This is a genomic window from Natronomonas salina (assembly GCF_013391105.1).
In the GTDB taxonomy this organism is placed as follows: domain Archaea; phylum Halobacteriota; class Halobacteria; order Halobacteriales; family Haloarculaceae; genus Natronomonas; species Natronomonas salina.
In genome coordinates this window covers 3,306,230-3,361,162 of sequence record NZ_CP058335.1, presented here as the reverse complement: position 1 = coordinate 3,361,162, position 54,933 = coordinate 3,306,230, and the positions used below count along the sequence as shown (strand labels likewise).

Genomic DNA, 54,933 nt, shown 5'->3' with positions numbered 1-54,933 from the left:
CGACGACGACCGCGTGGACGTCCCCGCAGTCGCAGCCGAACTCGCGCATCCCCATGTCCAGCTGGTGGGCGTGGACCGTCTCGCCGCAGGGGAGTTCGAGCTGCCCGCGGTCGCCGCCGGGGACGCGAGGGTCTGCCATCACCACCTCTCGGCGACGCGACGGGTTAAAAACAGCGTTCCGCGACGACGGGGCGGGGAGCCGCCCCCCGACGCCACTTCGCTACTCCGGCAGGGACTCACCCTCGTCGGGCGTGTCGAACGGGTCCTCATCGTCGTCGGCGCTCTCGGCGGTGTCGTCCTCGGGTTCGTCGGACCCCTCGTCGCCCTCGGCTTCGTCATTACCGCTCTCGTGCTCGTCCTCCTCCTCGTCCTCGCCCTCTCGTTCGATCTCGACCTCCACCTCGATCTCGAGGCCGTCGGTCTCGAGTTCCGCCTCGGCCTCCTCGGTCTCGCCGACCTCGATCTCGAGTTCGTTCTCGTCGACCTCGACCTCTACTTCGACCTCGACGTCGATCTCGGTGTCGGACATCACGTCGAGGATAGGGACTCCAGCGGGAAAACGCTATGCCGCGGCCGGCTACTCGGGGATGTCGTCGGGGCCGAGCGCGGCGTTGTAGGGGTCGTCCGCGCCGCCTTCGTCGACCGGGTCGGGGTCCCGGTCGAGTTGGACGTACGCGCGCGTGGCGACGGCGGCGCCGAAGGCCGCGAGCAGTCCCCCGAGGAGCGCGGTCACGATCTCACCGCCCGCCGTCGAGAGGAAGCCGACGGCGCTCCCGGCCGCGAGGTTAATCTGGGAGACGATGACGACGACGGCGCCGAGGGCGAACACCTCGATGCGGTGGCCCTTGGTGAACCGCCAGGAGTCGGCCATCGCCTGCACGAAGTTCTTGTCCTTCAGCGCGACCTCCTGCCGGAAGAAGAAGAGGACGATCGCAGCGAAGAGACCTGGGAGTATGAGCAGCACCAGGCCGACGAAGATGAGTCCCCAGACGACGATGCCGCCGACGAAGCCGTTCAGCGTCGCCAGCACCAGGTTGTTCGTGACGTCGCCGCGGGAGACGGCGTCGGCGTCGGCGGCCGCGAACACGCGGACCGCGACGATGGAGACCGCCTCGGCGATCAACGCGGTGGCCAGCAACCCGGCGGCGGCGACGCCCGGGGGCAGCCCCAGCGCGAACGGTGTGGTGTCGCGGATCGTCTCCAGTTGGGTCTCGAGGTCAGCGATCATCTGTTCGTACTCCGCCTGGCTCGTGCCGAGTTCCTCCGGGGAGAACCCCTGGAACGTCTCGAGCATCGCCTCCAGGAACCCCACCATCATCGTCTGCGTGAGGACCGCTGTCACCAGGGCGACGGCCGCGAACGCGGCGGCGAGCAACAGTCCGTTCCTGGCGAACGTCCGGGAGATACCCTCCTGGAACGCCTCGCCGATGTCCAGACTCATACCGGGAGGCCGACCGCCGGCCCCTTAAGCGTGGCCGGTCCGTCCGTCGCCGAGCCGCCCGCGAACGTACTCCACGACGGCGTACCCGACGCCGAGTATCAGCCCGACCGCGAGCGCGTAGGCGAGCGACCTGTCGAAGAACCCGACCGCGACGACGAGAGCAGCGAAGACGACTGCGAGGACGCGGATCGCCGCGAGAACCAGCGGGTGGGTCGCCGCGTCGGACATCCGGCTACGGCCAGTCGTCGCGCTCCTCTTCGGTGTCGGCGGCGCGGCCCTCCTCGGGGTCGCCGAGCTTCCAGTCAGCGGCCTCGGCGGCCTGCTCGACGGGGAGGTACTCCCAGTCGACCGACTCGGCGAGGGCGGCGTCCTCGTCGTCGACGCCGACGAAGACGTGCCGCTCGGTGTCGAACTGCTTCTTGACGTTCTCGAGGCTCTCCTCGCGGCCGCGCGGGCCGGAGAAGAAGTCCTGTCTGATGCGGTTCTTCCGGGTGAGGTTCGTCACGACGTAGGTCGGCTTGTCGGAGACCACCCCGACGTACTCGCTCCAGGTGCGGGCGTCGGAGAACACCTCCTCCGGCCTGGCCAGTCGCTTCAGCGCCTCCAGCTCGAACGCGAGGGTCATGTCCGTAGAGCCGCCGCCATCCATACGAGAGTGGCCGTTCCGCCGCGAGAAAACCCTTTGGAAACGGGGCGAAACGAGCATCCGAGCGAGCGGAGCGAGCGAGGTTCGCCGGCGGCGACCGTAGGGAGCCGCCGGTAGCGCGCGCGAACCGGAGCGAAGCGGAGGGAGCACGCGCTATTTTTCATCGACGTTTTTGCCGCGAACCGGTGTCGCGCCGGAGGCGCGACCCTCGTTCGCGTGCAAAAAGGTCGTTCGTAAGCTTTAGGCGACGAATGGGAGTACGACGGGTGTGCTCGCGCAGCTGGCCGGGACGGGGGTGTCGGCGGACATGCTCGTCGTCTTCGCCATCATCCTCGTGGCCCTGCTGTTCTTCGTGACGGAGCCGGTGCCGATCGACATCACGGCCATCGGCGTGATGGTCGCGCTCATCGTCCTCGAACCGATGACGGGCGTCTCGCCCGAGGCCGGGGTCTCCGGGTTCGCGAACCCGGCCACCATCACCGTCCTCGCGATGTTCGTCCTCTCGGAGGGAATCCGCCGGACGGGCGTGGTCAACATCATCGGCAGGCGGATCGCCGACCGGTTCGGCGACAGCCCGACCGGACAGCTGGTCGCCGTGCTCGGGCTCTCCGGCGGGACGGCCGGCTTCATCAACAACACGCCGGTCGTGGCGGTGATGATTCCGATGGTGACGGAGCTCTCCAAGCGGACCGGCATCTCGCCGTCGCGGCTGCTCATCCCGGTGTCGTACGTCTCGATGCTGGGCGGGATGCTGACGCTCATCGGCACCTCCTCGAACATCCTCGCCTCCGACGTCTACGACCGGGTCGGCGGCGAGGCCACGGAGCCGTTCGCGATGTTCGAGTTCACGGCCCTCGGCGCGCTCCTGCTCGTCGTCGGGACGGCGTACCTGCTCGTCGCGGCGCCGCGGCTGCTCCCCGAGCGCGTGAAGGCGCGGATGGAGCTCACCGACGAGTTCGAGATGACGCAGTACCTGACCGAGGTCGTCGTCTCGGCGGACTCGCCGATGATCGGCCGCTCCGTCGAGGGCGCCCTCTCGGACATCGACGTCGACGCGGACATCGTCCAGCTCATCCGGAACGGGCAGGCGTTCAACGAGCCGCTGGCGCGCAAGGAGGTCCGCGCCGACGACATCCTCGTCCTCCGGGTCGACCGCGAGAGCCTCGTCGGGCTGATGGACGCGGAGGGGCTGACGTTCGCCCCCGACGCCGAGGTGACCGACGAACTGCTGGAGGCCGACGAGGAGGCCGTCGAGGAGCTGGAGGAGACCGACGACGACCAGCGGCTCGTCGAGATCGTCCTCACCCCCGATACGAACCTGCTGGGGGAGACCCTGGAGACGCTGAACTTCCGGCAGCGCTACGACGCCTCCGTCCTGGCGATCCGCCGCGGCGGCGACATCATCCACCAGCGGATGGACGAGCGCCGCCTCCGGGCCGGCGACACGCTGCTCATCCAGGCCAACGAGGAGACCGTCCGGCGGTTCCAGACGAACCGGAACTTCGTCGTCGCCCAGGAGCTGACCCGCCCGGACTTCCGCTCGGAACGCATCCCCGTCGCCGTCGGCATCGTCGCGGCCGTCGTCGCCGTCGCCGCGCTCGGCGTCCTCCCCATCATGGTCTCGGCGCTGGCGGGCATCATCGCGATGGTCGCGACCGGCTGCGTCCGCCCGAACGAGGTCTACGACGCCATCGACTGGAACGTCATCTTCCTGCTGGCGGGGCTCATCCCGCTCGGCGTCGCGATGGAGAACACCGGCGCGGCCGCCTGGCTGGCCGACGTCGTCGTCGCGAACAGCGCCGGCGTCGGCGTCGTCGCGATGGTCGGCATCTTCTACCTGTTCACGTCGCTGATCACGAACGTCGTCAGCAACAACGCCAGCGTCGTGCTGATGATCCCGGTCGCCTACGACGCCGGCCAGCAGCTCGGCGCCGACCCGTTCGCCTTCGTCCTCGCGGTGACGTTCGCCGCCTCGACGGCCATGCTCACCCCTATCGGCTACCAGACGAACCTCATGGTGTACGGCCCCGGCGGCTACAGGTTCACCGACTTCACCCGCATCGGCGCGCCGCTGCAGCTCATCCTCACCGTGGTGACGACGCTCGGCATCGTCTGGCTCTACGGCGTCTGAGAGACGAGTGCGGCAGAATAGCGGCCGGAGGTCCTACGCGCTCGACTCGTTGCCGGCCGTCCCGTCGGTCTCGTTGCCGGCGTCCGCGCCACCGTCGTCCGAATCGGCCTCGGTTTCCGTCCCCGCGTCGTCGGTATCGTCGGTGGAGTTCTCACCTTCGGAGTCGTCGGCCTCCTCGGTCCCGTCGTCCGATCCGTCTTCGCTCTCTGACTCGCCCTCGCCGGACTCGTCGCCGACCTCCTCGACCTCGACGTCCTTGCCGCGGACCCCGCTCTGGGAGATGACCGGCTTGAGGTTGTAGCTCGCCTGGTTGCCCCGCTTGACGACGTTGATGTCGAAGACGAAGTCGAGTTCCTCGCCGGCGCGGACCTCGAAGGACTTGGTCAGCTGCAGCTTCTCGCTGGGGACCTTGACCTCGACCGCCTCGCCGTCGACGATGCCCTCGACGTCGGCGACGTTGAGTTCGAGCTTCTGGTAGCTGCCCTCGGAGAGTTCGCCGTCGAAGACGGCGACCGCCTTGTCGCCGACGACCTTGGTGAGGTCGACCGTCGGGTCGTCGAGGTCGAGGACGTAGAAGCCGCGGTCCTCCCCATCGTCCTCGTCGTCTGCACCCTCCTCTTCGCCGCCTTCGCCCCCGTCGGCGCCGTCGGTCGCGGTCCCGTTCTCCGTCGCCGTCTCGTCCTCGCCCGTCTGCTGTTCGTCCTCCTCGACGGACTCGGTCATCTCCCCGGAGGTCTCGGTTGCGGTGCCGTTCTCGGCGTCCGTCTCGGTTCCGTCCTCCGTGTCAGTACCCTCCTCGGTCTCGGTGCTCTCGCCCTCGTCGCCCCCCTCGAAGACGCGGGCGCTGTCCAGCGTGACGTCCAACCGGTCGAAGTCGCCGATGTCGGCCGGCGCGTCGCTGACGAGCAGCCGGAAGCTCGCGGCGTCGCCCGCCGGTGTGTCGGTCCCGTCGGACCCGTCCGGCGAGTCGTTGCCGGAGGGGTCGTCGCTGGTGCAGCCGGCCAGCAGCGCCGCGCCGACGCCGCCCCCGACCACGATGAACTTCCGCCGGTCGATGCCCGCGATTCGCTCCTCGTCGTACAGCCGATCGTCTGTCATCATCAGATAGTAGACAACTAACTAGTCAAAAGCATGGTGGCCGTTCGAACGCTCCATCTCCGTTCACGACCGTTCGCACCGCCGGGTCGGCGTCGAGAGGAGCGAAATTACCGCGAGGCCGTACGAACGGACTCGAACGGCGACCCCGCCGGAAAGCACTTATCCCCGAACGGCCTACTCCGGGGCCCATGACGGCATCGTCGTACGACAAGTGGGTGTTCGACCTGGACGGGACGCTCATCGACGTCGAACCCGACTACGTCCACGACGTCTTCGACCGGGTGGGCGACCGGCTCGGCTACGACTTCACCGACCGGCAGGCCGAGGCGGTCTGGCACGGCCTCGGCGGCTTCCGTAACGACCAGCTCGCCGAGTGGGGCATCGACGTCGAGGCCTTCTGGGAGGTCTTCCACGAGGAGGAGAGCCCCGAGGCCCGCGCCGACGCCACGTTTCTCTACGACGACGCGGCGGCCGTCGCCGACATCGAGGCGCCGACCGTCCTCGTCACCCACTGCCAGCAGTACCTCACGGACCCGATCCTCGAGGGCCTGGACATCCGCGACTGGTTCGACGCCGTCGTCTGCTGTACGGAGGAGACCGGCTGGAAACCCGACCCCGAGCCGGTCCACATGGCACTGCAGGAAGCGGGCGCCAACGGCGGCCCAGGCGTGCTCGTCGGCGACGGCCCCCAGGACGTCGGGGCGGCGTGGAACGCCGGCCTCGACGGCGCCCACGTCGAGCGCCACGGCCACGAGCGCCGCGGCATGTGCGTCGTCGGCGACCACCGCCTCGAGCGGGTCGACGAACTCCTGCAGTAGTTTCGGAGAGACGCTTCTCGAACCAGTTCACGTCGGCGAGCGACGGGGCGGCTGAAGAGCCTGCTCTTCCGCTACAGCGGCCCGTATCCGGGCAGGTCGTCGAGGACGTCGGCGGCGTCCACGACGGCGTCCCGGAGGCGCTGGACGCCCCGCTTCTCGAGGCGGTCGTCGCTGGCGAGGACGCGGACCGGCTCGTCGCCGCAGGGGACGAAGTCCATCCCCAGCCGGTCGGCGGTCACCCGGAGCCCTAGCCCGGCGTCGGCCGACCCGGACAGGACCTTCCTGGCGGGCGACTCGTGGGCCCGCACGGCGAACTCGTAGCCGTCGACGGCCTCGACCAGCTCGTGGCGGTCGACGCCCCGGTCGTCGGCCAGTGCGGCGACGGCGTCGTCGAGGGTCGTCCGCAGGCCTGCGTCGGTCGTCCGGTTGACGAACCGGAGGTCGTCGTCGACGAGGTCTACCAGGTTCTCGACGCCCGTCGGGTTCCCGTCCGGGACGACCAGGCCCCACTCGCGGGTCCAGCCGCCGAGTTCGGTGGCGTCCCCGGGTGTCCCGTCGCCCGTGACCACCGCGACGTCGGTGACGCCGTCGCGGAGCCGCCGACGCCCCTGGCGGGTGCCGACGCCGAGGTACCGGGGCCGGGAGACGCGGTCGAGCACCCGCGAGAGCGCCGGGTCGTCCTCGCCGGCGCCGAACACGGACGGCGGGCGGACCTCGGGCGAGAACAGCTGTACCTCGACGCGCTCGCCGGCCTCGAGGTACTCGACGTCCGGCGGCACCGCGACGACGCCGTCGGCCTCCACGAGGCTCGTCGTCGCCCCGCTGCCCTTGTCGACCGGGTAGACGAGCGTGTTCCCGTCGCCGTCCGAAACGAGCCCGACCGGCATGTACCGCAGCCGACCCTCTGCGTACCGCTCCCTGACGGCCATCTCCCCCTCGACGGTCGCGGTCTCCGGTTCCGGTAGCCCCGCAGCCTCGCGGATGGCGGGCGCGACGAACGTCCGGAAGATGGTGAGCGCCGAGACGGGGTAGCCGGGGAGCCCGACGTAGGCGCTGTCCTGCAGGCGGCCGACGAGCATTGGTTTGCCCGGCTTGACGGCGACGCCGTGCAGCAGCAGTTCGCCGGCCTCCTCGACGACCCGGTAGATGACGTCCACCGCAGAGGCCGAGGTCGACCCCGAGGAGAGCACGAGGTCGCACTCCGCGGCCGCCTCCCGGAGCACCGACTCCATCGCCTCGTAGTCGTCGCCGGCGTGGGGGTACAGCCGCGCCTCGCCGCCGGCCTCCTCGACGGCGGTCGCGGTCGTGTAGCTGTTGACGTCGTAGATCTCGCCGGCGTCGCTGTCGAGGGCCTCGCCCGGTCGGACGAGTTCGTCGCCCGTCGAGATGATGCCGACCGTGGGTCGCCCGCGGACGGGCACCTCGTCGACGCCGAGCGCGGACAGCAGGCCGATCTCGCGGGGCGTGAGCACGGTGCCGGGGCCGAGCGCGCGTTCGCCCGCGGCCACGTCCGCGCCCGCGAACATCACGCGGTCGCCCGGTGCGAGCGAGGTGCGGACGAGGACCTCGTCGTCCTCCCGGTCGGTTCGCTCGACCATGACGACGGCGTCGGCGCCCGGCGGCAGGACGGCGCCCGTGGATATCTCGGCGCACTCCCCCTCGCCGACCTCGACGTCCGGTTCGGCGCCGGCGTGGACCTCGCCGACCAGTTCGAGCCGCACGGGGTCGGCCTCGTCGGCGCCGAAGGTGTCCCGCGCCGTCACGGCGTAGCCGTCGACGCTGGCGCGGTCGAACCCCGGCACGTCGAGGTCGGCGTCGACGCGCTCGGCGAGGACGCGACCCCGGGACTCGCGCAGCGGGACGGTCTCGTCGTCGGGGCGGAGGTCGAGCGAGGCGATCGCCTCGTGGGCGTCCTCTGGGTCGGCCAGGTCGCGGAACTCCTTCCTACGCATCGGCCTTCCAGCAGGAGATCCCCACCCGTCTGGACGGGCGTCGGTTCGGAGCGAGCCATCTGTACATGCCTCCCGATTGTCCCCCGGTCGGCATTACGTTTTCCGGCGACCGGCCCGGACGCTCAGCGGCCCGCGACGGCCTCGTCCGACGCCGGGTCCGGTTCGGGCTCGGGAGACGTCCCGCCATCGGACTCGTCGGGTTCGACGGGCGTGTGCCCCCGGATGAACTGCCTGGTGCGTTCCTTCTGGGGGTTCTCGAAGAAGGACTTCACGTCGCCGGTCTCGACGACCTCCCCGAGGTAGAGGAAGACCACCTCGTCGGCCAGCCGCCGGGCCTGGTCCATGCTGTGGGTGACCATCACGATCGTGTACTCCTCCTTGAGGTCCGCGAGCGTCTCCTCGACGTTCTCGGCGGAGACGGGGTCCAGCGCGGAGGTCACCTCGTCGCAGAGCAGGACCTCCGGCTCGACGGCCAGCGACCGGGCCAGGCAGAGCCGCTGGATCTGCCCCGTCGAGAGCTCGGCACCTGGGGCGTCGAGGCGGCCCTCGACCTCCTCCCAGAGGTTCACCTTCCGCAGGTACTCCTCGACGAGGTCGTCGAGTTCGTCCTCGTCCTCGTAACCGCCGTGGATCCGCAGGCCGTAGGCGACGTTCTCGTAGATCGAGACGGGTAGCGGCGTCGGCTCCTGGGGGACGTAACCGATGCGCCGGCGGATCTCCGGGGCCGGGTCGTCTGTCTGGTAGACCGACTGCCCGCCTAAGAGGACGTCGCCCGTGATCTCGACGTTCGGTTGGATGTCGTGGAGCCGGTTCAGGGCCTTCAGGAGCGTCGACTTCCCGCAGCCCGACGGTCCGATGATGGCTGTCAGGCGGTTCTCCGGGAACTCGAGGGTGACGCCCTTCACGGCGTCGACGACGCGGTTCCCGGTGTACGTTACGGCAAGGTTGTCGGTGGCGAGTGCAGTGTCTGTCATGAGTGTCGACCTCCGGGTGCGAACCGCGCGTAGCGGCCCGCCAGCAGCTTCGAGAGCAGTATCAGTCCCAGCACGACGACGATGAGGACGAACGACGCGGCGTAGGCGTGCGAGCGCACCTCCGCGTTGAACGACATCGCCTGGTCGAAGATGAGGACCGGCAGCGTCGTCGCGGGTTCGAACGGGCCGCCCGGCATCCGGGTGCTGCGGCCCGCGGTGAACAGCACCGTCGCCGCGTCGCCGATCCCGCGGGCGAAGCCCATGATGACCCCCGCGACGATCCCCGGCAGCGCCGCGCGGGCGGTCATGATGGCGCTCTCGAACCGCGTCGCACCGAGCCCGTAGGTCGCCTCGCGGACCGTCCCGGGCGCCGAGCGGAGCGCCTCGTCGGTGTACCGCGTCATGATCGGGTACTGGAAGACGGCGATGGCGACGATGCCGAAGAACAGGCTCGTCCGGGCGCCGATGGCGATGATGACCGTCAGGACGAACACGCCGTAGACGATGGGCGGCGTCCCCCAGAGCACGTTCAGGAACATGTTGACGACCTCGGAGAACCGCTCGCTGGAGTAGTCGCTCTGGAGGTACGTCGCCGTCGACACCGCGAGCACCGCCGAGACGACCGTCGCCGGCCCGACGATGAAGATGCTCCCCAGGACCGCGTGGAGGAACCCGCCCTCCGCCTCGAGCATGTACCGCGACCCCGGCGGGGTGACCACGACCGACGGGTTCGTCAGGAAGACGCGACCGCCCCGGTAGACGGTCACGGCGACGACCAGCACCATCACGGCGACGACGAGCGCGGCGGCCCCGCGGACGAGCGCCCCGACGAGTCGCTGCTTCGCGTAGCGGTCCATCAGAACTGCCACCTCCGCTGGAGCCGGCGGCGGACGAGCATCGCCCCGAAGTTGAACAGCCAGACGACCACGACCAGCATCAGCCCGACGAAGATCAGCGCCGACTGGGTCAGCGGCAGCGACATCAGCTCGCCGAAGTCGTTGACGATGAGGGTCGGCAGCGTCTGGCCCGTCGCGAACACCGAGTCGGGGACGTGGGTCTGGCCGCCGATCAGCATCGCCGGGACGATGGTCGCCCCGAAGACGCGACCGAAGCCCAGCAGGATGGCCGAGAAGATGCCCGGGCCGGCGGCCCGCAGGAGGACCGACCGGATGGTCTCCCACTTCGTCGCGCCGACGCCCAGCGAGGACTCCCGCAACTCGTCGGGGAGCGCCTCCAGGGACTCGACGGACAGCGAGATCATGAACGGCGTGACGACGATGGCCATCACGAGGCTGACGGTCAGTATCCCCAGGCCGGTGGCGTTGGCCCCGACGGCCGGCGCGAGGTAGTCACCGACGAACGGGACGACCACGACGAGCGCGACCAGCCCGAAGATGACGCTCGGGATCGCCGCCAGCACGTCGATGAACGACGAGACGAGGGCCTGCGTCCGGCCCTCCGCGTACTCGGCGATGTAGATGGCCGCGAGGATCGCGATGGGCGTCCCCATGAGCATCGACAATCCGGTGACGTATATCGTGCCGACGATGGCCGGCATGAACCCGAACTCGTTCTGGGCGGGGTCCCAGTTCGCGGAGGTGATCGCCCGGACCAGCGAGTACTCCGACAGCAGCGGGAGCGACTTGTACAGCAGCGTCAGGACGATCAGGACGAACAGCGCGACGGCGAAGTAGCCCGCGCCGCGGAGCCAGTAGCTGCTCGCCCGCTCGGCGAGCAACCGCCGTCGGAGCCGGCCGCCGCCGGACTGCGCTCCACCGGTCGAGTCAGCCATGTTCGATTACGGTCCCTCTTCGAGCTTGGTCTGGGCTTCTTCGAGGCGCTGGTCGTCCAGGGGGACGTAGCCGTTCTCCCGGACGTACTCCTGGCCGTCGGAGAGCACCCACTCGACGAAGTCCGCGGCCTCGCCCTCGAAGCCCTCGTCCGAGGCGAGGAACATCTCCCGGGCCGGCGGCGAGGGGTAGTCGCCCGCCTCGACGGCCGAGAGGAACTCGTCCCGCGTCTCGTAGAAGTCCTCCTCCTCGGAGAGTCCGTCGCCGTCCCGGTCCAGGGGGACCGGCCGGATGTTGCCCTCGAGTTCCCCGCTGGAGAGGTCGTAGACGTAGTTGATGTTGTTCATCGAGATGGCGTTCTCGTTGCTGCCGACGGCCTCGGCGACCGGCTGGTCGCCGTTGTGGTTCGCGTCGGCGAGGTCCTCGAGTTCGCTCTCGGTGTACGCGCCGTCCTCGCCGCCCAGGAAGTCGCCCCACTTCTTGTAGGCCGCGGAGGCGTCCGATCGACCGTAGACGACGATCTCCTCGTCGGCGTCGGTGCCGACGACCTCGCCCCAGGTAGTGACCTCCCGCGTGAAGATGGCCTCGAGGTCCTCGCGGGTGAGCCCCTGCGACTGGATCTCGTCGAGGACCGGGTTGTTCTCGTTGACCGTGGCGACCACGGTGTCGATCAGCATCGGGACGGCGAACAGCCCCTGGTCGTTCTCCTCCTGCTGGGGTTCCCGACCCATCATCGCGATGTCGACCTGCCCGTTCAGGACGTCCGAGACCCCGACGCCGGTGCCGCCGCCGGAGATGTCGAACGTCGTGTCGTGCTCCTCCTCGTAGAGGTCCGCCCACACCTCTACCATCGGCAGCGGCCCGACGCCGCCGGAGATCCTGACCGCATCACCGCTGTCGCCGCCGCCGGTACAGCCAGCCAGTGCAGCGACCGTCCCCGCACCAGCGAACTGAACCACAGACCGTCGTGAATACCGTCGTGTCATTGGACCTTCTCTATTCACTACCCTCTTGTATGGGCTCGTCAACCCGCAATTATTCCTCACTCATCTCGGAAAGAGCAATATTCTCCGCTTGGTGCGACAGGGGGTCTCTCCCATTCGGAACCCAGCACGCGACCGCCCCCTCTTCAGGCAGGAGACTTCGCTACCGCCCCCACTGTCGCTACGCGTCCATCCACGGCATCGGCTTTGGGTCAGGCGGCGGTTTCATCACCGACTGGTGTCGCGGAGAATCGGAGGACAGCCGAAATGTTGCCGCTACTCCTGACGGACGGCCGGAGCGCGTCTGCCACCCAGTCGCACGGTCTACTGGTTGTACTCCCAGTTCTCGACGGTCACGGTCTCGCCCTCGGGGACGCCCTCGCGCTGTTCCTCGACGACTACCCACCCGTCCGCGAGCGCGACGCTGGAGAGGACGCCCGACCCGCTCGCTCGCGTGGGCGTCGCCTCGAGACCGTCCGCCGTCTCGTCCAGTTGAACGCGGACGAACGTCTTGACGCCCGGCTCGCTCCTGATCTTCCGGGTCAGCGTGGCCTCCCGGGTCGGCAGCGGCTCGGCCGGCATCCGGCCGAGGTGCTTGATCAGCGGCCGGAGGAACTGGACGGCGTTGACGATGGCGGCGACGGGGTAGCCCGGCAGCATCACGACCGTCACGCCCTCGACGCGACCTAACGCGACCGGGTGGCCGGGCTTCAGCGCGACGCCGTGGACGAACACCTCGCCGAGGTCGTCGACCACCTCGGGTATCAGGTCGCGCTCGCCGACCGAGGAGCCCCCGGTCGTGACGACGACGTCGCGGGTGAGGTCCCGCTGGACGGCCGCCCGGAGCGCCTCGCGGTCGTCGGTGACGATGGGGCGACGCTTCACGTCGGCGCCCCAGCGCTCGGCCAGCCGGGAGACGGTGAACCGGTTCGTCTCCACCACCTCGCCGGGCTCGGGGTCCGACTGCACCAGTTCCTCGCCCGTCGGGATCACGGCGACCTCCGGCTCGGCGACGAGTTCGACGGTGTCGAGGCCCGTCCCCTTCAGCAGTCCGAGGTCCGACGGTCGGAGCCGGTGGCCCGGTTCGTAGAGCCGCTGGCCGGCCTCGACGTCCTCGCCGACCGGCGCGACGTTCTCCCCTTCGGCGACGGCGTCGAAGACCTCGAGTTCCCGTCCGACCTGATCTGTCTGCTCGACCATCACCACGGCGTCGGCGCCCTCCGGGAGTTCGCTCCCGGTGTGGACGCGGACGGCGGCCCCCGAGGCCGGCGACTCGGCGGGCCGGAGGACCGCCGGCGAGCGGTCGGAGGCGCCGAAGGTGTCCTCGGCGCGGACCGCCCACCCGTCCATCGCGGCGCGGGGGTAGTGGGGCACGTTCCGGGCGGCGTCGACTGGTTCCGCCAGCGTGCGGCCGTCGGCGGCCGACAGCGAGACCCGCTCGGCGCGCTCGATTGGCGGGACGTCGAGCAGGCGCTCGCGGGCCTCGGCCACGCGGGTCCGCTCCTTGAATCCCGACTCGCGGACGTCGTCCATACCCGCCCCTCGGGGTGCGGGGATGAAAAAGGGTCGCGCCGGGACGGCCGTCCCGGGTCAGTCGCTGGAGACGAGGACGCGGCCGTCGCGGACGACGAAGAACGCGCCGATCGAGGCCAGGGCGGTGGCCGTGCCGGCCGGCGAGTGGACCTCGACGGCCGCGCCGGTCGGCGCCGACAGCGTGTCGGTCTCGCCGCACTCGAGGGCCATCGAGTGGACGACGACGCTGTCGCCGTGGACGAGGACCCTGACGTCGGCGGCCGACCGACCCTCGTTGTGGACCGCCACCTCGACGAACTCGGCGGCGGCCGAGCGACTCGCTCCAGCCATCGTCCCTCTGTACTGACGTATCACTACTGGAACTTCGCACCGTTTCGAGCCCTGAACTGTCGACGCCCGCGGCGCCGGCTGGCCGCCACCGGGGCCTTTAACGAGCCCGCGACACTATCTCCGGGCATGCAACTGCGCGAGGCGCTGGGGGAACTGCCCGAGACGGTGTTCGCCGACCTGCTGGAGAGCGACGACGCCTACCTCCTCGTCATCGACCTGCCCGGCGCGACCGCCGACACGGTCGACGTCACCCTCGACGACGGGCGGCTCCGCATCGAGGCCCGCCGGGAGAAGGCGTTCCCGACGGAGTTCCAGTACGTCTCGGAGGAGCGCGCGCTGTTCCTCGACGCCGAGCTGCCGCTGCCCCCGGACGCGACCGGCGCGGACGCCGACGGCCACATCGAGAAGGGCGTCCTCACCCTCGAGCTGCCGAAGTCGGACGACGACGGCGGGCAACGCATCCCCGTCTCGTGACGGGGGGCCCGACCGATGACTGACAAGTCCCTCCTCCCGGGTTCGCCGCGCGGGGTCGCCGACGGTGACGACGACGACGGAGAGGTGTCGCCGCGGTGACGCTCCGCGCGTACCGCCGCTTCTTCGTCGTCGCCTACCAGTTCCTGCCGCTGCTGTTCGCCTACGCGCGGGACCGCAACCGGTTCCTGCTGTTCGGCCCGAGCCGGACGGTCACCTCCGAGACCCGCCGGGAGCGCGCCCGGTCGCTGCTCGACTCGATGCTCCGGCTGGGGCCGACGTTCATCAAGCTGGGCCAGCTGCTGTCGACCCGCCCCGACGTCCTCCCGCCGGAGTACATCGACGAGTTCGAGCGCCTGCAGGACGACGTCCCGCCGGCGCCGTGGGAGGAGGCGAAGCAGGTTCTCGAGGGCGACCTCGGCCCCGTCGAGGCGACGTTCGACGACTTCGAGCCGACGGCCATCAGCGGCGCCAGCCTCGGGCAGGTGTACGTCGCGGAGTACGAGGGTCGGCAGGTCGCCGTGAAGATCCGGCGGCCGGGCATCGAGGCGCTCGTCGAGGCCGACCTCCGGGTGATCCGGTGGTCGCTGCCGCTGCTGATGCGGTTCGTCGACGAGACCCGGTCGTTCTCCCTGGAGACGCTCGCCGACGAGTTCGACCGCGTCATCCGCCAGGAGATGGACTACGAGCGAGAGCGCCGGATGCTCGAAGAGATCGGCGAGAACCTCGCCGACGAACCCCGGGTCCGGGTGCCGAACGCGGTCCCGGAGCTGTCGACGCGGCGCGTGCTGACGATGGAGTACGTCCGGGGGACGAAGATCTCGGAACTGACGGACCTGGACGCTCTCGGGGTCGACCGTACCGCCCTCGCCCGGACCCTACAGGAGGCGTACCTCCAGATGATAATCGAGGACGGCGTCTTCCACGCCGACCCCCACCCCGGCAACCTCGCGGTGCAGGACGACGGCACCATCGTCTTCTACGACTTCGGGATGTCGGGCCGCGTGGACCCGTTCATCCAGGAGAAGATCGTCGAGTTCTACATGGCCATCGCCCGCCAGGACACCGACGAGATCCTCGATACGCTCGTCGAGATGGGGACGCTGTCGCCGCAGGCCGACCGCGAGGTGATGTCGAACGTGATGGAGCTGGCCATCGCCGACGCCCGCGGCGAGGACATCGAGCAGTACCGCGTCCAGCAGATCATCCAGCAGGTCGAGGACACCATCTACGAGTTCCCGCTGCGGCTGCCGCCGAACCTCGCGCTCGTCCTCCGGGTGGCGACGGTCGTCGAGGGCGTCTGCGTGACGCTCGACCCCGAATTCGACTTCATCGAGGTGGCGACCGACTACCTCCGCCAGCAGGGGTTCATCGAGGAGAGCGCCCGCGGCTACGTCGAGGACCGCGCCGAGGAGGTCCGCGACCTCGGGGAGTCGCTGGTCCGTGTCCCGCCGAAACTGGAGGACACCCTCGACCGGGTCAACCGCGGCGACCTCACCGTCGAGGTCGCACTCTCCGACGAGGAACGCACCCTCCAGCAGCAAACGAAGCGGCTCGTCCTCGGGGCGCTGCTGGCCTCGACCATCGTCTCCTCGGCGGTGCTGTACGCCTTCGCGACCCTGGAGGCCTCGCTCGTGACGGTCGCGTTCTCGACGGTGCTGGCGTTCCTGCTGTGGCGAGCGTTCAAGGAGCGCCGCGGCATCCGCACCCAGCCGCAGTTCACCCGGCAGAACCTCCGGGAGCGCCGCGAGGAGTGACCGCTGGGTGCGGCACGTGACCGTTGCGCCTGGCTGGCGACCGTCACCGTCGACGCCGTGACGGCGCGCTTTTGAGGGACGCCCCCGACCGCCACGTATGGAGATTGCCCCCTTCGACCTCGAACGCTGGTTCGCCGAGGTCGAACCCGACGCCGATATCATGCTCGCGGAGAGCGGCGTCCGGCCCCTCCCCGCCGACCGCTTCGACACCGACCCCGGCGAACTGGGCTACGTGATCCCGACGGCCGGCGACCCCGAGTTCCGCGCCGACGTCGGCGCCCTCCACGACCGCACCGCCGACGAGACGCTGTTCACCTGCGGGACCCAGGAGGCCAACCTCCTGGCGTTCCTCGCGCTCGCCGACGCCCACGCCGTCGTCGTCACGCCGACGTACGGCTCCCTGACCGCGCTCCCGGACGCCGTCGGCGAGGTGACCGAGGTCCCGCTCGAGGAGCCGGAGTGGACGCTCGACCCCGACACCGTCGCCGAGGCCGTCCGACCGGAGACCGACCTCGTCGTCGTCAACAATCCGAACAACCCGACCGGACGCGCCCACGACGAGGCGACGATGCGTGCCGTCTACGACGTCTGCGAGGACAACGGCACCTACCTGCTCTGCGACGAGGTGTACCGGATGCTCGCGGCGGACCCGACGCCGCCGGTCGCCAGCTTCGGCCGCTACGGCGTCTCGACCGGGGGGTTCTCCAAGGCCTTCGGCCTCGCCGGCCTGCGATTCGGCTGGCTCTGCGGGTCGGCCGCGGTCGTCGCCGCCGCGGAGAACTGGAAGGACTACACCACCATCTCGCCGCCGAAGTTCGGCCAGCACGTCGCCCGGCAGGCCTTCGAGCGCCGTGAGGAACTGCTCGCGGAGAACCGCGAACTCGCGGCGGAACACCGCTCCGTCGTCGTCGACTTCCTCGAGGAGCGCGACCTGTCGTGGTCGGATCCCGACTGCGGCGTCAACGCTTTCGTCGAGGTGCCGGAGGGCTTCGCCGGCGGACGGTCGTTCTGCCGCAGCCTCGTCGAGGAGGCGTCGGTCGTGCTCGCGCCGGGCGAGGCGTTCGGACGGCCGGAGTACTTCAGGATCGGCTACGGATTGCACCGAGAGGAACTGGAGGAGGGGCTGTCGCGAGTTGGGTCGTTCCTGGACCGGCACGCCTGAGTCCGCCGACGTCGTGCGCCGAACGACATTTGGGTTCGGCGGTCGAATGAGGACCGTGCAACTCGACGCGGTCCTGTTCGACCTCGACGACACGCTCTGCCGGTACCGCCGGTCGGGGTCGGAGCTGCTCGAGGCGGCGTTCGAGGCGACCGGCGTGGAGCCGTTCATCACCCGCGAGGAGTACCACGCCCGGTACCCCGAGTTCGTCGGCGACAGCGACTCGATGGCGGACCTCCGTGAGCGGTGCTTCGCGGCCATCGCCGAGTCGAAGGGTCGGGACCCCGCGGTGGGTCGTCGGGTGGCGCGGGCGTACGCCGCCGAGCGCGACCACGGCGACGTCGAACCGTTACCGGGCGTCGAGGCGGCCGTCGACGCGGTCTCGGAGCTCCCGCTCGGGCTCGTGACGAACGGCTCGCCGGAGATGCAGGCGCCGAAGCTCGAGGCGCTCGGACTGGCCGACGCGTTCGACGTGGTGGTCCACGCCGGCTACGACGCGGCAGCGAAGCCGGACCCCGAGCCGTTCGAGGTGGCCCTGTCGGCGCTGGACGCCCGGCCGGACCGGACGGTCCACGTCGGCAACTCGCTGGAGTCGGACGTCGCTGGCGCCCGTGCAGCGGGTGTACAATCGGTGTGGCTCTCGGAGGACGACCAACCCGCGGAGCCGGAGCCCGACCACCGGGTCCCGACACTCGAGGCGTTCCCGTCGATCGTAGAACGTCGGTGAGGGGCCGTCTCGAAAGTCTTCACGGGACGACCCTTACTCGTCGGCGAACGGGGCCCCGGAGCGGAGTGTCACGCCCGCCTCCGCGCTCGTTGTGCCGCCGGCCACCGTCGCGCCCTCGGCGTTCGCGGACACGGTCACTGAGGCGTCACCCGCCGACGCGCTCGCGGCCGCCGCGTCGGAGCCGCCGCCGAAGTCCTCCTCCATCTCCTCTTCTGTTTCGTCGACGACGATGTCGACGAAGGAGTTGTTCTCGCTGGTGTCGTACGGGAAGTCGTCGTTCGACCAGAACGGCTCGTGGTCTGACTCCTCCTGGTCGGGGTCGGCACAGGTGTCGCAGGCCGCCGCGGCGCCGGTGCCGGCGATCAGGAGCGCGATACTGACGGTGACCAGCAGCAGGAGCCGCCGGCCGGTTCGACTGGTGAACATCTGTGTTCGGGACCCGCAGGGGTTATCAAAAGTCGCCCGGCCGGTGTCACGAGCCGTTCACGCCTACGTTTCGCGGTATCAAAACGGGAAAGAACTCGCCGCGGGATTACTCCTCGTCGACGATGTCGGTGACGGTCCCGACGCCCTTGGAACTGCCCTCGCGGAAGACGAACCGCTGGCCCTCCTCGACCATGTAGGGGTGGAACTTGAACCGGACGCTGGCGGTGCCGGTGTCGCCGGGCAGGAGCTGGCCGCCCTCCGGGTGGATGGACGCCGTCTCGCTGATCGTCTCGAGGTGGACGACCGGCTCGTAGCCGTCGTCGATCCGGGTCGGGTGGTTCAGCACCATCACCTCGGCCTCGAACTCCCGGACGGCCGTCGGGTCCGCCTCGCGGGGGAGCAGCACCATCCCGCGGTCGAGGTCGGCCTCGCCGATGCCCTTCAGGGCGATGCCGACGATGCGGCCGGCGGAGGCCTCGTCGACGCGGTGGTAGTGCATCTCGATGGAGCGGACCTCGACCTCGCGGAACGAGCCGTCGGCCAGCGGCCCGACGAGCAGTTCGTCGCCGGCCTCGACGGTGCCGGAGCGGACCGTCCCCGAGGCGACGGCGCCGACGCCGGTCACGTTGTAGGTGCGGTCGATGTACATCGAGAACGCCCCTTCCGTGGCGCTCGTCTTCGGCAGGTGCTCGAACAGTTCGTCGAGGGCGTCCAGGCCCTCCTTCGTCACCGCGCTAGTCGTCAGCACCGGGACGACCTGCTCGTTGATCTCGTCGAGGGCCGTCTCGACGCCGTGGCGCTCGACGAGCAGCGGCGTCCGGTCGGCGTTCCGGAGCAGCCGCTCGACCTCGCGTTCGACCTCGCGGACGCGCTCGTCGCTCACCACGTCGGCCTTCGTGATGGCGACGATGGTGGGGAGCTCCGTCGCGAGCAGGATGCCGAGGTGCTCGCGGGTGGTCTTCGTCGGGCCGTCGTCGGCCGCCACCACCAGCAGCCCGTAGTCGAGCTTCTGGCCGACGAGCCCGCGGATGGTCGTCCGGAGCCACGGCTCGTGGCCGACGGTGTCGACGAAGGAGACCAGGCGGTCGGACTCCTCGACGACGCGGGCGCGGTCGGACTTCCGGTGGGGGTTGTCCATCCGGACCGGCCCCTCCTCGTCGAAGCCGTAGACGCCGTAGGAGAGGTCGGCCGAGAGCCCCCGCTCCATCTCGTGGGGCTGGACGTCCAGGAAGCTCCGGGTGCCGCCCTGGCCGTCGTCGGGGTCGCCGGTGACGAGCGAGCCGACGAGCGTCGACTTCCCGTGGTCGACGTGGCCGGCGGTGCCGACGACGATGTGGTCGTCGTCGACGTCGAGGACGGCGCCCTCCTGCAGCGTCGCGACGCCGACGAGGCCGTCACCGTCGCCGACGCCCCAGGTCTCGACGTCGTCGATGTGGGCGCCGGCCTCCTCGGCGAGCAGGGAGAGGACGTCCATCGACTCGGAGAAGGCGTCCGGCGAGATGCCGGCGATGCCGCCGTCGTCGGTGACGCCCACGACGTACGTCGCCTCGCCGTCGCCGGAGAGGATGCGGTGGCGCAACTGCGCCGCGAGCGATTCGAGCCGCCCGTCGGCGAGGTGGACGCCCCGGGTGAGGCGTTCCTTGAATTCGACGTTCCCACCCTCCCGTTCGCCCCGTTCGAGGGCCCGCCGAAGCGCGGCCCGGTCGGCGCTCATGTTGCGTGCGCATTGCAACCACACCGAGTTAAGGGTTCCGCGGGGTTCCGGCAGAATCCGCCGTCTCCGGGTGTGGCGCGGGCAGCGACGCCGTCGCGGGGCTGCTCGATCCCCGCCCCGGCGCCGGAACGGAGGCCCGACGGCCGCGGGAATCGAGACCTGACTCGAGTCCCGGGTTCATGCCGGTTCGGCCCGGTCTCTCCCCATGACCTGTTCGATCCGCCAGCCAGCACCCTGTGGAGGTGGGTACGGCTCCGGACGATGACGGCGCAAGCCTCCCCAGGGTGGGCGAAGTACGTCCCGCACGCCCTCGTCGCGTTCGGTGCGGTCTCGTTCCTCGCCGACGTCGCCGTGGAGACCTGGTTCTACGGGCCGGCGGGGCTCCTGACGCCGACGAGCATCGCGTTCAACGCCATGGCACTGGTGTTCACCGGCGGCATCACCGCCGCCGGTGTCTGGCTCGGCCGGAGCGGAGTCGAGGTCGCCCGGTACCCGCGGGTCGCCAAGTGGACGGTCGGCTTCTCACTCGTGTTCCTCGCCATCAACCTGTTCGTCATATCGCAGTTCCCCGACGGTACCCTCTTCGGGAACCTCTCGTGGGCGCTGTGGGCCGTCTACGTCGGCGGTCTGGGCGGTGTCATCGTCGGGACCTTCGAGGCGCGGGCGATCCACCGCGCCGTCGAGGCCGAACGGAAGGCCCTCGAGACCGAGCACCTGGAGACCCAGCGACAGTGGCTCGACTACCTGAACAGCCTCCTCAGACACGAGGTGCTGAACAACGCGAGCATCATCCAGGGGTACGCCTCGCTGCTCGAGGAGGAGGACCTCCCGTCGCCGGCCCGCGAGTACGTCGAGACCATCGACCGACAGAGTCGCGACATGACCGACGTCATCGGCGACGTCCGCGTGCTCGTCCGGGCCGTCGAGCACTCGGTCGAACTGCAGTCGGTCGACGTCGTCGACGTCATCGCCGACGAACTCGAGGACCTCCGTGCCACCCACGCCGACGTGGAGTGGGAGCTCTCGACCGACGACGACCCGTACGTCCTCGCCGACGACCTGCTGCCACGCATCTTCTCGAACCTGCTGTCGAACGCCGTCGAGCACAACCCCGACGAGTCGCCCCGGGTCGCCGTGGACGTGGAGACGAGAGCCGAGTCCGTCCGCGTCGAGATCGCCGACGACGGACCCGGCGTCGCCGACGAGGACCGGGAGACGCTCTTCGAGCGCGGCCAGGAGAATCACGGACTCGGCCTCTACCTCGTCCACGTGCTCGCGGACCGCTACGGCGGCCGGGTCGAACTCGTCGAGACGGGGCCTGACGGGTCGGTGTTCGCGATCGAACTGCCGCGGGGCGACCCGCCGGCGGACGAGGGCGCTACGCCGGAGGGTGCGTCGTCGGACGCCGGTCCCGACGGGCTCGAACAGGTCGAGCCGGCCCCCTGACCGTCGCTACTCGTCGCGGACCCGGTCGAGCGCCTCCAGAAAGCCGTCGGCGAACGACGCGTCGGTGACGACGTCGGCCGCGTCCGTCGCCTTTTCGTCGGCGTTGGCGACCGCGTAGGACCGGCCCGCGACGCCGAACACCTCGGCGTCGTTCTCCGAGTCGCCGACGGCGACGAACTCCCCCGGGTCGCGGTCGAGCAGCCGGGCGGCGGTCTTCAGTCCCTCCCCTTTGTCGACCGCCGTCGACTTGACGTGGTAGGCGTAGCCCGTATCGACGACGCCCAGTCCGTGCTCGTCGGCGATGCGCTCCAGCGGTTCGAGCGGCTGCTCGCGGGAGACGGCGAGTTCGGTCTCGCGCCAGCGGTTCACCATGTCGACGGCGCCCCAGCCGAGGTCGTACCCCGCCTCGCGGTACGCGGCGGCGACCGCCTCGGCACCCTCCCGGTCCCCGTTGTGGACGATCTTCTCGGCGTCCTCGACGTAGACCACGCCGCCGTTCTCCGCGACGACGTTCTGGGTGATGCCGAGGAACTCGCAGAGTCCGACGGGGTACGGGAACGACTTCCCGGTCGCGACGACGACCGGCGCGTTCCAGTCCCGCAGCGGGTCGAACACGCGGGGGTCGACGGACTTGTCCGGCCGGGTCAACGTGCCGTCGATGTCGACGGCCAGCGGCGGCTCCATACCGGCGCGTCGCCCGCCGCAGGTATCAAGCCCCGTCCCGTCGTACGGCGGCGCATGCCAGTGACGCACGCGGTCGGCGACGTCCACACCGTCGACCCGCACCTGCTGGGGACGCCCGGCGCCCTCTCGCTGTACGTCGTCGACGCCCCCGAGCCCGCCGTCGTCGATACGGGCGCGGCCGACTCCGTTCCGCACATCCTCGACGCCCTCGACGAGCTCGGTATCGACCCCGGAGCCGTCGCCCACGTCCTCGTCACGCACGTCCACCTCGACCACGCCGGCGGCGCCGGCCTGCTCGCCGACGAACTCCCGAACGCCACCTTCCACGTCCACGAGCGCGGCCTGCCCTACGTCACCGACGCCGAGAAGCTCGCCCGGCTCAAGGAGAGCGTCGACCGGGCGATGGGGACGGAGAACGCCTACGGCGAGCCGGAACTGCTGGACGCGTCGCGCTGCCGGTCGGTCGCCGGCGGCGAAACCGTCGACCTCGGCGACCGCGAACTCGACTTGATCGACGCGCCGGGGCACGCGCCGCACCACTACGCGGCCTTCGACCCCGCGACCGAGGGGCTGTTCTCCATCGACGCCGCCGGGATGCACCTCGCCGGCGAGATGCGGCCCACCACGCCCCCGCCGGGGTTCGACCTGGAGACCAACCTCGAGACGGTCGACCGCCTGCGCGCGTACGACCCCGAGAAGAACTTCTACGGGCACTACGGCCCGGGCGGCGACGACGCCGTCCGGGAACTCGACCGCTACGAGCGGATGCTCCCCGACTGGGTCGAGGTCGTCGAGGCGAAGCGCCGCGAGCACGGCGACGACGTCGGAGCCATCGTCGGTTCCCTCGGCGCCGAGTGGCAGAGCCCGACCGTCGAGCGTGACGTTGCCGGGGTGCTTCGGTACCTGGACGAGCGCTGAGCGGTCCCGTCGGAGGGGCAGCCGGCGTCCACCGACTGCGGAGGGGTGTTTTTATCCCGGTCGCTCGCAACCACCGGGTATGGACCGCGACGAGTTCGCCGCGCGTATCGACCACACCGTCCTCGGGCCGGAGACGACGTGGCCCGACGTGGAGGCGGTGCTCGATGCGGCCGCCGACCACGGGATGAACGCCTGCATCCCGCCGGCGTACGTGGCCCAGGCGGCCGAGTACGCCCCCGACGTGACGCTCGTCACCGTCTGCGGGTTCCCGCACGGCCAGGAGACGCCCGAGACCAAGGAGTTCGAGGCCGAGCGGGCCTGGAAGGACGGCGCCGACGAGATCGACGTCGTCGTCAACGTCGGCCGACTGCACGCCGGCGACGACGAGGCCGTCGCCGAGGAACTCGAGCGCGTCGTGGCGGCCGTCCCGGTGCCAGTCAAGGTCATCGTCGAGGCGCCGCTGCTCGCCGAGGACGAACTGCGGACCGCCTGCACGCTCGCCGAGGAGGCCGGCGCCGAATTCGTGAAGACCGCGACCGGCTTCTCCGTCGGCGGCGCGACCGTCGACGACGTCCGCGTGATGGCCGAGTACCTCCCCGTGAAGGCCAGCGGCGGCGTCGGGAGCTTCGCGGACGCGGTCGCGATGCTGGAGGCCGGCGCCGAGCGCATCGGCGCCTCCTCGGGCGTCGAGCTCGTCGAGGGCTACGACGAGAGCGCGTTCTGACTACTCGAGGGCGTAGAGCGTCGCACCGTTCTCGTCGGCGGCGGTGGCGAACACCGCGCCGTCGGCGACGGAGACGCCCTCGAACACCTCGCCGTCGACGCCGTGGCGCCACCGCTCGTAGCCGACGCGGTGATCGCCGACGCCGATGCCGCCGTCCATCGCGAAGGCAGCGACGAAACCCTCGCCGCCGGTGTAGACGGTGTCGCCGGCGCCGGCTGGCCGCGCCCGGAGACCGTCGTCCACCGTCCAGTGTCGCTCACCCGTTCGGGTGCTGATGGACGCGAGACCGTGGCCGACGGCGTAGGTGTTCCCCGCGGCGACGAATCCATAGAATCCGGTGTCGCGGCTCCAGCGTGAGGCCCCCGCCTCGCTGTCGTCCCGTCGCTCGACGGGGCCACCGAATACCGAGACCACGATGTCGCTACCGTTCAGCTGTGCGATCTGTTCGACGGTGCCGTCGAGTTGTCGACGCCAGCGCCCCCGGGGGTCGTCGTAGTTGTAGAAGCAGTATAGCTCGCCACCTTCGGTACCGGCGTAGATGGAGTCTCCCCACGAGGTGAGCGCCGACACCGAACTGAACGTCCGGCGGCTCCAGAGTTTCTCTCCCTCCACGTCGACGCCTGCGAGTCTGCCGTGGGTGCCGACGGCCAGCCGTTCGCGCCGGTGGTCGACGACCGGTGCGGTCGAGGGGGTCCGCTGGAGTTCGGCGTGCCAGAGACGGCTTCCGTCCTCGACGTCGACCGCGAGCACGCCGTGCGGGAAGGCGACGCCGAGATAGGCGGTCCCGTCCACGACCGTCGGGGACGTCCTGACCTCGACGTCGTCCATGTCGAGCCGCCAGACCTCCTCGCCGGACTCGAGGTCGTAGGCGTACAGGCCACCGAGGGTGAACAGGAGGACCCGGCCGTCGGCGACGACGGGCCGACCCACCGGGGAGCTGGTCTCGGCGGTCCACCGCTCGCTCGGCTCCTCTCTGGGCGCGGCGGCGTCCTTCAGATAGCAGTCGTACCGGTCGGTTCCGCCGGGCTGGGGCCACTCTGTGTCGGCGTCGGTGCCGGGCGACACGTCTGCTGCGGGGTCCTGATTCAGGCAGCCCGCGAGGCCGGCACCGGCGAGTGTCCCGGCGCCCGCGAGGACCGATCGTCTGGAGGGCATCTCCGTTCCGTATCACCGGGGGTGGCAAGTATCTTCGGGGGAGCGGAAACGTCGGCCTTTTGAGCGCCGGCCCGTAACTCGCGACAACGACGATGGCCACGTACCACATCGAGACGTACGGCTGTACGTCCAACCGGGGTGAGAGCAGGCAGATCGAGCGACAACTCCGCGACGCGGGTCACTACCGCGTCGACGGCCCCGACGAGGCCGACGTGGCCATCCTCAACACCTGCACGGTCGTCGAGAAGACCGAGCGGAACATGCTCCGCCGGGCGGAGGAACTGCAGGACGAGACGGCTGACGTCCTCGTCACCGGCTGCATGGCGCTCGCGCAGGGCGAGGAGTTCGACGGGCTGGACGTCCAGGTGCTCCACTGGGACGACGTCCCGGAGGCCGTCACCAACGGCGAGTGCCCGACGACGACGCCGGACGCCGAGCCGATCCTCGACGGCGTCGTCGGCATCCTCCCCATCGCCCGGGGCTGCATGAGCAACTGCTCGTACTGCATCACGAAGTTCGCCACCGGGCGCGTCGACTCCCCGCCGGTCGAGGAGAACGTCGAGAAGGCGCGAGCGCTCGTCCACGCCGGCGCCAAGGAGCTCCGCATCACCGGCCAGGACACCGGCGTCTACGGCTGGGACGAGGGCGAACGGAAGCTCCCGGAGCTCCTCGACCGCATCTGCGACATCGAGGGGGACTTCCGGGTCCGGCTGGGGATGGCCAACCCCGGCGGGGTCCACGGCATCCACGATGAGCTCGCCGACGTCTACGCCGAGAACGAGAAGCTCTACAACTTCATCCACGCCCCCGTCCAGTCCGGCAGCGACGACGTCCTCGAGGACATGCGCCGCCAGCACCGCGTCGAGAAGTTCCGCGAGATCGTCGACGCCTTCGACGACCGCCTGGACCACTGGACGCTGTCGACAGACTTCATCGTCGGCTTCCCGACCGAAGACGAGAGCGACCACGAGCTGTCGATGGAACTGCTCGCCGACGTCCGTCCGGAGAAGATCAACATCACGCGGTTCTCGAAGCGGCCGGGTACCGACGCCGCCGACATGAAGGGCCTCGGTGGGACGATCAAGAAGGAGCGCTCGAAGGCGATGACCGACCTGAAGATGGACGTCTGCCGGGAGGCCCACGAGTCGATGGTCGGCGAGACCCACGAGGTGCTCGTCGTCGAGGAGGGCACCGGCGACTCGGTGAAGTGCCGCGACGAGGCCTACCGGCAGGTCATCGTCACCGACGCCGACGAGAAGGACGTCGCGGTCGGCGACTTCCTCGAGGTGGAGATCACGGCCAACGAGACGGTCTACTGCTTCGGCGAGCCGGTCTGAGAGTCCGACTACTCATTCCTCGTCGGCGTCCTTCCACTCCCCGATCCCCTCGGGGTCGAGGTGCAGGTGGACGTCGCCGACGTCGTCCATCTCCCGCAGCGCGTCCATGAGCTCCGTCTCTATGTCGTGGGCCTCCACGAGCGTCATCTCGCCGTCGACCTCGACGTGCGCCTCGACCTCCAGTCGCGTCCCGTCGTAGAAGACGACGACATCGTGGACGCCGCGAACCGCCGGATGCGAGCGGAGCGACTCGGTCACGCGCCGGCGTTCGGCCTCCGAGGGCGCGGCGCCGACGAGGTAGGTGACGTTCTCCCGGCCGATCTCGACGCCCTGGTAGACGACGAGGACGCTGACGACGCCGCCGGCGACGGCGTCCAGCACCGGGTAGCCGAGGAAGACGCCGACGACGCCGACGAGCGCCGCGACGGTGGTGTAGATGTCGTTGAGGCAGTCGACGGCGAGGGCGTCCAGCGCCGACGAGCCCACCGTCTCGTTGACGCGCATCGTGTACCAGTAGAGCACGTACATGTCGGCCATCGCGAAGAGCAGCGCGGCGACCAGGTAAGGACTGAACTCGACGCCCGGGCCCTCGACGAAGCTCCGGGCGGAGTCGTAGAAGAGGTTGAGGCCGAGCAGGACGATGACGGTGCCGACGAACAGCGCCGCGAGCGGTTCGACGCGCTGGTGGCCGTGCGGGTGGCGCTCGTCGGGGTCGGCGTAGACGCTGCGGCCCCAGACCAGCACGACGACGCTGGCGACGAGGTCCGCGACGGAGTGGGCGGCGTCGGCCACGAGCGCGACGGAGCCGAACGTCAGCCCGGCGGCGGCCTCGACGACGATCTTGACGGCGTTGCCGAGGACGTTGACGACGCTGGCGCGGGTGAACCCCCGCCTTGCGGTGTCGGACTCCAGGCCGGCCTCGGCGACCGCCGTGTCGCTCATCACTCACCATTCCGGGACCGCCAGCATAAGCGGTGGGATTAGAGCGGCCGAAGAAAACCCGTCGGGACGACTAGAACTCGATGCGGACCGCCCCGCTGTCGGCGACGCGGGCGCCCTCCTGCTCGGCGAACGCCTCGCGGAGCTGCTCGTAGGTCTCGTCGACGGCCTGGACGATGACCTTCGTGTCGGCGGTAACGGGCATGAAGTTGGTGTCGCCGGCCCACCGCGGGACGACGTGGGTGTGGAGGTGGTCGTCGATGGAGCCGCCGGAGGCGTCCCCGAGGTTGAGCCCGGTGTTGACGCCCGCCGGGCCGAACCCGTCGTCGAGCGCCCGGATGGTCCGCTGCTTGAGCCGGGCGTGGTCGAGCAGCGTCTCGTCGTCCAGGGCGGTGTACTCGCCGGTGTGGGCGCGCGGGATGACCATCGCGTGCCCCGGGTTGTACGGGTAGTTGTTCAGGAGGACGTAGGCACGGTCGGTCTCGGCGACGACGCGAGCCTCGCTGGCGTCCTCACGCTCGGGGAGCACGCAGAACGGGCAGCCGTCGATGCCCTCGTCGTCGTCGCGTTCCACCCACTCGATGCGCCACGGCGCGAACAGCTGGTCCATGGGCGCTCTCGGAGCGGCCCGCTGTTAACGCTGTCCGAACCACCGACCCTCTTTTAAATTTTGTGGCCGTTCAGTAGATAGTTCACGAGCTATCGACTCCGCAGAACCGCCCCTGAATCGTATCGAACGTTCTGCGTCCGTTATTCGCCACACACCGATCGGACCGTTCACGCCCTGAACTGGCGGCAACCGAGTGTTGTTTTTATGCAATTATCCGGGCAACGCAGGAGTGACCATGGCGACCAGAATCGACGACGAGGGGATGGCCGAAGAGTGCGCCGAGTGCGGCCGAGAGACGCCCCACGAGGTCAGCATCGAACTCCTCACGGAGAGCCGGAAGAAGGAGAACGCCGAGTTCTCCCGCGAACCCTACCGCGTCGCGACCTGCCGGGTCTGCGGGAGCGAGGAGTCCGTCCGGATGAACAACGCCTGAACGCGGCTGCTTCTGTCCCACGTCTCCGACGGCGACCGGCTGACCGCGGCGTGATACCGCCGGACAACGAGCCGGACGCAACTCGTGAGCTCGTTCGATATCGGCTCTCGGAGCAGAGCGTATCGAAGAACTGTCGTCTCTGCAGTCCGGCCGACCGTTCAGTTGCGCGTCGTCACTTCGCAGCCGTCCTCGGTGACGATGACGGTGTGCTCCTTCTGGCTGACGAGGGAGCCCTCCTCCTCCTTGAGGACGGGGTAGCCGTGGACGACGCTCTGCTGGGAGAGGCGCCGCAGCGCCATCTCCGCTCGCCCGGTGTCCAGCCAGCGGCGCGCGAAGGGCAGCGTCTTGAACTCCTCGACGATCTGCTCGAGGGCCTGCCGGGCCTGGCGGTTGCGGACGCTGGCCTCCCGCTCGAGGGCGTAGATCTCCTCGCTGGAGCCCTCGTTGACCTTGCCGCCGCCGTCGGTGGCGAACGGCTCGATGGCGACGACGTCGCCGACCTCGAGTTCGACACCCTGGGCGACGCCGCGGTTCGGGATGTTCGGGTCGGTGTGCTGGTCCCAGTGGCCGAGGCCGTGCCCCGAGAGGTTGACGACCGGGTTGTAGCCGTAGCCGTCGATGACGTCCTCGATCTCGGCGCCGATCTCCCCGGTCTCGACGCCGGGTTCGACGACCTCGAGGGCGGCGTCGAGGGCCTCCTCGGAGGCCTCTGCCAGCTCCGGGTGCCCCGAGAGGTCGACCGTGACGGCGGTGTCGGCGAGCCAGCCGTCGACGTGGACCCCGATGTCGAGGTTGATCATCTCCTCGCCGAAGGTGGCGTCGTCGCCGGGCTCCGGCGTCCGGTGGGCCGCCTCCTCGTCGATGCTGATGTTGACCGGGAAGGCCGGTTCGCCGCCGAGCTCGCGGATGCGGTCCTCGGCGAACTCGGCGACCTCAAGGTGCTCGACGCCGACCTCGACGCGGTCGGCCGCCTCCTCGCGGACCTGCGCGAGGATCTCGCCAGCCTCGCGGTGTTTCTCGTAGGACTCGTCGCTGAGGTCGACGCTCATGGCCGCGGCTTGGTGCGGTCCGATAAAAGGGGTTGCGTTCGCCGTCGTCGGGGCAATCGCAACGCTTTCGAGCCTCGCCGTCGCGGGATGGGGTAGTGGTACTCCCCAGCGACTTCGGGCTGCCCCCGACGCAGTACCTGATCGGCCTGCTCGGCGCCGCCGCGATAGTCGGCGTCCTCCTCTACCGGGTCCGGCCGCCGGTGACCGAGGGTACCGTCACCGCCCTCGCGCCGTGGATGGCCGCCGGTGGGGGTCTGTATGCCCTCTACCAGGTCGGCGGCGTCCCGGACGCGGCAGCGCCGCTGTTCGGGTCCCCCGCGGTGTACGTCACCGTCGGCGTCCTCGCCGGCGCGGTCTGGCTCGGTGTCGCCGACCGGTCGGGCGACGAGTGGACCCCTGATTCCGCACCGGGGGTGCTCGCCGTCGTCGGCACCACCCTCCTCGCGGTCGTTTTCCTCGCGGCCTACGCGGCAGCTGAGTCGCCCGACCTCGGCGTCTCGGGACTCATTCTCGTCGCGTCGGCCCTCGCCGCCGGCGCGGTCTGGGCGGGTCTCCGGCGGGTCCGCGACGTCGCCGCGATCGGGACCGTCGGCGTCCTGACCGTCTTCGGCCACGCCCTTGACGGCGTCTCGACGGCGGTCGGCTACGACCACCTCGGCTTCGGCGAGCAGACGCCCCTCTCACGTATCGTCCTGCACGCCGGCGAGGCGCTCCCGACCGCCGAGTTCGTCGGGTCGGGCTGGCTGTTCGTCGTCGTGAAGCTCGCACTCGCCGCCGTCGTCGTCGCGCTGTTCGAGTCCTACGTCCGCGAGGAGCCGGGCGAGGGCTACCTCCTGCTCGGGCTCGTCGTCGCGGTCGGCCTCGGGCCGGGCGCGCACAACGTCGTCCTCTTCGCCATCTCCTGACGCTTAAGCCCCCCGGGGACGCAGACGGTGGTATGCGCGTCGTCTGCGCCGGCCACGTCAACTGGGACGTGACCCTCTGTGTCGACCGGTTGCCAGCGCCCGACGACGAGGCCCGGGTCCGCGAGCGGTTCGAGTCCGGCGGCGGCAGCGCCGCCAACGCCGCGGTCGCGCTGGCCGCCCTCGACGCCGACGCACGCCTGCTCGGCAGCGTCGGCCACGACGACGCCGGCCAGGAGACCCTCGAGAGCCTCCGGGAGCGCGGCGTCGAGACGCGGGTCAAGGTCGCCGACGACGAGCCGACGACGACGAAGTACGTCCTCGTCGACGACGACGGCGAGGTCGCGCTCGTCGGCAGCGACGGCGCCAACGAGGCGCTGGCCCCCGCGGACGTCTCGCCGGCCGTCCTCGACGGCGCCGACGCCCTGCACCTCACCGGCCAGCGGCCCGACACCGCCGTCAGGCTCGCCGAACTCGCCGTCGACCGCGACGTCCCCGTGAGCTTCGACCCCGGGCGGCGCCTCGGCGACCGGAACTTCGGCCCGGTCCTCGAGCGCGCGGACGTCGTCTTCGCCACCGACCGGGAGTCCGCGGGCGTCGACTTCGAGGTCCCCTGGCAGGTCACGAAACACGGCCCCGACGGCGCCACGCTCGACTGCCCCGAAGGGACCCTCGACCACCCGGGCTACGGGCTCCCGTCGGTCGACTCAACGGGGGCCGGCGACGCCTTCGCCGCCGGGTTCCTCGCCGCGTGGCTCCGGGACGCCGACCCCGAGCGGGCGCTGGCGGTCGCCAACGCCTGCGGCGCGCTCGCGGCCAGCGAGCGCGGGCCCAGGCCGCCGATCTCCTGGACGCGCGTCGAGGAGGTGCTGGCCGAGGCGTGACGCCGATCTGGGTGCCCCTGCACGTCCCCGGCGACATCCCGCCGCCGCTGGACATCCGCCTGGCGCTGGCGACGGTCGCCGGCCTGCTCGCCGCGCTGGGCGCCAGCGGCGCGATGCGCCTGCAGTCGTACGGCTACGTCCCGGCGTACGTCTCCGCCGCGGCGCTGTGGCGACGGCCCCCCGAGGCGGTCTCGCGGTCGGCGGCCGACGCGACCCACCTCGCCGTCGGGATGGCCGCCGGCCTCCTCTTCGAGAGCCTCGTCGTCGGCTACGAGCGGCTCAGGCCGGCCCTCGGCATCGACGTCGAGGTGGTCGTCGTGGGCGTGACGACGGTCTCGGAACTGCTCACCTACGCGCTCGTGGTCGGCGTCCTCTACGCCGGGTTCTCCCAGGCGGTGTTCCCCCGCTTCGGCGGCGCCGCCTACGAGACGCGGCCCGGGACGGTCCGTCGTCAGTGGGCCGTCTCGGCGGTCGTCTACGGCGTCCTCCTGTTCGTCGCGATGAAGGTCGTCTACAGCGTGCTCCTCGTATAAACGGACCGGCAGAAGCGGCCGAAACGGTCTTTTCCGACACCGCCCTCTTCGCGGGTACCGTGACCGTCGGCTACCTCTTCGACCTCGACCGCACCCTCGTCACGTACGACCCGGGAATCCCGGGCATCTTCCGGGCGGCGTGCGAGGAGGCGGGCGTCGAGCCGACCGACGAGGCCGCCGAGGCCATCGTCCCCGGCTACGTCGAGACGTTCACGGCGTTCGAGGAGAGCCCCTACGTCGGCGCCGCCCGCGCCGCTCGCGAGGCCGGCATGGACGTCGACCCGGAGGCCTTCGCGGAGGTCTACGTCGAGGCCGAACTCGAGGCGACGCGCGTCCACGACGGCGTCGCCGAACTGCTGGCGTCGCTCGACCGCGTCGGCGTCGTCACCAACGGCTACGGGCCGATCCAGCGCCGCAAACTCGCCGAGACCGGCCTCGACGAGCACGTCGACAGCGTGGTCTGCGCCGACGACGTCGAGGCGTTCAAGCCCGCCGACGCGCCGTTCGACGCCGTCGTGGAGGGGGTGGCCGCCGACGAGTACGTCATGGTCGGCGACAACGTCGACTACGACATCCGGCCCGCAGCAGAGCGCGGCTACCGGACCGTCTTCGTCGGCCCGGAGGACGACGGCGGCCTGGCGGACCACCGCATCGAGGACCCCGCGGACCTCCCGACGCTGCCCTCCATCCTGGAGTCCTGACCCGGGGCGCCGCGGGCGCCGAGCGCGGAGGTCGACCCGCACTGCTCTCGGGTCGCTTCGCTCCCCGCTCGCTGCCCCGAGGGTCTCGTTCGCTCCGACCCTCGCAATGCCGACCGACTTTTGAGGAGCGGCCGCGAGCCTCCGGACATGGCGAAACAGCCGCACCTGCTGGTCGAGGAGGGAGACCTCGCGGACGTCGCGCTCGTGCCGGGCGACCCCGGGCGCGTCGACCGCATCGCCGACCACTGCGACGACAGCGAGACCGTCGCCCAGAACCGCGAGTACAAGGTCGTCAACGCCAGCTACGAGGGAACCGACCTGACCATCTGCTCGACGGGCATCGGCTCGCCGTCGGCCGCAATCGCCCTCGAGGAGCTGGCCGCCGTCGGCGTCGAGACGTTCGTCCGCGTCGGCACCACCGGCGCGCTCCAGTCCGGCATCGAGATCGGCGACATGGTCGTCGCCACCGGCGCCGCCAAGGACGAGGGGACGACGAAGCGCTACGAGGACGTCGAGGTCCCGGCCGTGCCGGACTACGAGGTGCTCTCGTCGCTGGTCGACGCCGCCGAGAGCCGGCAGGCCCCCGTCCACGTCGGACCCATCGCCACGGACGACGCCTTCTACGCGGAAACCGACGCCTACGTCGAGGACTGGGAGGACGCCGGCCTGCTGTGCGTCGAGATGGAGGCCGCCGCGCTGTTCACCCTCGCCCGCCGGAAGGGCCTCGCCGCCGGCGCCATCTGCACCGTCGACGGCAACCTCGTCGAGGGCACCCAGAAGGGAGCGACCGACGACGACGAGCTCCCCGAGAAGGCGAAGGACAACGTCGGCCGCACGATCCGCATCGCGCTGGACGCCGTCGCGTCGCTGTAGCGGCGCCGAGGCGGCCCTCCGCCGCGTTCTCGAGGCAGGAGCCAAAATCCGGGGTATCGCCACGTTTGTACGCGCCTGCGACCATCGTCACGTATGGGCGACGACCAGCCCGACTACACGATGCGGGAGCGCGTCGGGAGCCGGTGGGACAAGGCCCGTCTCCAGGTGCTGCTCAACGCCAACCGGATGGCGCTCACCGGCGTCGTCACCGTGGGGATGTTCGTCAGTTTCCTGCTCCTCGGCGCGGCCACCCCGTTCCGGCAGTACATGCTGACGATGGGGCCGACCCGCTACATGTTCCAGGCACTCGTCGGCGCGCTCATCACCGGCGTCACGCTCGTCGTCACCATCGCCCAGCTCGTCCTCTCCCAGGAGATCGGGCCGCTGGGCGGCCAGCGCGAGCGGATGAGCGACGCCATGAGCTTCCGGGGGGACGTCGAAGAGTCGTTCGGCTCCATCAGTCCGCCAGAGCCGGAGGCGTTCCTCCAGGCGCTGATCGCCAACAGCCGCGAGAAGGCGGAGGCGTTCAGGGACGCGGTCGACGGGACCGCGAACGGCGACCTCCAGGAGGACGTCGACCAGTTCACCGACCACCTCGCCGACCACGCCGACATCGTCGTCGAGAAGCTCGACGGCAAGACCTTCGGCGAGTACGCCGTCGTCGAGGCCGCGCTCGACTACAACTACGCCGAGAAGATCTACCAGGCCCGGCGGGTTCGGGACCGCTACGGCGACGACCTCTCGGAGGACGAACGTCGCGCGCTCGTCGACCTCCTGCACGTCCTGAGCTTCTTCGGGCCGGCCCGCGAGTACATCAAGAACCTCTACTTCCAGTGGGAGCTCGTCGACCTCTCGCGGAACATCATCTACACCACCATCCCCGCGCTCGTCGTCACCGGGTCGATGGCGATCTACCTCTCGCCGTCGATGTTCCAGGGCAGCACGCTGGGGATCAGCGACCTCGTCTGGGTCACCAGCGCCGGCGTCACCGCGGGGTTCGTGCCGTTCGTCCTCCTCTCGACGTACATCCTGCGGCTCGCGACCATCGCGAAGCGCACCCTCGCGATCGGGCCGTTCATCCTGCGCGACTCGGAGCGCAGCAGCGACATCGAGTGGGAGTGATCGACAGCGGCGAACCGTTCCCCTACTCGACCGGCCGGGCGAAGACGAGCAGGAAGGACGAGCTGTCGATCCGGAGCGTGCTGTCCAGCACCCAGCCCTCGCTGGCCTTCTCGTTGAGCGTGTCGTCGAACTTGAACCGGTCGTTCCGCAGCTCGTCCGGCGAGAGGAAGATGGGCTCCACCGTGTACTCGTAGCGTTGGTCGGCCATACCGTCACTACGGTCGGCCGTCGGAAAACCCCTGTACCCGCACCCGTACCTGACGGGCCGGGACACCGCCAGCTCGCCGGCGGCGCGAGGGGGAGACCCGGAGACTGAAATACGCCGCCGCCGACTGGCCGCTATGCTCATCACGCTGGAGGGGATCGACGGGAGCGGGAAGACGACGGCCTGCGAGGCGCTGCGGGACGCCCTCCCCGAGGAGACGGTGTTCACCCGCGAACCCACCGAGTCGTGGTACGGCGAGGCGGTGAACCGCTCCATCGCCGACGACGACGCCGACCCGATGGCCGAGCTGTTCCTCTACACCGCCGACCACGCCGACCACCTCTCCCGCGTGATTCGGCCGTCCCTCGACAACGGCAGGGTCGTGATCTCCGACCGCTACTCCGACTCCCGGTACGCCTACCAGGGCGCCACGCTCGCCGACCGCCTCGAGCGTCCGATGGCCTACGTCAAGGGCGTCCACGAGCCCTTCACCCGGAAGCCCGACGCGACGCTGTACTTCGACGTGCCGCCCGAGGTGGGCGCCGAGCGCGCCGGCGCGACGAACAAGTTCGAGACCGCCGACTACCTCGAGCGGGTCGCCGAGAACTACGAGCGGCTCATCGACGCCGACCCGACCCGATTCGTCCGCATCGACGCCACGCAGTCACCCGAGGCGGTCGTCGAGGCGACCGAGCGCGTGGTCGCCGGCCTGCTGGACGACGAGTGACCCACGCGCCCGCCCGGGTGACTGAAACCGCGCTCGTACATACCGAAAGACCGACAACTCCGTCCCGGAATCCAGAGACATGGAGTTCCTCCTGCTCGCCCGCTGGCTGCTGCTCTACGCAGTCCTGGCCGCCTGCGGGCTGCCGCTCTGTGCGGCCCTCTTCCCCCGGTTCCCCCACCGCGGGGCCGCCTTCGCGGTCCCGGTGTCGCTGGCCGCGCTCACGCTCCCGCTGTACTGGCTCGGCCACCTCGCGCTCTCGTCGTGGACGTTCGCGGTCGTCGTCGGCCTGCTCGTCGGGGGCGCGGTCGTCGCCGCCACCCGCGTCGAGGTCCCGTGGCGGGCCGGCGCGGAGGCCTACCTCGTCTTCGCGGCCGGCGTCGTCGTCTACGCCCTCTACCGGGCGTCCGACCCGACGATCAACCCCGCCGGCGGCGAGAAGTTCCTCCACTTCGGGCTCTTGAACGCCGTGCTCCGCGCGGAGTCGCTGCCGCCGGAGGACATGTGGTTCGCCGGGAAGTCGGTGCGGTACTACTTCGGCGGCCACCTGATGACCGCGACGCTGGCCACCCTGACCGACACCGCGCCGCGCTACGCGTACAACCTCGCGATGTCGGGGTACTTCGGCGTGCTCGTCGCCGCGGCGTACGGGGTCGGCGGCGCCCTGGCGGCGTCCGGCGACCGGTCGCGACGGATCGGCGGCGCGCTCTCGGTCTTCTTCGTCGCCGTCGGGGGCTACGCCGTGACGGCCGTCCGGCTGTCGTGGGACCTGCTCCCGGCGGACGTCGCGCGGGCGTACGGCCGGCCCGTCTTCGGCGCGATCCGGCACCTGACCTACGAGGAGGCCCTCCGGGAGCAGACGGCCGCCGGCACCTGGGGCTGGTTCTACGACCGCTACGTCGTCGAGGGCGCGCTCACCGAGTTCCCGATGTACTCGTTCGTGAAGGCCGACCACCACGGCCACACCATCACGACGGGCTTTCTCGTCGTCGCCGCCGCGTTCGCGTACGCCTACTACCGGACCCCCGCCGACGAGCGCCGACGGCGGTTCGCCCTCGTCTTCGGCGTCGTGCCGGCCTTCGGCGGCCTGCTCGGCGTGATGAACGCCTGGGTCCTCCCCTCGGTCGTCGGCCTCGCGTGGCTCGGGCTCCTCTTCGCGCCGGCCCACCCCGCGACGATGGTCCGCGGGCCGACGCGAGAGGGGCTGACCGACGAGCTGTGGCGGGCCGCCAGCGCGACCGGGATCGCCGCGGTCGTCGGCGTGCTGGCCCTCCTGTGGGGCGCCCCCTTCCTCCTGTTCGGGACGCCGACCAACGACGGCATCGGGCTGTTCCCGCCGCGGACGCCCGCCGTCGGGTTCCTCCTGATGTACGGCGCGATGCTGGCGCTGTTCGTCGGCTACCTGCTGACGCTGGGTCGCGAGCCGGTCCGGCGGTGGGCCGCCGGCCGGCCGCGTCGAGACAACGCGATCGCGGCCGGTGCGGCCGTCGTCGCCGTCGTCGCCTTCACCGCCGCCACCGTCGCCGTCGGCTTCGCCGGCCTCTCGCTGATCGGCCTCCCGCTGCTGGCCGGCGCGCTCCTGCTGAGGCTGGACGACCGCGCGGGCTTCGAGACGGTGCTGCTCGTCGGCGGGCTCGGCCTCGTGCTGGCGATGGAGGTGGTCCACGCGAAGGTGTGGCCGCCGGACGTGATCCGCTGGAACACGACGCTGAAGGTCGCCATCCAGGCGTGGACGCTCGCCGGGCTGGCGGCCGCTGGCGTCGCCGTCCGGTGGGGCGGGTCGGCCGTCGACGCGGTCCGCGACCGGACCGACGCTCGCTCGAGCGCTCGGCGCTACGCGGCGTCCGGCGGCGTCGTCCTGCTGTGTCTCGCAGTCGTCCTCGTCAGCACGCCCTTCGCCGCGCTCGCGTTCGTCCCGCCCGTCCTCGACGGCGCCGACGAGGGGAGCCTCGACGGCCTCGCCGCCCACGAGGACCGCCGGCCGGCCGAGATGGCCGCCGTCGCCTGGCTGGACGAGCAGTCGGGGACGAAAACGGTCGTCGAGGCGCCCGGCCGGAGCACGTACCACTGGCGGAACCCGGCCTCCACGTTCACGGGCCACCCCTCGGTCGCGGGCTGGAGCCACGAGCAGGGGTACCGGGGCGTCGAACCCTACCAGCGGCGGGCCGACGACGTCGACGAGATATACGCCGGCGAGAACCGCTCGGCCCACCTCGCGGCCTACGGCGTCGACTACGTCTTCGTCGGGCCCGTCGAGCGCGAGCAGTACGGCGACGACCTGGAACCGTTCGAGGGGCCGGCCTACGAGGTCGCCTTCCGGCAGGGGGCGGTCACGGTGTACGCCGTCGACCGCGGCGAACTCGAGACCGGGTAGCCGGGGCGCCGCGACCCGATGGAAACGCCTTTCCGGGCTGGGGACCCCGACCCGGTAATGACCAGCGTCAAGGAGTTCCGCGTCTCCGAGCCCGCGGGGCCCGACGACCTCGGGCGGGGCGCCTTCGTCTTCACCGACGACTACTCGGTGTTCGACTGGGGGAAGATGCCGGATTCCATCCCCAACAAGGGGGCGTCGCTGTGCGCGATGGGCGCGGCGAACTTCGAGGCCCTCGAGGCGGCCGGCGTCCCGACCCACTACCGCGGCGTCGTCAGCGGCGGCGACGTGGTCCCCCTCGACGACGTCGTCTCCCCGCCCCGCGAGATGGCCATCGACCTGACCCAGGTGCCGGACCTGCCCCACGAGGGCCGAGAGTACGACTACGCCGCGTTCCACGAGGCGGCCGGCGAGAACTACCTCGTCCCCCTCGAGATCGTCTTCCGGAACACGGTGCCCGTCGGCTCGTCGCTCCGCTCGCGGGCCGACCCCCGGGAGTACGGCCTGGACGTCGAGACGTGGCCGGACGAGCCGGTCGACCTGCCGGAGCCCGTCGTCGAGTTCTCGACGAAGTACGAGGAGTCCGACCGCTACCTCTCGCGGGAGAACGCCGACTACATCGCGGGCGCGGCCGACGTCGACGACCTGGAGAGGGTCGCCAGAAAGGTCAACGACCTCGTCACCGAGCGGGCCGCCGACGCCGGGCTGAAACACGAGGACGGCAAGATCGAGTGCCTCTACTACGACGGCGAGATCCGGGTGGCCGACGTCGTCGGGACGTTCGACGAGAACCGCTTCTCCCACGAGGGCCAGCAGCTCTCGAAGGAGGTCGTCCGGCAGTACCACAAGCGCACCCAGCCGGAGTGGGTCGAGGCCGTCGACGCCGCGAAGGCGGAGGCGAAGGCCCAGGACGTCGCCGACTGGCGGGAGCTCTGCGAGGCCGAGCCGGCGCCGCTGGACGACCACGTCGTCGACGCGGTCCGGGACATGTACACCGCCGGCGCGAACGCCTACCTCGACCGCGAACTGTTCAGCGCGCCGCCGCTGGCCGACGCCGTGGAGACGATCCGGAACCTGTAGCCGGACCCTGGGTCCAGCCGATAGGGGGCTCCCGCTCTGGCCAGTTCGTTCCCGACTGAATCCCAGATGTTTATGGCGGGGCGAGCGCAACCCCCGACCATGATTCCGCTGCAAGCCGCCACCGACCCGATCGCGATGGGCGTCGTCGTCCTGAGCGTCGTCATGGTGTTCGTCATCCTGTTCTCGTTCATCTGGGCGTTCGGAAAAATCCGCGACGGCCCGGACCTCGAGCACGACCTGAAGGAGCCGGGTCGCCCCCGGGTCTGATCACTCCTCCTGCCGGAGGATCAGCACCATCGACAGTCCCGAGACGACGAGCAGCAGCAGCGCCGGGAGCGCGGCGTAGCGGTAGAGGCCCGCCGACTCCGCCGCCCAGATGCGCGTGACGAGCGTCTCGAAGCCGGTCGGCCGCAGCATCAGCGTCGCCGGCAGTTCCTTCATCGTCGTCAGGAAGACGAGCGCGGCGCCGGCGACGACGCCGGGGGCGATGAGCGGCAGCGTCACCGACCGGAACGTCGCCAGGGGGCCCTTGCCGAGCGTCCGGGCGGCCTCCGCGAGCGTCGGGTTCACCTGCAGGATCGAGGTGCGCGTCGAGCCGACCGCCTGCGGCATGAACCGGACGACGTAGGCGAACACGAGGACCGGGAGGGTGAGGTACAGGCCGACCTCGACGGTGCCGAACGAGATCGTGCCGTAGTGGGCGCCGAAGAAGACCAGCGCGAGCCCGACGACGATGCCGGGCACCGCGTAGCCGACGTACGTCGCCCGCTCGAACACCGAGCCGAGGCGGGTGTCGTAGCGGGCCGACAGGTAGGCGACCGGGACGGCGGCGACGGCGGCCACCAGCGCCGCGAGGCCGGCGACGAACGCCGAGTTGAACAGCCAGGACCACTGGAACGCGAAGCTCTGGCTGGCCTCCGCCTGGCCGGTGAACAGGTACCAGGTGAACAGCGCGACGGGCATGACGAGCGTGAACCCCGAGAGCAGCAGGCAGGCGCCGACGGCGGGCCACTTCCAGGCGCCGAGTTCGACCTGTCGGGTCTCGCCGGCGGTCCCCGACGTGTAGAGCGTCTCGGCGCGGCGGACCCGCGACTCGACGGCGAGGATGAAGACGGTGAGCGCGACGAGCTGCAGCGAGAGGAAGGCGGCGTAGTCGTTGTTGCCGAGGCGCTGCTCCTGGTAGATGGCGCGGGTGAACACCTCGGCCTGCAGGAACGCCGGCGTCCCGAAGTCCGAGACCGCGTACAGCGCCGCCAGCAGCGCGCCGGCGGCGATGGCCGGCCGGATCTGCGGCAAGGTCACCCGTCGAAACGTGTCCCACCAGCCGTGGTTGAGCGTGCGGGCCGCGTCGACCAGGGACTTGTCGAAGGTCTTCAGCGCCGCCCGGGTCGTGATGAACACGTAGGGGTACGTGTAGAGGGTGATGAGGAGGACGGCGCCGGGCAGCCCGAAGAGGTCGGGCAGCTCCCGGACGCCGAGGGGTTCGAGCCACCCCTGGACGATGCCGCGCGGCCGGAACATCGCGACGAAGGCGAAGGCGCCGAGCCAGCTGGGGACGGCCAGCGGCAGCGAGACGACGACGGTCCAGAACCGCCGCCCCGGGAGGTCGGTACGGACCGTCAGCACGGCCAGCGGCACCGCCAGCAGGATCGACAGCACCGTGACGCCGACCATCAGCAGGAGGCTGTTGAGGAAGATCTCGTGGGTGCGCGGCCGCAGGAGGATCTCGGTCGCGCGGCCCGTCTCGACCTCGGCCGCGCGGACGACCACCCAGGTCAGCGGGAAGACGAGCGCGGCGGCGACGGCGCCGCTCAGGAGCGTCAGACCCAGCGGCCGCTCCGGCTGGTTCTCCCTGGTGGACGCCTCGGTCATGGGTCGACGGTCCGGTCTCGGGTCGTTTAGGTCTTCCTGAACCGAGAACCGGGCGCCCTCCCGGCGGCCCGACGGCGACGAGGGACAGACGCGAGCGCGGTCGCCGGTCGGGCCCACGCGGGACGGACAGCGGGGCCGTCGCCCGGAGGACGTGACCCGGTCGAACTCCACGGTGATGCCCACGGAGCGACGAGTCGGCGGTTCGGCGGCGCGAAGCGGGTCCACGGAACCCGTCCGCGGCATCTGTTTTAGGTTGGCCTAAAACAATAAAACCATCGGTCGGCTACGACCCGTCCTCGCGGGCGACGACGTCGCCGAGCCCGTCGACGGGGCGGTCCGGCAGCAGGTCGTCCGCGGCATCCGGGAGTCCGAGCTGGTAGTCGTCGGCGTCGACGTCGTCGCGGAGCTCCGTCCGGCCGCGGTAGACGGAGACGGCGCCGTCGAGGTGGAGCCGGACGGCCTCCAGCAGCGCCTCCGCCTCCAGCGGCTGGCCGCGGCGCTCGATCTCCTCGACGTTGGCGCCCGCCGGGACGTCGAAGGCCCGCTGGGTGATGATCGGCCCCTGGTCGAGGTCGGTCGTGACGTAGTGGGCGGTGACGCCGGCGATGCGGACGCCCTCCTCGCGGGCCTGCCGGTAGGCCTCGGCGCCGGGGAAGGAGGGCAGCAGGCTCGGGTGGACGTTGATGATGCGGTCCTCGTAGCGGAAGACGACGTTCGGGCTGAGGATGCGCATGTACCGCGCCAGCACGATGAGGTCGGTGTCGTACTCGTCGAGGACCGCCAGCAGCTCCTCCTCGTCGGGGTTGCCCTTCTCGTCGCCGACGTCGTGGAAGTCGACGCCGTAGTGGTCGGCCAGCGGCTCGAGGTCGTCGTGGTTGCCGACGATGACGCTGATCTCGGCGCCGAGTTCGCCGTCGGCCCACGCCTCGAACATCGCCTCCAGGCAGTGGGACTCCTTCGTCACCAGCACCGCGATGGTCCGGGTCTCCCGGTCGGCCGGGAACCGCACCTGGATGTCCATCCCGAGGTCGTCGCCGAGGTCGGCCAGCGCCTCGCGCAGCTCGTCCTTCGTACACGACATGTCGGCGGTGTCGACGGACATCGTCATCCGGAAGACCCCCTCCCGGACCGCCTGGTCGAGGTCCTCGATGTTGATGTCGCGCTCGAACAGCAGCGTCGTCACCCGCGCGATGAGGCCCGTGTCGTCGTCCCCGACGACCGTGATTTCGGTGTACTCTCGGCTCACGGTCGATACCTCCGGGTTCGGTCGGTCGTCTCGGTCATCACTACTCGGTCCGGCGTGGGCTTCCAAAAGGGCGACGTTCTGGCGATGGGTCGCCGGAAGCGGTCCGCGACCCACACGAACGTGTATACCATGGAAAATACACAACCGTTTTCACGCACGAACACGCCTCGTCAGGTATGAGCGCCTACACCGCGACCGTCACCGTCCGGCTGAAGCGGGGCGTCCTCGACCCCGAGGCCGAGACCACCCAGCAGGCCCTCGAGCGCCTCGGGTTCGAGCTGGACGACCTCCGGTCGGCCGACCGCTTCGAGGTCGACCTCGACGCCGCCGACGCGGACGCCGCCGCCGAGCGCGCCACGGAGATGGCCGAGCGGCTGCTCGCGAACCCGACCATCCACGACTACGAGGTCGAGGTCGCCGAGGCGTAGATGACTGTCTCGATAATTCGGTTCGGCGGCTCGAACTGCGACCGCGATGCCGAGCGCGCCCTGGAGCACCTCGGCATCGACTGTGTGATCGTCTGGCACGAGGACGGCCTGCCGGCCGACACCACCGGCGTCGTCGTCCCGGGCGGCTTCTCCTACGGCGACTACCTCCGGGCCGGCGCGATGGCCGCCCGCGCGCCGATCATGGACGAGATCCGCGAGGCCGCCGCCGACGGCACGCCGGTCCTCGGCGTCTGCAACGGCGCCCAGATCGGCTCGGAGAGCGGGCTCACGCCGGGCGCGTTCACGACCAATCGCAGCGCGCGATTCCAGTGCGAGCCGGTCCACCTCCGCGTCGAGAACGCCGAGACCCCCTGGACCGCCGCCTTCGAGGCCGGCGACGTCGTCGAGGTCCCCATCGCCCACGGCGAGGGGCGCTTCGAGGTCTCCGACGACCACCTCGCGACGCTGAACGACGAGGACCGCGTGCTGTTCCGGTACTGCGACGCCGACGGGAACGTCACCGACGCGGCGAACCCGAACGGCTCGAAGGAGAACGTCGCCGGCGTCCTCGGCGAGGACGACCACGTCGCGGTGCTGATGCCCCACCCCGAGCGGGCGTCGCTGCCCGACATCGGGCCGACCGACGGGGCGCCGATCCTCGAAGGGTTCGCTCGGTAGCGCCGCTTACTGCTCCGGTTCCTGGAGGCCGCTCTCCGCGTCGCGAGCCTCGCCGCCGACGCCGTGGACCAGCGCCTCCCCGGAGGCCGTATCGAACAGGTGGACCGCCGGCGCGTCGAAGACGACCTCGACGGGGCGGCCCTGCTCGACGTCGGCCTCGGGGTCGACGCTCATGAGCAGCTGGTCGGGGGTCGACTGGCTGTCGCGCTCCATCGTCCGCTCGGCGTCCGCCGAGAGCTGCAGGTAGACGAACGTCTCGTCGCCCATCGGCTCGATGACGTCCGGCGTGGCCTCGATCCGCGAGGGCAGCCGCCCGAGCGACTCCGCTTCGTCCGCCAAGTGGACGTCCTCCGGCCGGACGCCGAACGTGACCGCGTCGCCGACGCTCACCCCGGGGACCGTCGCCGGGTCGAACTCGACGTGGAAGTTCTTCGTCGACAGGCCGTCGTCGACGAGTTCGCCCTCCACGAGGTTCATCGACGGCGAGCCGATGAACCCGGCGACGAAGAGGTTCGCGGGCTCGTTGTAGCAGGTCAGCGGCGGCGCGATCTGCTGGAGCTTCCCCTCGTTGAGGACGGCGATGCGGTTGGACATCGTCATCGCCTCGGCCTGGTCGTGGGTGACGTAGACGATGGTCTGGTTCAGCTCGCGGTGGAGCCGCTGGAGTTCGGTCCGCATGTGGACGCGGAGCTTCGCGTCCAGGTTCGCCAGCGGCTCGTCCATCAGGAAGACGTCGGGGTTGCGGACGATGGCCCGGGCGATGGCGACGCGCTGCTGCTGGCCGCCCGACAGCTCGTCCGGCATGCGGTCGAGCATGCCCTCCAGCTGGACGATGTCGGCGGCGTGGTCGACCCGGCGCTCGACCTCGTTGTCGTCGTACTTCCGGAGCCGGAGGCCGAAGGAGACGTTCTCCCTGACGTCCATGTGGGGGAACAGCGCGATGTTCTGGAAGACCATCGAGACGCCGCGGTCCTTCGGCGCGAGGGTCGTCACGTCGTCGTCGCCGATGAAGACCCGGCCCTCGGACGGCTTGGTGAGGCCGGCGATCATCTCCATCGTCGTCGACTTCCCGCAGCCCGACGGCCCGACCAGGCTGACGAACTCGCCGTCCCTGATCTCCAGGTCGAGGTCGTCGACGGCGGTGACGTCTTCGAAGCGCTTCGTGATGTCGTCGAGTTGTACGCGTGCCATGATATCTTACTCCTTGAGTGCGCCGGCGGTGAGCCCGCTGACGATCTTCTCCTGGGCGACGATCACGATGATCGTCACCGGGATGACGCCGATGATGCTCGCGGCGGCCATGAGGTGGTACATGACCGCGTACTGACCCTGGTAGGCGAGGATGCCCTCCAGGATCGGCGCCCAGTTCTGCGGCTGTCCGTCGGTCATCAGGTACGAGAAGAAGAACTCGTTGTAGACGGCGATGAACGTCAGCACGCCGGCGGTCGCCACGCCGGGGGCCGACAGCGGGACGACGACTCGGAACAGCGCGCCGAGCCGCGTCGTCCCCTCCACCCGGGCGGCGTCCTCGAGGCCGTCCGGGATCTGGGAGTAGAACGTCGTGAGGATGAAGATGGCCAGCGGCAGGAAGATGGCAGACATCGGGAGCACCATCGCCCCCGGCGTGTTGTAGAGGGTCCCGTCGCCGGTGATCGGCTCCAGAACCGTGAACGAGGTGTTGAACAGGTCGTTCAGCGGGATGAAGAACGCTGCCGGCGGGAAGAACGAGATGACCAGCACAAGCAGCATCAGCGGCTGCTTGCCGGGGAACTCGAGGCGCCCGAATGCGTAACCCGCGAGGCTGGCGACGACCAGCACGGCGGCGGTCGTCGCCGCCGCGATGACGAAGCTGTTGAACACGTACCAGTGGAACGGGATGACCTCGAAGACCTCGAGGAACGCCCCGGGGTTGAACCCGTTCGGCGTCAGGAGGATGTCCTGCTGGCGGCCCTCCGGCGTCAGCGCCACCATCAGTAGCCAGTAGAACGGGAACAGCGTCGTGAACAGGAAGAAGATGGTCGCCACGTAGAACAGCGACCGGTAGACCCGCTCGGGGTTGGTGATCGAGCGCGCGACCCACCGCTGGAACGGCCCGCGGTCCAGGTCGGCCTCCTCGTCGTCGAAGACGACGGACCCGCCGTCGGCGGCGGCTGACCGGCGGCCGCGGGTCGGCTCGGAGTCGTCGTCGCTCATCAGTAGATCCCCCCCTCGGTGTCGCGGAAGAAGGCGACGTACGCCGAGAGCATCAAGGCGATCACCAGCGCCGTGGTGAAGGCGACGGCGGCGGCGGTCGCGAAGATGCGGGTGCCGCCGAACATCGCCTCGACGACCAGGCAGGTCAGCGACGGCACCGTCGTGCAGCCGCCGGTCGACTCGATGAGCCCGTAGACGCGCATCGCGTCCATCGTCCGGAACAGCATCGCGACGAGCAGCGCTGGCAGCACCAGCGGCAGCGTGATCCGCTTGAACCGCTGCCACGGGGAGGCCCCGGCGACCCGCGCGACGTCGTAGAGGCTGCGGTCGACGCTCTGCAGGCCCGCGAGGATGAGCAGCGCCATGAACGCCGAGGACTTCCAGATGTCCGCGACGAGGATGATGATGAACGCGTCCCGGCTGTCGGCCAGCGGGTTCTCGCCGAAGACCCCGAGCCACTGCATCAGGTCGGTCCCGAAGCCGACCTCCGGCTGGAACAGCAGGAAGAAGATCATCCCCTGGACGACGATGGGGACGGCCCACGGGAGGATGATGGCCACGCGCACCCACCGTCGGCCGCCGAAGTCCTGGTCGAGCACGTACGCCTGACCGAACCCGATGACCGTCTCGACGACCACGCTGATGACGGCGAAGGCGACGGTCACGAACAGCGCCTGCTGGAAGAACGGGACGCCCAGTTCGACGAAGGGGAACGAGGCCGAGAGGGAGACGTCGACGAACTGCTGGGCGAGCCGGGCGTTCCCGGAGAGCAGGTCGACGTAGTTCTCGAGGCCGACGAACTCGCCCAGCGGCTCCGCCGCGCGCGTCCGGTTCTCCCGGAGCGACGTGACGAACGTCCGCGCGAGCGGGTAGAAGGCGACGAGGCCGAGCAGTGCGAACGTCGGCGCCAGCAGCAGGTAGGCGTAGGCGGCCTCGCTGAGCGACTCCATCCAGTTGACGACCGCGTTGCCGGTCCGGTCGTGCTCGCCGTCCCCACCGCCGAACGGCGACTCGCCGTCAGTCGCCATCGTCGCTCCCTCCGTTACCCTCAGCGACGGCAGCCTCGCTCCGCCTGATGCGGTCGGCGAGGTCGGCCATGATCCGCTCCGGCGGCCCCTCCCCGCGGAAAGCGGCGTGGACCTCGCGGGCGATGACCGACGCCTGCTCGGGCCAGACGTCGGTCACCGGCCTGGAGACGGCGTTCTCGCCGGCGATCTGGATCTGCTCTGTATAGCGGGCCATCGGACCGATCTGGTCGGCGTCGGCCTGCTGGACGAGGTCGAGGACCGGCGGCAGGTAGCCGAGTTGCTCGAAGACCGCGAGCATCACCTCCTCGGTCGCGAAGGCCTCGAGAACCTGCGTGACCCGGTCGAGCTTCTCGGTGTAGGGGTTGATCGTCAGGTGCCAGCCGCCGAGGGCGGCGGCCGTCCCGCCGGTGCCGGGGTGTTCGGCCTCCGACTCGGAGACCGCGTACGGCATCGGCATGACGCCGAGGTCCTCGCCGAAGGCCTCCTCGCCGCCCGCCTCGTTGATCGAGAACGGCCAGTTGCGGTGGGCGACGGCGTCGCCGGCGGTGAACGGGCCGAGCGACTCCGGCTCCGTCCACTGGACGATCGACGACGGGCAGATCTTCCGGTAGCCGTCGAGGGCGTAGTCGGCGTCCTCGCCGTCGATGAACGACCGCATCATGCGGACGGCGTCGAGGACGGGCTCGTCGGCGACGGTGACCTCGCGGTCGCCGGCCGAGAAGAGGTTCTCGGTGCCGTTGAAGTAGGACCCGCCCCAGGTGGTCATCAGCTCGGTGAACGAACAGCAGGCCAGCCCCTCGTAGGGGGCCGCCTGCGTCGTGAAGCCGTACTGGACGTCGGCGTCGTCGCGCGTCTCCGCGACCACCTCGGAGAACCGCTGCCACGACGGCGGCTCGGTGGCCCAGCCGCCCGGGTCGAAGCCGGCGTCCGCCACGAGGTCCTTGCGGTACAGCATCGTCCCGAAGTCCACGAACAGCGGGAGCCCGTGGAGCTCGCCGGTCTCGGGGTGTCTGGCCGTCTCCAGGGCCGCCTCGAGGTACGCCGACTCGACCTCGTCGAGGAGGTCCCCGGGGAGGTGGTCCGCCAGCGGGACGGTCTGCTCCCTGAGGATGAACGGGATGGTCCAGCCGCAGTCCATCCGGAAGATGTCCGGCGGCGCCCGCCCGGACTGGAGGGCGGACTGGGCCGACCGCATCCGCTGGGAGGAGTCGTCCACGCCGGTGCGGACCTCGACGGTGATGTCCTCGTCGAGGCCGGCCGACCGGAGCGCCTCGTGGATGGACGTCCCCTCGTCGGCGTGCATCGCGTCGGCGATGTCGGTGTTGCCCGTCATGACGACGGTGTCCTCGGGCTGCCCCCGGCCGAGACAGCCCGCGACGGCCGTCGCGCCGACAGTCGCCGACGCGGTCGCGGCGAGCAGCGAGCGACGCGACGGCCTGGCCACGGCGGCCGACTCCCTGTCGTTGCCTACCATGTCCTTCCGTCTTCGGCCCGTTCACCCTTTGTATAAAGCGGATTTATCGACCTAAGGGTGACCCCTCTCCGCGGTCGTGTCAGGTAAGTCGACCTTACTGAGAGCCGAAATATCCGGCGGTGAGCCCTGGTTCGAGACGTCGCGTGCGAGGTAGCACCGCAGGAAGCGCTGCTGGCGGTTCGGCTACCGGACGAGCGGCTGGTTGAACGTCGTCTCTTCGTCCATCACGTACGCCCAGGTGTCCTCGCACTCGCAGGAGACCTCCGCGAAGACGGAGGGGTCCTGCCGGAGGTCGAAGTCCTTGATGGCCCGCTGGACGAGGTCGTCGCACTCCCCGCAGTTGTGCGGGCCGCGGTCGGAGCCGTGGCCGACGGGGTCGGAGACGACGATGGCGTCGACGTCCGCGGTCGACTCAAGGACCTCGCAGATCGACCAGAGCCACGGCGGCCGGTAGCCGCCGTCGTGGTACAGTTCCTCGACCATCGTGTGCCGCTGAACGTTGCAGGGGTTCATCGAGACCGTGTGGCAGCCCTCGACGTCCGCGCAGCGGCGGATCGACCGCTCCATGTCCGCGACGGCGTCCGGCTCCGCGAGGAACGGGGGCTTCATCAGGAGGTACGCCTTGACGCCGGCGCCGGCCGCCCGGGCCTCCTCGCAGGCCGCCTCGAACTCCTCGAAGTCGAAGTACTTGTTGACGGCGTCGTGGCGCACCCGGTCGGTCGCCGTCTCGAGGCCGATGGCGACGTCGGTCTCGACGCCGCGGTCGGTGAACTCCCGGAGCTTCTCGCGGTCGACGAAGTCCGGCAGCGACTCGACGACCATCCGGTCGCGGTCGGCGAACGTCTCGGCGATGGCGTCCCGCGTCTCCGCCGGGACCTCCCGCTCGTCGAGGAACGACCCGGAGGTGTAGATCTTGATGAGACCGGCCTCCGCCTCGGCGTTCTCCGCCTCGTGGTCCAGGCAGTGTTGGACCTGCGTCATCAGGTTCTCGTGACCGACGCTGCCGCCGTCGACGGACTCGGCGACGTAGCCGCACATCGTGCAGCCGCCGGCCCGGGCCCACCGGCAGCCGCCGGTATTGAGGATGATCGTCAGCGACTGGCGGACCCCGTCCGGGGTGTTGTCCTCGTCGAGCCACACCCGCGTCGGCTCCGTCGGGTCGTACGTCTTATCGTTGCGGGAGCGGACCTCCCGCATCACCTCGTTGTGGGCGTCCATCCCCCGGCCCTGCTCGTAGGCGTCGGGACTCGGTCGACTCATTGGCCCCGCTACTCGGTCGACGCGGATAGCCGTGTCGCTCCGGGCGCCCTGCGGTTCAGGTCGGGTCTCCGAACAGCGCCTCGAAGACCTTCCGCTCGCCCGACCGCAGGTGCTCGGTGAACGTCGACTGGGAGATGTCGAGGCGCTCGGCGACCTCCTCGCCGGTCCGCGCCCGGGGCCACTCGAAGAACCCCGTCTCGTACGCGACCCGTAGCACCTCGCGCTGGCGGTCGGTCAGGTCCTCCGGGATCGGAGCGCCGAAGCGGTCCGTGCCGGCATCGCCGACGAGTTCCCGACGGGCCACGAGCGAGGTCGACTCGTAGGCCGAGTCCATCAGGGCGACGCACCGGCGGACGTCGACGTCCCCGGGGAACTCGATGGCGAACCGGACCCGCCCGGCCTCCCCCCACATCCGGCCCATGGAGGCTCCCAGGTCGGTCAGGTCGTCGATCAGCGGCGCCCGGTCGACGACGATCTCGTAGCGGCCGCGGCGTTCGTCGACAGCCTCGACCGACCGGACGTTCGCGTGCTCCGCGCCGACCTCGTCGATCCGGTCGGCGTCGATGCCGGGGACCGTGACGAACATCGAGAGCGCGTCGTCGCCCGTCTCGAGGATGCTCTCGACGTCGACGCGATCGTCGACCGCCGACGAGAGGCCGCCGACGAGCGAATCGCCGCTCGTGACCTCGAACTCGAGTTCGACGACGTCGTCCCCGAACAGCGCACGCTCCCGCCGGGTGGCGGTGATCGCCGCGCCGATCAGCTCGCCGAGCTCCCCGAGGACCTCCCGCTCGCCGTCGCCGAACACGTCCGGCTCGTCGGCCGCGATCGCGACGACCCCGTAGAGGGACGACCGATTGACGACGGGGACGTAGGCGATCGACCGGTGGTCGCTTCCCCGCAGGATCGTCTGATCGGCGTCGGGCTCCAGCGACACGTCCTGGACGATCTCCGTGGACGGACCCGTGATCGCCGCCGACAGGGTCGCGGGGGCGTCCGCCAGGGGGACGGGATCGCCCAGTCCGCCCGCGAGTCCAGCGGCGGCCGACGGGTCGATCTCCTCGGCATCGACGTCGTACCGGCCCATCCAGACGGAGCTGTAGGGGTCGGAGGCCGCGAGCCGCTCGCAGACCAGCCGCTCTATCTCCTCGAGCGACGAGGCGCGGACGAGCGACCAGTGGACGTTCCGGATGACCGCGTTGATCCGGTCGCTCGTCCGGAGTTCGCCGCGCCGCTGTGCCAGCCGTTCGCCACGGTCGCGGAGCTGTCGCTCGCGCTCGATCCGTTCGAGCGCGGTATCGAGGCTGTTGCCCAGCGCCATCGCCAGGGAGTACTCGTGGGCGGCGAACGACCGGGTGCGAGCGGCGACCCCGACGACGACCCCGCGGTCCCCGACAGGGACGTGCAGTTCTCGCCAGTTGTCGGTGGTCTCGAGTACCGGCTCGTTCCCGCCGAGGGTGTGCCGCGCCCGGGACTCGCGGTCGGCGGGCGTCGGCATGCCGGCGGAGGCCAGCGTCGCTAACGCGGCACCGTCGCGGGCGTAGACCGTCGCGGCCTCGAGCGACAGGACGTCGACCGCGACGTTCGCGGCAGCCGCCCCCAGTGCGGCCTCCGACTCGGCGGCCAGCAGCTCCTGCTGGCCGGTGACGAGCCGATCGATCGCGCGCTCGCGGTTCCGGCGCTGGGTGACGTCGCGGAACACGGCGAGACGCAAGTTCTGTCCCTCGAAGGTTCTGGACTCGAGGCTCGCCTCGGCCCAGAACCGGTCGCCGTCGGCCCGGACGCACCGGACCTCGACCGTCTCGGGGCGATCGCCTCCGGTCGGGGCGGTATCGCGTACGTGTGTCGCGTCCACGAGGAGGTCCTCGACCGGGCGAGATTCGAGCGCCGAGGCGTCGTACCCCCAGAGCCGTTCGGTCGCCCTGTTGGCGTCGACGATGGTCTCGGACTCGGGGTCGACGACCAGGATGGCGTCCGAGGCCGCGTCGAAGACCTCCCGGTAGTTCGTCCGCGCGCGCCGGCCCTCGACCGCGTTCCGGACCCGGTTGGCCAGCAGGTGGTACTGGTCGGTGCTGGTCGACTTCCGGATGTAGTCGGTGACGCCGGCAGAGACGGCCTCGCTGGCGACCGACTCGCTGCCGCGGCCGGTGAAGAGGATGAAGGGCATCTCGGGGTCGATCTCCCGGACGGCCGAGAGGAGTTCGAGACCGTCCATGCCGGGCATGTGGTAGTCGGAGACGACACACTCCACCGCGTCCTCGCGGACTCGCTCGACGGCGACGGCGGGGTCCGTCTCGCCGTAGGTACGGATATCGTCGACGTCGTCGAGGAACGTGGTCACGAGGTCGACGATCGCCTGATCGTCGTCCACGCAGAGCACCCTGATCGACGGTTGCATTTCCGCAGATAAGTCACCCTCTCAACATGAGTTCGGCCCCCACCTCAGGAGCTGTATCGGGCCGAAGAGGTCACTGATGGGTGCTCACTGCTCGGGTATTTACCACGGCCGACGAGCGGAACTCCGGACGCGGATGCGGTCCGCCGGCAGTACGAACCGGCCGACGAGAACGACGGCACCGCCGGACACGGTGGCCGTCGCGGCCAGGGCGAGCCAGGGGTGGACGCCATGGAGCGCGGCGATGAGCGACGGCGGGAGCACGGCCGGGTAGTGATGCTCGTACGCGCCGCGCTCGAACCGCGCCGGCTCGTCCGGGGCCGCTATCGTCACCGAGAACGACGCCGAACCTCGCGGCGCGACGAGCCGCGATTCCGGCGTCGACTCGACGCCCGGCCCCCCGTCGTAGACGACGACTGTGGGGACCAGTCCCGGGTTCTCGACCTGGCGGGTGAGCGTCGTCGTCCCGCCAGGTTCGACGACGAGGGGGTCGTCGACGTCTCCCCCGTCGACCGCGACCAGGCCGTAGACTGCGGGGCCCGACGCGAGGACCGTCCCCGCGACCGTGACGCCGGCGAACGCGACGGCACCGGCGAGCAGCAGCTCCGAGGTCGGATAGCTCCCCGGCCGCCACCGGCTCCGCGCGACGTCCCGGTCGACGCTCCGGCCGCCGAGGAACGTCCCAGCGGCGATCAGGAGCGCGCCGAGCGCGACGAGCACCGAGGTCCCGCTCACGGGGATCGAGTCGGTCGCGGTCGACAGCGCGCCCTCCAGAGACATGATCGCGGTCCCGAGGTGCGGGATCACGATCGGGTCGCCGCCGACGGTCACGGCCTTCGCGCTGACGCGGTCGGCCGTCACGTACGGCTCGCCGCCGTCCTGGTCGGTGAACGGGTTGGCGTCGCCCCTGGTCTCGTACCCCCGGTCCGTCTCGCCGACGATCCGGTGGGTGGTGGGTCCGCCGCCCTGGATGGACTCGGCCTGGAAGACGACGACGTCGCCGACTTCGGGGTCCCCCGCGACGACCGCAGGGACGACCACGAACCCGTCGCCGGTCTCGATGGTCGGTTCCATGCTGCCGGTCTCGACGTACGCGAGCAGGACGGGCTGGCCGAACGCCGCGCCGAGGACCATCGCCGCGGCTCCGAGCACGAGGATCGTTCGTAGCCACGGGACGGAGCGGAGCGTCGGGTGCACTGTAGAAAATGTACCGTAGTGGGAGTGAGCCGGGAAATATGTGGCTCGGAGTTAGAGCCGCTTAGACAGTAGTGTCTTCAGTTGCAGTAATTTCAACTTGAGTAGTTGTCGGTAGCGTTCCATTCGCCGTATCGATCTCCACTCCGAATACGAGTGTACTGGGAGCTGAATTATTACTATCGTACGGACCAATAGATGCATCAACAAGTTCGGTATCCCGGGAACCCTGGTAAAGGGTAATCCCTGAGGTCGTAACCTCTGTCCCAGACCCATCAAGGATTTTATAATTAATCAACACAGAATTGTTGACGTGGTTCCCGATCTCGACGAGATTGTCGAACCAGGAGACTGCGTTGTCGTTGACAACTGCACCATTAATATCACCGAAATGGAGCTGTACGTGACCATCTGTAGTCGTACTAGCGTATTCACTCGTGTCCGAAACAGGTGCCAGCGAGATATAGGAACCCGAGTCGTTCGCGGTTGTAACGGTCATGTCCCTGTCTGCACTGATTTGCGAGAACGCACCCGATCCGGCGACTAGGCCTGCGCTCGCTGCGATTCCTCCGAGTCCGATGACGAAGTTGCGTCGTTCCATAGTTGTTGTCCGCACCGAGCCGCGCCGTCTGCGGGGCGTTCGATGCTTACCAACTCGATTAGACCAGGAACGTTTCACCTTGATGCCAATTGGTTTGGGTTGCTCTCTGTTGCGTACCCAATACGTATTGGGCCGGTCGCCTCGAACTCCCGTTCTTCCCTCGACCGGCGATTAGTTGAAGAGGGGTGGTCAGAAAGGGTGCGCAGATGCGACCAACCCGCGGGACCGGCGGCGATCGCCGGTTCCGGCTGGCCGGCGCCGCCCTCGTGCTCCTCGGGGTCCTCCTCGCGGGGGGCACGAGCGGCGCGTTCGTCGCCACCAGCGCGGACCGGGGGATGTCCGTAACCGTCGCCGGGGACGCGGACTCCTACCTCGGCATCCGCGACGAGACGGATGCGAGCGGGGCCGCCGTCTCGGTCGGCGCCGGCGAGTCGGCTCCGATCTACTCGCTGTTCGACAACGCGGGCACGTACGACACGACCACGACCGGCGACGTGAGCGCCGAACTGGTGTCCTACGGCGACGACTCGAGCCCGGCGCTGACCGTCGCCGTCGTCACGGACGGAGGCGACGCGGACTGGCGCGTCGAGATTAGCTGCGGCGACGAGACCCGGGACCTGGCGGCCGCCCGCGCGACCGTCGAGTTGACCGCCACCGGTGGCGTCACCGTCGTGGCGACGCGGACGACGAACGGGGAGGTGAATCCGAACTGTGCTTCCTGACGGCCTCGAGGCGTCCGCCGACCGCCGAGCCGGCGACGACCCGTCGGCTCTCGACCGCGCTCGCGTGCGCCTGGACGACCACCTCCCGGTCGTCCTCACGGCGCTGCTCGTCGTGGCCCTCGTCGGCGGGTGGCTCACGTTCGCCGCCTACGCGGCGCCGGTCACCGAGGAACGCGTCGCCGGGTCCGTCGACGGCGAGGGTGGGTACGATTACGGTGCGACCGTCCAGCGTGACAATCCCGTCTACCCGGTGGGGACGCGCCTCGACGACCGGCGGAACTTCGTCGTCCGGATGGCGCCGGAGCTGAACGGCACCTACACGCACGACTACAGGGCCACCGACGTGGAGGACGTGGCGGTCGAGACGACCCTCTCGCTGCAGCTCCGCTCCGTCGACGGCGGGGACGTCTACTGGGAGACCTCGGAGCGACTCGCGACCGAGGGCGTCGAGGGGCCTGCGGGCACGGTCGTCGTTCCCTTCAGCCTCGACGTCGAGGCGCTCTCCGAGCGGGTCGAGGAGATCGAGGGGGAGGTCGGCGGCACGCCCGGGACGGTCGAGGCGACGCTGCTCGCCCGGACCCACACGACGGGGATGGTCGACGAGCAACCCGTCGCTGGCGTCGAGACCACGAGATTACCCCTCGACGCGAAGGGGAACACCTACACGGTTCTCGACGAGGAGCACACCGCCGAGTCCAGACCCGTGCTCGTCAAGCATCGGACGGTCCGCGGGTCGGGCGATCCGCTGGGGGCAGTCGGCGGCCCGCTCGCGCTCGTCGCTGGGCTGGGAGGACTGGCTGCCCTCGCGGTCGGTCGCCTCCTGGGGCGGGTCTCACCGCCCGACCACGTCCGGCGACGCGTCCTCGAACGACGGACCCGCGACGAACTCGACGAGTGGATCACCCGCGGCCGCGTGCCGGGGGAACTCCGTACCGGTCCGCTCGTCGAGGCCGACACCCTGGGCGGCCTCGTCGACGTCGCCATCGACGGCGACGAGCGCGTCATCGAGGACGTCGGTGACGGGTCCTACTACGTCATCGACGGCGGGACGGTGTACGTATTCAGGCCGACCGGGTCGTGGGTGTCGGCATCGGAGCAGGGCGAGGCCAGCGTCCGGGACTGATACCTCATCCCCCTTTCGGGACTTTTGCATCCAGGTCGGGGATGCTCAGTCCCTCACCAGGTCCGAACACCGGACTGAT

The 54,933-nt window shown here is 70.1% G+C and carries 56 protein-coding genes (1 of these 56 running past the window's edge); 25 read left to right on the top strand and 31 right to left on the bottom strand.

The genetic code is table 11. From position 1 onward, the window contains the following. The 5 genes from HWV07_RS17420 to HWV07_RS17400 all read right to left on the bottom strand — a co-directional run. A protein-coding gene (locus HWV07_RS17420; RefSeq protein WP_178335542.1) for a DUF5815 family protein crosses the window boundary here: on the bottom strand, positions 1-139 show its beginning. The gene continues 392 nt to the left of window position 1, outside the view; only the first 139 of its 531 coding nucleotides appear in the window; the start codon lies at positions 137-139; its stop codon lies off the left edge, out of view. A gap of 81 nt (positions 140-220) precedes the next feature. Continuing rightward, positions 221-529: a hypothetical protein gene (locus HWV07_RS17415; RefSeq protein ID WP_211694167.1), complete on the bottom strand. Its 309-nt coding sequence runs from the start codon at positions 527-529 to the stop codon at positions 221-223. Between the two features lie 48 nt (positions 530-577). After that, a complete protein-coding gene (locus HWV07_RS17410) occupies positions 578-1,441 on the bottom strand; it encodes a DUF7847 domain-containing protein (protein ID WP_178335541.1) in 864 nt (287 codons plus the stop codon). 24 nt (positions 1,442-1,465) lie between these two features. Further along, the gene (locus HWV07_RS17405) at positions 1,466-1,669 is read right to left on the bottom strand and encodes a hypothetical protein (RefSeq protein WP_178335540.1); all 204 of its coding nucleotides are present in this window, start codon (positions 1,667-1,669) and stop codon (positions 1,466-1,468) included. Between the two features lie 4 nt (positions 1,670-1,673). Next, positions 1,674-2,090: a DUF7124 domain-containing protein gene (locus tag HWV07_RS17400; RefSeq protein WP_178335539.1), complete on the bottom strand. Its 417-nt coding sequence runs from the start codon at positions 2,088-2,090 to the stop codon at positions 1,674-1,676. A 304-nt stretch (positions 2,091-2,394) separates the two neighbouring features. On the opposite strand from HWV07_RS17400, the gene HWV07_RS17395 reads away from it, so the two are divergent. After that, positions 2,395-4,218, top strand: coding sequence for an SLC13 family permease (locus HWV07_RS17395; protein WP_178336092.1), 1,824 nt, complete (start codon positions 2,395-2,397; stop codon positions 4,216-4,218). 33 nt (positions 4,219-4,251) lie between these two features. Here the strand turns inward: HWV07_RS17395 and HWV07_RS17390 are convergent, their stop codons facing one another. After that, the gene (locus tag HWV07_RS17390; protein ID WP_178335538.1) at positions 4,252-5,319 is read right to left on the bottom strand and encodes a DUF4382 domain-containing protein; all 1,068 of its coding nucleotides are present in this window, start codon (positions 5,317-5,319) and stop codon (positions 4,252-4,254) included. Between the two features lie 185 nt (positions 5,320-5,504). Here HWV07_RS17390 and HWV07_RS17385 point away from each other — a divergent pair, with 185 nt between their 5' ends. Then, on the top strand, positions 5,505-6,134 hold the full coding sequence (locus tag HWV07_RS17385; RefSeq protein WP_178335537.1) for an HAD family hydrolase: 630 nt from the start codon (positions 5,505-5,507) through the stop codon (positions 6,132-6,134). 71 nt (positions 6,135-6,205) lie between these two features. Here HWV07_RS17385 and HWV07_RS17380 read toward each other — a convergent pair whose 3' ends face one another. The 7 genes from HWV07_RS17380 to HWV07_RS17350 form a co-directional block, all read right to left on the bottom strand. After that, the gene (locus HWV07_RS17380) at positions 6,206-8,086 is read right to left on the bottom strand and encodes a molybdopterin biosynthesis protein (protein WP_178335536.1); all 1,881 of its coding nucleotides are present in this window, start codon (positions 8,084-8,086) and stop codon (positions 6,206-6,208) included. A 122-nt stretch (positions 8,087-8,208) separates the two neighbouring features. After that, a complete protein-coding gene (locus HWV07_RS17375) occupies positions 8,209-9,060 on the bottom strand; it encodes a phosphate ABC transporter ATP-binding protein (protein WP_178335535.1) in 852 nt (283 codons plus the stop codon). Further along, entirely contained in the window at positions 9,057-9,917 is an 861-nt protein-coding gene (locus HWV07_RS17370) for a PstA family ABC transporter permease (RefSeq protein ID WP_178335534.1), read from the bottom strand. Before HWV07_RS17370 ends, HWV07_RS17375 begins: the two co-directional genes overlap by 4 nt. Next, a complete protein-coding gene (gene pstC / locus HWV07_RS17365) occupies positions 9,917-10,852 on the bottom strand; it encodes a phosphate ABC transporter permease subunit PstC (RefSeq protein ID WP_178335533.1) in 936 nt (311 codons plus the stop codon). Before pstC ends, HWV07_RS17370 begins: the two co-directional genes overlap by 1 nt. A 6-nt stretch (positions 10,853-10,858) precedes the next feature. Continuing rightward, on the bottom strand, positions 10,859-11,836 hold the full coding sequence (locus tag HWV07_RS17360; protein WP_178335532.1) for a PstS family phosphate ABC transporter substrate-binding protein: 978 nt from the start codon (positions 11,834-11,836) through the stop codon (positions 10,859-10,861). 321 nt (positions 11,837-12,157) lie between these two features. Next, a complete protein-coding gene (locus HWV07_RS17355) occupies positions 12,158-13,366 on the bottom strand; it encodes a molybdopterin molybdotransferase MoeA (protein ID WP_178335531.1) in 1,209 nt (402 codons plus the stop codon). A gap of 57 nt (positions 13,367-13,423) precedes the next feature. Further along, positions 13,424-13,696: a hypothetical protein gene (locus HWV07_RS17350; protein WP_178335530.1), complete on the bottom strand. Its 273-nt coding sequence runs from the start codon at positions 13,694-13,696 to the stop codon at positions 13,424-13,426. Positions 13,697-13,822: 126 nt separating this feature from the next. Between HWV07_RS17350 and HWV07_RS17345 the strand changes: the two genes are divergently transcribed. From HWV07_RS17345 to HWV07_RS17330, 4 genes are all read left to right on the top strand, one after another. Beyond that, positions 13,823-14,170, top strand: coding sequence for an Hsp20/alpha crystallin family protein (locus HWV07_RS17345; RefSeq protein WP_178335529.1), 348 nt, complete (start codon positions 13,823-13,825; stop codon positions 14,168-14,170). 95 nt (positions 14,171-14,265) lie between these two features. Then, positions 14,266-15,924, top strand: a complete 1,659-nt coding sequence (locus HWV07_RS17340) for an ABC1 kinase family protein (protein ID WP_178335528.1) — start codon at positions 14,266-14,268, stop codon at positions 15,922-15,924. Between the two features lie 97 nt (positions 15,925-16,021). Next, positions 16,022-17,086: an aminotransferase class I/II-fold pyridoxal phosphate-dependent enzyme gene (locus HWV07_RS17335; RefSeq protein WP_178335527.1), complete on the top strand. Its 1,065-nt coding sequence runs from the start codon at positions 16,022-16,024 to the stop codon at positions 17,084-17,086. Positions 17,087-17,132: 46 nt separating this feature from the next. After that, a complete protein-coding gene (locus HWV07_RS17330) occupies positions 17,133-17,810 on the top strand; it encodes an HAD family hydrolase (protein WP_178335526.1) in 678 nt (225 codons plus the stop codon). 33 nt (positions 17,811-17,843) lie between these two features. Here HWV07_RS17330 and HWV07_RS17325 read toward each other — a convergent pair whose 3' ends face one another. Both HWV07_RS17325 and HWV07_RS17320 read right to left on the bottom strand, forming a co-directional pair. Further along, positions 17,844-18,236 (bottom strand): hypothetical protein, encoded by a 393-nt coding sequence (locus tag HWV07_RS17325; RefSeq protein ID WP_178335525.1) that lies wholly within the window; start codon positions 18,234-18,236, stop codon positions 17,844-17,846. 106 nt (positions 18,237-18,342) lie between these two features. After that, the gene (locus HWV07_RS17320) at positions 18,343-19,950 is read right to left on the bottom strand and encodes a GTPBP1 family GTP-binding protein (protein ID WP_178335524.1); all 1,608 of its coding nucleotides are present in this window, start codon (positions 19,948-19,950) and stop codon (positions 18,343-18,345) included. A 261-nt stretch (positions 19,951-20,211) separates the two neighbouring features. Between HWV07_RS17320 and HWV07_RS17315 the strand changes: the two genes are divergently transcribed. Beyond that, positions 20,212-21,396, top strand: coding sequence for a sensor histidine kinase (locus HWV07_RS17315; protein WP_178335523.1), 1,185 nt, complete (start codon positions 20,212-20,214; stop codon positions 21,394-21,396). A gap of 6 nt (positions 21,397-21,402) precedes the next feature. Here the strand turns inward: HWV07_RS17315 and HWV07_RS17310 are convergent, their stop codons facing one another. Further along, the gene (locus HWV07_RS17310) at positions 21,403-22,080 is read right to left on the bottom strand and encodes a phosphoglycolate phosphatase (RefSeq protein WP_178335522.1); all 678 of its coding nucleotides are present in this window, start codon (positions 22,078-22,080) and stop codon (positions 21,403-21,405) included. A 54-nt stretch (positions 22,081-22,134) separates the two neighbouring features. Here HWV07_RS17310 and HWV07_RS17305 point away from each other — a divergent pair, with 54 nt between their 5' ends. Next, positions 22,135-22,998 (top strand): MBL fold metallo-hydrolase, encoded by an 864-nt coding sequence (locus HWV07_RS17305; RefSeq protein WP_178335521.1) that lies wholly within the window; start codon positions 22,135-22,137, stop codon positions 22,996-22,998. Between the two features lie 79 nt (positions 22,999-23,077). Next, complete coding sequence (gene deoC, locus HWV07_RS17300) at positions 23,078-23,722, top strand: deoxyribose-phosphate aldolase (protein WP_178335520.1); 645 nt, start codon at positions 23,078-23,080, stop codon at positions 23,720-23,722. On the opposite strand, the gene HWV07_RS17295 is transcribed toward deoC, so the two are convergent. Next, positions 23,723-24,877, bottom strand: a complete 1,155-nt coding sequence (locus tag HWV07_RS17295) for an outer membrane protein assembly factor BamB family protein (protein ID WP_178335519.1) — start codon at positions 24,875-24,877, stop codon at positions 23,723-23,725. Positions 24,878-24,969: 92 nt separating this feature from the next. Between HWV07_RS17295 and HWV07_RS17290 the strand changes: the two genes are divergently transcribed. After that, positions 24,970-26,214, top strand: coding sequence for a tRNA (N(6)-L-threonylcarbamoyladenosine(37)-C(2))-methylthiotransferase (locus HWV07_RS17290; protein ID WP_178335518.1), 1,245 nt, complete (start codon positions 24,970-24,972; stop codon positions 26,212-26,214). 12 nt (positions 26,215-26,226) lie between these two features. On the opposite strand, the gene HWV07_RS17285 is transcribed toward HWV07_RS17290, so the two are convergent. Both HWV07_RS17285 and HWV07_RS17280 read right to left on the bottom strand, forming a co-directional pair. Then, on the bottom strand, positions 26,227-27,156 hold the full coding sequence (locus tag HWV07_RS17285) for a cation diffusion facilitator family transporter (RefSeq protein ID WP_178335517.1): 930 nt from the start codon (positions 27,154-27,156) through the stop codon (positions 26,227-26,229). A 70-nt stretch (positions 27,157-27,226) separates the two neighbouring features. Further along, positions 27,227-27,763: an HIT family protein gene (locus tag HWV07_RS17280; RefSeq protein WP_178335516.1), complete on the bottom strand. Its 537-nt coding sequence runs from the start codon at positions 27,761-27,763 to the stop codon at positions 27,227-27,229. A gap of 235 nt (positions 27,764-27,998) precedes the next feature. Here HWV07_RS17280 and HWV07_RS17275 point away from each other — a divergent pair, with 235 nt between their 5' ends. Then, positions 27,999-28,196 (top strand): DUF7835 family putative zinc beta-ribbon protein, encoded by a 198-nt coding sequence (locus tag HWV07_RS17275; protein WP_178335515.1) that lies wholly within the window; start codon positions 27,999-28,001, stop codon positions 28,194-28,196. 158 nt (positions 28,197-28,354) lie between these two features. Here the strand turns inward: HWV07_RS17275 and map are convergent, their stop codons facing one another. Then, positions 28,355-29,245: a type II methionyl aminopeptidase gene (gene map, locus HWV07_RS17270; RefSeq protein WP_178335514.1), complete on the bottom strand. Its 891-nt coding sequence runs from the start codon at positions 29,243-29,245 to the stop codon at positions 28,355-28,357. Between the two features lie 95 nt (positions 29,246-29,340). On the opposite strand from map, the gene HWV07_RS17265 reads away from it, so the two are divergent. From HWV07_RS17265 to HWV07_RS17240, 6 genes are all read left to right on the top strand, one after another. Further along, on the top strand, positions 29,341-30,150 hold the full coding sequence (locus HWV07_RS17265; protein ID WP_211694163.1) for a DUF63 family protein: 810 nt from the start codon (positions 29,341-29,343) through the stop codon (positions 30,148-30,150). A gap of 32 nt (positions 30,151-30,182) precedes the next feature. Then, positions 30,183-31,031, top strand: coding sequence for an ATP-dependent ribose-1-phosphate kinase (locus HWV07_RS17260; protein ID WP_178335512.1), 849 nt, complete (start codon positions 30,183-30,185; stop codon positions 31,029-31,031). Beyond that, entirely contained in the window at positions 31,028-31,564 is a 537-nt protein-coding gene (locus HWV07_RS17255; RefSeq protein WP_178335511.1) for a hypothetical protein, read from the top strand. The genes HWV07_RS17260 and HWV07_RS17255 overlap by 4 nt, the downstream gene beginning before the upstream one ends. Positions 31,565-31,623: 59 nt before the next feature. Further along, positions 31,624-32,265, top strand: a complete 642-nt coding sequence (locus HWV07_RS17250) for an HAD family hydrolase (protein ID WP_178335510.1) — start codon at positions 31,624-31,626, stop codon at positions 32,263-32,265. Positions 32,266-32,412: 147 nt separating this feature from the next. Further along, positions 32,413-33,138, top strand: coding sequence for a guanosine phosphorylase (locus HWV07_RS17245; RefSeq protein WP_178335509.1), 726 nt, complete (start codon positions 32,413-32,415; stop codon positions 33,136-33,138). 93 nt (positions 33,139-33,231) lie between these two features. Next, on the top strand, positions 33,232-34,260 hold the full coding sequence (locus HWV07_RS17240) for a DUF7972 family membrane protein (protein ID WP_246279789.1): 1,029 nt from the start codon (positions 33,232-33,234) through the stop codon (positions 34,258-34,260). A 22-nt stretch (positions 34,261-34,282) separates the two neighbouring features. Here HWV07_RS17240 and HWV07_RS17235 read toward each other — a convergent pair whose 3' ends face one another. Continuing rightward, on the bottom strand, positions 34,283-34,468 hold the full coding sequence (locus tag HWV07_RS17235; RefSeq protein WP_178335508.1) for a DUF4177 domain-containing protein: 186 nt from the start codon (positions 34,466-34,468) through the stop codon (positions 34,283-34,285). A gap of 133 nt (positions 34,469-34,601) precedes the next feature. On the opposite strand from HWV07_RS17235, the gene tmk reads away from it, so the two are divergent. From tmk to HWV07_RS17215, 4 genes are all read left to right on the top strand, one after another. Continuing rightward, positions 34,602-35,192 carry a dTMP kinase gene (tmk, locus tag HWV07_RS17230; protein WP_178335507.1) on the top strand — a complete coding sequence of 197 codons (591 nt, stop codon included), beginning with the start codon at positions 34,602-34,604 and terminating at the stop codon, positions 35,190-35,192. Between the two features lie 79 nt (positions 35,193-35,271). Then, on the top strand, positions 35,272-37,563 hold the full coding sequence (locus HWV07_RS17225) for a DUF2298 domain-containing protein (protein ID WP_178335506.1): 2,292 nt from the start codon (positions 35,272-35,274) through the stop codon (positions 37,561-37,563). A gap of 57 nt (positions 37,564-37,620) precedes the next feature. Next, positions 37,621-38,640: a phosphoribosylaminoimidazolesuccinocarboxamide synthase gene (locus tag HWV07_RS17220; protein ID WP_178335505.1), complete on the top strand. Its 1,020-nt coding sequence runs from the start codon at positions 37,621-37,623 to the stop codon at positions 38,638-38,640. Positions 38,641-38,739: 99 nt separating this feature from the next. After that, positions 38,740-38,907 carry a hypothetical protein gene (locus HWV07_RS17215; protein ID WP_178335504.1) on the top strand — a complete coding sequence of 56 codons (168 nt, stop codon included), beginning with the start codon at positions 38,740-38,742 and terminating at the stop codon, positions 38,905-38,907. Here HWV07_RS17215 and HWV07_RS17210 read toward each other — a convergent pair whose 3' ends face one another. Together HWV07_RS17210 and HWV07_RS17205 are read right to left on the bottom strand one after the other, a co-directional pair. Continuing rightward, positions 38,908-40,512, bottom strand: a complete 1,605-nt coding sequence (locus HWV07_RS17210) for an ABC transporter permease (RefSeq protein WP_178335503.1) — start codon at positions 40,510-40,512, stop codon at positions 38,908-38,910. 283 nt (positions 40,513-40,795) lie between these two features. After that, a complete protein-coding gene (locus tag HWV07_RS17205) occupies positions 40,796-41,758 on the bottom strand; it encodes a formyltetrahydrofolate deformylase (RefSeq protein ID WP_178335502.1) in 963 nt (320 codons plus the stop codon). A gap of 176 nt (positions 41,759-41,934) precedes the next feature. On the opposite strand from HWV07_RS17205, the gene purS reads away from it, so the two are divergent. Continuing rightward, complete coding sequence (gene purS, locus HWV07_RS17200) at positions 41,935-42,186, top strand: phosphoribosylformylglycinamidine synthase subunit PurS (protein ID WP_178335501.1); 252 nt, start codon at positions 41,935-41,937, stop codon at positions 42,184-42,186. Beyond that, the gene (gene purQ, locus HWV07_RS17195) at positions 42,187-42,864 is read left to right on the top strand and encodes a phosphoribosylformylglycinamidine synthase I (RefSeq protein WP_178335500.1); all 678 of its coding nucleotides are present in this window, start codon (positions 42,187-42,189) and stop codon (positions 42,862-42,864) included. It begins immediately after the preceding gene. 6 nt (positions 42,865-42,870) lie between these two features. Here purQ and HWV07_RS17190 read toward each other — a convergent pair whose 3' ends face one another. The 8 genes from HWV07_RS17190 to HWV07_RS17155 form a co-directional block, all read right to left on the bottom strand. After that, positions 42,871-44,055 (bottom strand): ABC transporter ATP-binding protein, encoded by a 1,185-nt coding sequence (locus HWV07_RS17190; RefSeq protein WP_178335499.1) that lies wholly within the window; start codon positions 44,053-44,055, stop codon positions 42,871-42,873. 6 nt (positions 44,056-44,061) lie between these two features. Next, positions 44,062-45,057, bottom strand: coding sequence for a carbohydrate ABC transporter permease (locus HWV07_RS17185; protein ID WP_178335498.1), 996 nt, complete (start codon positions 45,055-45,057; stop codon positions 44,062-44,064). Then, the gene (locus HWV07_RS17180; protein WP_178335497.1) at positions 45,057-46,085 is read right to left on the bottom strand and encodes a carbohydrate ABC transporter permease; all 1,029 of its coding nucleotides are present in this window, start codon (positions 46,083-46,085) and stop codon (positions 45,057-45,059) included. Before HWV07_RS17180 ends, HWV07_RS17185 begins: the two co-directional genes overlap by 1 nt. Next, positions 46,075-47,559, bottom strand: a complete 1,485-nt coding sequence (locus HWV07_RS17175) for an extracellular solute-binding protein (RefSeq protein ID WP_178335496.1) — start codon at positions 47,557-47,559, stop codon at positions 46,075-46,077. Before HWV07_RS17175 ends, HWV07_RS17180 begins: the two co-directional genes overlap by 11 nt. Before the next feature lie 183 nt (positions 47,560-47,742). Further along, a complete protein-coding gene (locus tag HWV07_RS17170) occupies positions 47,743-48,819 on the bottom strand; it encodes an archaeosine biosynthesis radical SAM protein RaSEA (RefSeq protein WP_178335495.1) in 1,077 nt (358 codons plus the stop codon). Positions 48,820-48,874: 55 nt separating this feature from the next. After that, positions 48,875-51,190 carry a bacterio-opsin activator domain-containing protein gene (locus HWV07_RS17165; protein WP_178335494.1) on the bottom strand — a complete coding sequence of 772 codons (2,316 nt, stop codon included), beginning with the start codon at positions 51,188-51,190 and terminating at the stop codon, positions 48,875-48,877. A gap of 126 nt (positions 51,191-51,316) precedes the next feature. Next, positions 51,317-52,411 (bottom strand): signal peptidase I, encoded by a 1,095-nt coding sequence (locus HWV07_RS17160; RefSeq protein WP_178335493.1) that lies wholly within the window; start codon positions 52,409-52,411, stop codon positions 51,317-51,319. Between the two features lie 61 nt (positions 52,412-52,472). Next, complete coding sequence (locus HWV07_RS17155; protein ID WP_178335492.1) at positions 52,473-53,009, bottom strand: hypothetical protein; 537 nt, start codon at positions 53,007-53,009, stop codon at positions 52,473-52,475. Between the two features lie 206 nt (positions 53,010-53,215). Between HWV07_RS17155 and HWV07_RS17150 the strand changes: the two genes are divergently transcribed. Both HWV07_RS17150 and HWV07_RS17145 read left to right on the top strand, forming a co-directional pair. Next, positions 53,216-53,731 carry a hypothetical protein gene (locus tag HWV07_RS17150; protein WP_178335491.1) on the top strand — a complete coding sequence of 172 codons (516 nt, stop codon included), beginning with the start codon at positions 53,216-53,218 and terminating at the stop codon, positions 53,729-53,731. Next, a complete protein-coding gene (locus tag HWV07_RS17145; RefSeq protein ID WP_178335490.1) occupies positions 53,721-54,854 on the top strand; it encodes a DUF5305 family protein in 1,134 nt (377 codons plus the stop codon). The genes HWV07_RS17150 and HWV07_RS17145 overlap by 11 nt, the downstream gene beginning before the upstream one ends. Positions 54,855-54,933: the final 79 nt, after the last annotated feature.

Excerpts from the sequence above, each read along its gene's own strand:
- HWV07_RS17415 (WP_211694167.1), bottom strand. The coding sequence starts at position 529 with ATGTCCGACACCGAGATCGACGTCGAGGTCGAAGTAGAGGTCGAGGTC.
- HWV07_RS17410 (WP_178335541.1), bottom strand. The coding sequence starts at position 1,441 with ATGAGTCTGGACATCGGCGAGGCGTTCCAGGAGGGTATCTCCCGGACG.
- HWV07_RS17405 (WP_178335540.1), bottom strand. The coding sequence starts at position 1,669 with ATGTCCGACGCGGCGACCCACCCGCTGGTTCTCGCGGCGATCCGCGTC.
- HWV07_RS17400 (WP_178335539.1), bottom strand. The coding sequence starts at position 2,090 with ATGGATGGCGGCGGCTCTACGGACATGACCCTCGCGTTCGAGCTGGAG.
- HWV07_RS17395 (WP_178336092.1), top strand. The coding sequence starts at position 2,395 with ATGCTCGTCGTCTTCGCCATCATCCTCGTGGCCCTGCTGTTCTTCGTG.
- HWV07_RS17390 (WP_178335538.1), bottom strand. The coding sequence starts at position 5,319 with ATGATGACAGACGATCGGCTGTACGACGAGGAGCGAATCGCGGGCATC.
- HWV07_RS17385 (WP_178335537.1), top strand. The coding sequence starts at position 5,505 with ATGACGGCATCGTCGTACGACAAGTGGGTGTTCGACCTGGACGGGACG.
- HWV07_RS17380 (WP_178335536.1), bottom strand. The coding sequence starts at position 8,086 with ATGCGTAGGAAGGAGTTCCGCGACCTGGCCGACCCAGAGGACGCCCAC.
- HWV07_RS17375 (WP_178335535.1), bottom strand. The coding sequence starts at position 9,060 with ATGACAGACACTGCACTCGCCACCGACAACCTTGCCGTAACGTACACC.
- HWV07_RS17370 (WP_178335534.1), bottom strand. The coding sequence starts at position 9,917 with ATGGACCGCTACGCGAAGCAGCGACTCGTCGGGGCGCTCGTCCGCGGG.
- pstC (WP_178335533.1), bottom strand. The coding sequence starts at position 10,852 with ATGGCTGACTCGACCGGTGGAGCGCAGTCCGGCGGCGGCCGGCTCCGA.
- HWV07_RS17360 (WP_178335532.1), bottom strand. The coding sequence starts at position 11,836 with ATGACACGACGGTATTCACGACGGTCTGTGGTTCAGTTCGCTGGTGCG.
- HWV07_RS17355 (WP_178335531.1), bottom strand. The coding sequence starts at position 13,366 with ATGGACGACGTCCGCGAGTCGGGATTCAAGGAGCGGACCCGCGTGGCC.
- HWV07_RS17350 (WP_178335530.1), bottom strand. The coding sequence starts at position 13,696 with ATGGCTGGAGCGAGTCGCTCGGCCGCCGCCGAGTTCGTCGAGGTGGCG.
- HWV07_RS17345 (WP_178335529.1), top strand. The coding sequence starts at position 13,823 with ATGCAACTGCGCGAGGCGCTGGGGGAACTGCCCGAGACGGTGTTCGCC.
- HWV07_RS17335 (WP_178335527.1), top strand. The coding sequence starts at position 16,022 with ATGGAGATTGCCCCCTTCGACCTCGAACGCTGGTTCGCCGAGGTCGAA.
- HWV07_RS17330 (WP_178335526.1), top strand. The coding sequence starts at position 17,133 with ATGAGGACCGTGCAACTCGACGCGGTCCTGTTCGACCTCGACGACACG.
- HWV07_RS17325 (WP_178335525.1), bottom strand. The coding sequence starts at position 18,236 with ATGTTCACCAGTCGAACCGGCCGGCGGCTCCTGCTGCTGGTCACCGTC.
- HWV07_RS17320 (WP_178335524.1), bottom strand. The coding sequence starts at position 19,950 with ATGAGCGCCGACCGGGCCGCGCTTCGGCGGGCCCTCGAACGGGGCGAA.
- HWV07_RS17315 (WP_178335523.1), top strand. The coding sequence starts at position 20,212 with ATGACGGCGCAAGCCTCCCCAGGGTGGGCGAAGTACGTCCCGCACGCC.
- HWV07_RS17310 (WP_178335522.1), bottom strand. The coding sequence starts at position 22,080 with ATGGAGCCGCCGCTGGCCGTCGACATCGACGGCACGTTGACCCGGCCG.
- HWV07_RS17305 (WP_178335521.1), top strand. The coding sequence starts at position 22,135 with ATGCCAGTGACGCACGCGGTCGGCGACGTCCACACCGTCGACCCGCAC.
- deoC (WP_178335520.1), top strand. The coding sequence starts at position 23,078 with ATGGACCGCGACGAGTTCGCCGCGCGTATCGACCACACCGTCCTCGGG.
- HWV07_RS17295 (WP_178335519.1), bottom strand. The coding sequence starts at position 24,877 with ATGCCCTCCAGACGATCGGTCCTCGCGGGCGCCGGGACACTCGCCGGT.
- HWV07_RS17290 (WP_178335518.1), top strand. The coding sequence starts at position 24,970 with ATGGCCACGTACCACATCGAGACGTACGGCTGTACGTCCAACCGGGGT.
- HWV07_RS17285 (WP_178335517.1), bottom strand. The coding sequence starts at position 27,156 with ATGAGCGACACGGCGGTCGCCGAGGCCGGCCTGGAGTCCGACACCGCA.
- HWV07_RS17280 (WP_178335516.1), bottom strand. The coding sequence starts at position 27,763 with ATGGACCAGCTGTTCGCGCCGTGGCGCATCGAGTGGGTGGAACGCGAC.
- HWV07_RS17275 (WP_178335515.1), top strand. The coding sequence starts at position 27,999 with ATGGCGACCAGAATCGACGACGAGGGGATGGCCGAAGAGTGCGCCGAG.
- map (WP_178335514.1), bottom strand. The coding sequence starts at position 29,245 with ATGAGCGTCGACCTCAGCGACGAGTCCTACGAGAAACACCGCGAGGCT.
- HWV07_RS17260 (WP_178335512.1), top strand. The coding sequence starts at position 30,183 with ATGCGCGTCGTCTGCGCCGGCCACGTCAACTGGGACGTGACCCTCTGT.
- HWV07_RS17245 (WP_178335509.1), top strand. The coding sequence starts at position 32,413 with ATGGCGAAACAGCCGCACCTGCTGGTCGAGGAGGGAGACCTCGCGGAC.
- HWV07_RS17240 (WP_246279789.1), top strand. The coding sequence starts at position 33,232 with ATGGGCGACGACCAGCCCGACTACACGATGCGGGAGCGCGTCGGGAGC.
- HWV07_RS17235 (WP_178335508.1), bottom strand. The coding sequence starts at position 34,468 with ATGGCCGACCAACGCTACGAGTACACGGTGGAGCCCATCTTCCTCTCG.
- tmk (WP_178335507.1), top strand. The coding sequence starts at position 34,602 with ATGCTCATCACGCTGGAGGGGATCGACGGGAGCGGGAAGACGACGGCC.
- HWV07_RS17225 (WP_178335506.1), top strand. The coding sequence starts at position 35,272 with ATGGAGTTCCTCCTGCTCGCCCGCTGGCTGCTGCTCTACGCAGTCCTG.
- HWV07_RS17220 (WP_178335505.1), top strand. The coding sequence starts at position 37,621 with ATGACCAGCGTCAAGGAGTTCCGCGTCTCCGAGCCCGCGGGGCCCGAC.
- HWV07_RS17215 (WP_178335504.1), top strand. The coding sequence starts at position 38,740 with ATGATTCCGCTGCAAGCCGCCACCGACCCGATCGCGATGGGCGTCGTC.
- HWV07_RS17210 (WP_178335503.1), bottom strand. The coding sequence starts at position 40,512 with ATGACCGAGGCGTCCACCAGGGAGAACCAGCCGGAGCGGCCGCTGGGT.
- purS (WP_178335501.1), top strand. The coding sequence starts at position 41,935 with ATGAGCGCCTACACCGCGACCGTCACCGTCCGGCTGAAGCGGGGCGTC.
- purQ (WP_178335500.1), top strand. The coding sequence starts at position 42,187 with ATGACTGTCTCGATAATTCGGTTCGGCGGCTCGAACTGCGACCGCGAT.
- HWV07_RS17190 (WP_178335499.1), bottom strand. The coding sequence starts at position 44,055 with ATGGCACGCGTACAACTCGACGACATCACGAAGCGCTTCGAAGACGTC.
- HWV07_RS17185 (WP_178335498.1), bottom strand. The coding sequence starts at position 45,057 with ATGAGCGACGACGACTCCGAGCCGACCCGCGGCCGCCGGTCAGCCGCC.
- HWV07_RS17180 (WP_178335497.1), bottom strand. The coding sequence starts at position 46,085 with ATGGCGACTGACGGCGAGTCGCCGTTCGGCGGTGGGGACGGCGAGCAC.
- HWV07_RS17175 (WP_178335496.1), bottom strand. The coding sequence starts at position 47,559 with ATGGTAGGCAACGACAGGGAGTCGGCCGCCGTGGCCAGGCCGTCGCGT.
- HWV07_RS17170 (WP_178335495.1), bottom strand. The coding sequence starts at position 48,819 with ATGAGTCGACCGAGTCCCGACGCCTACGAGCAGGGCCGGGGGATGGAC.
- HWV07_RS17155 (WP_178335492.1), bottom strand. The coding sequence starts at position 53,009 with ATGGAACGACGCAACTTCGTCATCGGACTCGGAGGAATCGCAGCGAGC.
- HWV07_RS17150 (WP_178335491.1), top strand. The coding sequence starts at position 53,216 with ATGCGACCAACCCGCGGGACCGGCGGCGATCGCCGGTTCCGGCTGGCC.